The sequence below is a fragment of the Flavobacterium aquidurense genome, from assembly GCF_001404985.1.
Classification (GTDB): domain Bacteria; phylum Bacteroidota; class Bacteroidia; order Flavobacteriales; family Flavobacteriaceae; genus Flavobacterium; species Flavobacterium aquidurense_B.
In genome coordinates, this window is the sequence record NZ_JRLF01000011.1 from 288358 (window position 1) to 346028 (window position 57671).

42 protein-coding genes (2 of these 42 only partly in view) are annotated in these 57671 nt (G+C 35.2%); 14 read left to right on the plus strand and 28 right to left on the minus strand.

The genetic code is table 11. The features are described from left to right. The 7 genes from RC62_RS11465 to RC62_RS11495 form a co-directional block, all read left to right on the plus strand. Positions 1–1029, plus strand: the 3' end of a protein-coding gene (locus tag RC62_RS11465) for a SusC/RagA family TonB-linked outer membrane protein (protein WP_055095358.1). It extends 1974 nt beyond the left edge of the window; the window shows 1029 of its 3003 coding nt (coding positions 1975–3003); its start codon lies beyond the left edge, outside the window; it ends in the stop codon at positions 1027–1029. An 85-nt stretch (positions 1030–1114) separates the two neighbouring features. Continuing rightward, the gene (locus RC62_RS11470; protein ID WP_055095359.1) at positions 1115–2626 is read left to right on the plus strand and encodes a RagB/SusD family nutrient uptake outer membrane protein; all 1512 of its coding nucleotides are present in this window, start codon (positions 1115–1117) and stop codon (positions 2624–2626) included. 190 nt (positions 2627–2816) lie between these two features. Then, positions 2817–3995, plus strand: a complete 1179-nt coding sequence (locus RC62_RS11475; protein WP_055095360.1) for a glycoside hydrolase family 88 protein — start codon at positions 2817–2819, stop codon at positions 3993–3995. A 106-nt stretch (positions 3996–4101) separates the two neighbouring features. After that, positions 4102–6522 carry a glycoside hydrolase family 2 protein gene (locus RC62_RS11480; protein WP_055095426.1) on the plus strand — a complete coding sequence of 807 codons (2421 nt, stop codon included), beginning with the start codon at positions 4102–4104 and terminating at the stop codon, positions 6520–6522. A 248-nt stretch (positions 6523–6770) separates the two neighbouring features. Further along, positions 6771–7901 (plus strand): T9SS type A sorting domain-containing protein, encoded by a 1131-nt coding sequence (locus RC62_RS11485; RefSeq protein WP_055095361.1) that lies wholly within the window; start codon positions 6771–6773, stop codon positions 7899–7901. Positions 7902–7910: 9 nt separating this feature from the next. Beyond that, the gene (locus RC62_RS11490; RefSeq protein ID WP_055095362.1) at positions 7911–9728 is read left to right on the plus strand and encodes a glycoside hydrolase family 2 protein; all 1818 of its coding nucleotides are present in this window, start codon (positions 7911–7913) and stop codon (positions 9726–9728) included. Positions 9729–9824: 96 nt separating this feature from the next. Next, positions 9825–10388, plus strand: a complete 564-nt coding sequence (locus tag RC62_RS11495; protein WP_055095363.1) for a DUF2911 domain-containing protein — start codon at positions 9825–9827, stop codon at positions 10386–10388. A gap of 54 nt (positions 10389–10442) precedes the next feature. On the opposite strand, the gene RC62_RS11500 is transcribed toward RC62_RS11495, so the two are convergent. From RC62_RS11500 to RC62_RS11510, 3 genes are read right to left on the minus strand one after another with little or no spacing between them, the layout of a single operon-like run. Then, on the minus strand, positions 10443–12641 hold the full coding sequence (locus tag RC62_RS11500; protein ID WP_055095364.1) for a xanthine dehydrogenase family protein molybdopterin-binding subunit: 2199 nt from the start codon (positions 12639–12641) through the stop codon (positions 10443–10445). Between the two features lie 8 nt (positions 12642–12649). Further along, positions 12650–13630, minus strand: coding sequence for an FAD binding domain-containing protein (locus RC62_RS11505; RefSeq protein WP_055095365.1), 981 nt, complete (start codon positions 13628–13630; stop codon positions 12650–12652). Next, positions 13627–14265: a (2Fe-2S)-binding protein gene (locus tag RC62_RS11510; protein WP_055095366.1), complete on the minus strand. Its 639-nt coding sequence runs from the start codon at positions 14263–14265 to the stop codon at positions 13627–13629. Before RC62_RS11510 ends, RC62_RS11505 begins: the two co-directional genes overlap by 4 nt. 177 nt (positions 14266–14442) lie before the next feature. Here RC62_RS11510 and RC62_RS11515 point away from each other — a divergent pair, with 177 nt between their 5' ends. Continuing rightward, the gene (locus RC62_RS11515; RefSeq protein ID WP_055095367.1) at positions 14443–15579 is read left to right on the plus strand and encodes a cysteine desulfurase family protein; all 1137 of its coding nucleotides are present in this window, start codon (positions 14443–14445) and stop codon (positions 15577–15579) included. Positions 15580–15703: 124 nt separating this feature from the next. Here RC62_RS11515 and RC62_RS11520 read toward each other — a convergent pair whose 3' ends face one another. The 3 genes from RC62_RS11520 to RC62_RS11530 all read right to left on the minus strand — a co-directional run bounded on the left by RC62_RS11520 (position 15704) and on the right by RC62_RS11530 (position 18038). Continuing rightward, positions 15704–16294 carry an NTP transferase domain-containing protein gene (locus tag RC62_RS11520; protein WP_055095368.1) on the minus strand — a complete coding sequence of 197 codons (591 nt, stop codon included), beginning with the start codon at positions 16292–16294 and terminating at the stop codon, positions 15704–15706. A 3-nt stretch (positions 16295–16297) separates the two neighbouring features. Next, the gene (locus tag RC62_RS11525) at positions 16298–17428 is read right to left on the minus strand and encodes an XdhC family protein (protein ID WP_055095369.1); all 1131 of its coding nucleotides are present in this window, start codon (positions 17426–17428) and stop codon (positions 16298–16300) included. A gap of 127 nt (positions 17429–17555) precedes the next feature. Beyond that, positions 17556–18038, minus strand: coding sequence for a copper resistance protein NlpE (locus tag RC62_RS11530; protein ID WP_055095370.1), 483 nt, complete (start codon positions 18036–18038; stop codon positions 17556–17558). A 253-nt stretch (positions 18039–18291) separates the two neighbouring features. Here RC62_RS11530 and RC62_RS11535 point away from each other — a divergent pair, with 253 nt between their 5' ends. Next, positions 18292–18624, plus strand: coding sequence for a YegP family protein (locus RC62_RS11535; RefSeq protein ID WP_055095371.1), 333 nt, complete (start codon positions 18292–18294; stop codon positions 18622–18624). Between the two features lie 61 nt (positions 18625–18685). Here RC62_RS11535 and RC62_RS11540 read toward each other — a convergent pair whose 3' ends face one another. The 11 genes from RC62_RS11540 to rhaT form a co-directional block, all read right to left on the minus strand. Beyond that, entirely contained in the window at positions 18686–19045 is a 360-nt protein-coding gene (locus tag RC62_RS11540; RefSeq protein ID WP_082421282.1) for a carboxypeptidase-like regulatory domain-containing protein, read from the minus strand. 206 nt (positions 19046–19251) lie between these two features. Beyond that, complete coding sequence (locus tag RC62_RS11545; protein ID WP_055095373.1) at positions 19252–19638, minus strand: helix-turn-helix transcriptional regulator; 387 nt, start codon at positions 19636–19638, stop codon at positions 19252–19254. A gap of 223 nt (positions 19639–19861) precedes the next feature. Next, a complete protein-coding gene (locus RC62_RS11550; RefSeq protein ID WP_055095374.1) occupies positions 19862–20275 on the minus strand; it encodes a hypothetical protein in 414 nt (137 codons plus the stop codon). Between the two features lie 560 nt (positions 20276–20835). Next, the gene (locus RC62_RS11555) at positions 20836–21735 is read right to left on the minus strand and encodes a carbohydrate kinase family protein (RefSeq protein WP_055095375.1); all 900 of its coding nucleotides are present in this window, start codon (positions 21733–21735) and stop codon (positions 20836–20838) included. Between the two features lie 353 nt (positions 21736–22088). Continuing rightward, positions 22089–22676 (minus strand): lactate utilization protein C, encoded by a 588-nt coding sequence (locus RC62_RS11560; RefSeq protein ID WP_055095376.1) that lies wholly within the window; start codon positions 22674–22676, stop codon positions 22089–22091. Continuing rightward, positions 22669–24069 (minus strand): lactate utilization protein B, encoded by a 1401-nt coding sequence (locus RC62_RS11565; RefSeq protein WP_055095377.1) that lies wholly within the window; start codon positions 24067–24069, stop codon positions 22669–22671. Before RC62_RS11565 ends, RC62_RS11560 begins: the two co-directional genes overlap by 8 nt. 107 nt (positions 24070–24176) lie before the next feature. Continuing rightward, positions 24177–24917 carry a (Fe-S)-binding protein gene (locus RC62_RS11570; RefSeq protein WP_055095378.1) on the minus strand — a complete coding sequence of 247 codons (741 nt, stop codon included), beginning with the start codon at positions 24915–24917 and terminating at the stop codon, positions 24177–24179. Positions 24918–25099: 182 nt separating this feature from the next. After that, a complete protein-coding gene (locus RC62_RS11575; RefSeq protein WP_055095379.1) occupies positions 25100–26461 on the minus strand; it encodes an FGGY-family carbohydrate kinase in 1362 nt (453 codons plus the stop codon). 12 nt (positions 26462–26473) lie between these two features. After that, complete coding sequence (locus RC62_RS11580) at positions 26474–27748, minus strand: TIM barrel protein (RefSeq protein ID WP_055095380.1); 1275 nt, start codon at positions 27746–27748, stop codon at positions 26474–26476. 199 nt (positions 27749–27947) lie between these two features. Then, complete coding sequence (locus tag RC62_RS11585; RefSeq protein WP_055095381.1) at positions 27948–30089, minus strand: bifunctional rhamnulose-1-phosphate aldolase/short-chain dehydrogenase; 2142 nt, start codon at positions 30087–30089, stop codon at positions 27948–27950. A gap of 19 nt (positions 30090–30108) precedes the next feature. Next, positions 30109–31158 (minus strand): L-rhamnose/proton symporter RhaT, encoded by a 1050-nt coding sequence (rhaT, locus tag RC62_RS11590; RefSeq protein WP_055095382.1) that lies wholly within the window; start codon positions 31156–31158, stop codon positions 30109–30111. A 384-nt stretch (positions 31159–31542) separates the two neighbouring features. Between rhaT and RC62_RS11595 the strand changes: the two genes are divergently transcribed. Together RC62_RS11595 and RC62_RS11600 are read left to right on the plus strand one after the other, a co-directional pair. Continuing rightward, entirely contained in the window at positions 31543–32583 is a 1041-nt protein-coding gene (locus RC62_RS11595; RefSeq protein ID WP_055095383.1) for a GntR family transcriptional regulator, read from the plus strand. A 94-nt stretch (positions 32584–32677) separates the two neighbouring features. Next, positions 32678–33085, plus strand: coding sequence for a helix-turn-helix domain-containing protein (locus RC62_RS11600; protein WP_055095384.1), 408 nt, complete (start codon positions 32678–32680; stop codon positions 33083–33085). A 486-nt stretch (positions 33086–33571) separates the two neighbouring features. Here RC62_RS11600 and RC62_RS11605 read toward each other — a convergent pair whose 3' ends face one another. The 3 genes from RC62_RS11605 to RC62_RS11615 form a co-directional block, all read right to left on the minus strand. After that, a complete protein-coding gene (locus tag RC62_RS11605) occupies positions 33572–37171 on the minus strand; it encodes a T9SS type A sorting domain-containing protein (protein ID WP_055095385.1) in 3600 nt (1199 codons plus the stop codon). 188 nt (positions 37172–37359) lie between these two features. Beyond that, positions 37360–39207 carry a rhamnogalacturonan lyase gene (locus tag RC62_RS11610; RefSeq protein WP_055095386.1) on the minus strand — a complete coding sequence of 616 codons (1848 nt, stop codon included), beginning with the start codon at positions 39205–39207 and terminating at the stop codon, positions 37360–37362. A 267-nt stretch (positions 39208–39474) separates the two neighbouring features. Continuing rightward, on the minus strand, positions 39475–41604 hold the full coding sequence (locus RC62_RS11615) for a hypothetical protein (protein ID WP_055095387.1): 2130 nt from the start codon (positions 41602–41604) through the stop codon (positions 39475–39477). On the opposite strand from RC62_RS11615, the gene RC62_RS22760 reads away from it, so the two are divergent. Continuing rightward, on the plus strand, positions 41593–41772 hold the full coding sequence (locus RC62_RS22760) for a hypothetical protein (protein ID WP_082421284.1): 180 nt from the start codon (positions 41593–41595) through the stop codon (positions 41770–41772). The genes RC62_RS11615 and RC62_RS22760 overlap by 12 nt on opposite strands. A gap of 145 nt (positions 41773–41917) precedes the next feature. Here the strand turns inward: RC62_RS22760 and RC62_RS11620 are convergent, their stop codons facing one another. Then, the gene (locus RC62_RS11620) at positions 41918–45331 is read right to left on the minus strand and encodes a DUF4450 domain-containing protein (protein ID WP_055095388.1); all 3414 of its coding nucleotides are present in this window, start codon (positions 45329–45331) and stop codon (positions 41918–41920) included. Positions 45332–45581: 250 nt separating this feature from the next. Between RC62_RS11620 and RC62_RS11625 the strand changes: the two genes are divergently transcribed. Next, positions 45582–48428, plus strand: coding sequence for a glycoside hydrolase family 2 protein (locus RC62_RS11625; RefSeq protein WP_055095389.1), 2847 nt, complete (start codon positions 45582–45584; stop codon positions 48426–48428). Positions 48429–48538: 110 nt separating this feature from the next. Then, a complete protein-coding gene (locus RC62_RS11630) occupies positions 48539–50038 on the plus strand; it encodes a rhamnogalacturonan acetylesterase (protein WP_055095390.1) in 1500 nt (499 codons plus the stop codon). 340 nt (positions 50039–50378) lie between these two features. Here the strand turns inward: RC62_RS11630 and RC62_RS11635 are convergent, their stop codons facing one another. The 7 genes from RC62_RS11635 to RC62_RS11665 all read right to left on the minus strand — a co-directional run. After that, positions 50379–50555 (minus strand): histone H1, encoded by a 177-nt coding sequence (locus tag RC62_RS11635; protein ID WP_055095391.1) that lies wholly within the window; start codon positions 50553–50555, stop codon positions 50379–50381. Positions 50556–50872: 317 nt separating this feature from the next. Then, a complete protein-coding gene (locus tag RC62_RS11640) occupies positions 50873–52201 on the minus strand; it encodes a glycoside hydrolase family 28 protein (RefSeq protein ID WP_055095427.1) in 1329 nt (442 codons plus the stop codon). A gap of 102 nt (positions 52202–52303) precedes the next feature. Beyond that, positions 52304–53593: a DUF4861 domain-containing protein gene (locus tag RC62_RS11645; protein ID WP_055095392.1), complete on the minus strand. Its 1290-nt coding sequence runs from the start codon at positions 53591–53593 to the stop codon at positions 52304–52306. Positions 53594–53631: 38 nt separating this feature from the next. Beyond that, entirely contained in the window at positions 53632–53961 is a 330-nt protein-coding gene (rhaM, locus tag RC62_RS11650; protein WP_055095393.1) for an L-rhamnose mutarotase, read from the minus strand. Between the two features lie 148 nt (positions 53962–54109). After that, positions 54110–55180: a glycoside hydrolase family protein gene (locus RC62_RS11655; RefSeq protein ID WP_055095394.1), complete on the minus strand. Its 1071-nt coding sequence runs from the start codon at positions 55178–55180 to the stop codon at positions 54110–54112. 268 nt (positions 55181–55448) lie between these two features. Then, a complete protein-coding gene (locus RC62_RS11660; protein WP_055095395.1) occupies positions 55449–56978 on the minus strand; it encodes a sialate O-acetylesterase in 1530 nt (509 codons plus the stop codon). Positions 56979–57139: 161 nt separating this feature from the next. Then, positions 57140–57671, minus strand: partial view of a RagB/SusD family nutrient uptake outer membrane protein gene (locus tag RC62_RS11665; RefSeq protein ID WP_055095396.1) — the 3' end only. It continues 995 nt past the right edge of the window; the window shows 532 of its 1527 coding nt (coding positions 996–1527); its start codon lies off the right edge, out of view; it ends in the stop codon at positions 57140–57142.

Sequence of the window (57671 nt, forward strand, 5' to 3'; positions counted from 1 at the left end):
AATTTAAAATGGGAAACATCATATCAGCAGGATTACGGAATTGATTTGGGTTTATTTGATAACAGAATCAGCATCACAGCAGATTATTATAAAACAATTACCAAAGATTTATTGTTCAACAGGCCTTTACCCGGAGTTTCAGGAATTGGTTCGCAACTGCAAAATGTGGGAGAATTAGAGAACAAAGGCTGGGAATTGGGTATTAATACCAAAAACTTTATTGGTGCAGATTTTACATGGTCAACAAGTTTTAATATTTCTTCGAACAAAAACAAAGTATTGAAACTGGCAGATAACAAAGATCTATTGATCAACTCTACGCCTGGACATTTTCTTGCTACAGATTCTCAGATTTTAAGAGTAGGTCAGCCGGTTGGTTCGTTCTTCGGGTTTATTTATGATGGTGTAATACAGCAAGGTGAAACTGTTCTTCCCGGAAATTTTGAAACTGTTGCAGGTGGAGAAAAATTCAGGGATGTAAATGGTGACGGAAAACTGGATTCTAACGATAAAACCATTATTGGAAATCCTAATCCTGATTTCATTTTTGGTTTCAATAATGATTTTACCTATAAAAACATCGACCTGAATATCTTCTTTCAGGGTTCAGAAGGGAATCAAATTTTAAATTATACTTTAATGGAATTGGCCTCAGGAAATAACAATGCTACGACAGAAGTTCTGGATGCCTGGACTCCAACCAATACAGATACAAATGTACCGGCAAATGCGGCAAGAACAAAAAGAGTTACTTCAAGATTTGTGTATGACGCGAGTTACATTCGTTTAAAAAATATCTCTATTGGATATAGTTTAGATGAAAAAGTAGTTTCGAAAATAGGATTGAATAAAGTTCGTTTTTACATCAGTGCGCAAAACTTATGGACTATTACAAATTATCCGGGTTCTGATCCTGAGGTAAATTATCTTAATGATACCAATGCCAGAAGTAACACCAATTTAGGTCTGGATTATGGAAGTTACCCGAACGTAAGAACTTTCACTTTTGGTTTCAATATAAAATTCTAGTTTAAAAATCGCCATGATTTCAAATTAAAAACAGAACTAAGAATGGCGAATCCATGTTCTATTAAAAATTAAACATTAACTACACATGAAAAAATATATAGCTTTTCTTTTCTTGGGAATATTCGCTTTTGGATGTTCTGATTTAGAAGAACATCCGGTAGGCGTTATTCGTCCAGATAACTTTTTTAATAATACAGATGATTTGCAAGCTGCTGTAAATGGAGCTTTTGCCAACATTGCCCATAATAATTATTGGGGAAGAGAATTTACAATTGCCTTAATGCTGCGTGACGACATGGCTGATATTGGTGACAGAACTACTCAGGCTGCACGTATCGATGTCAATGATATGAATATGAATGATACAAATGCGCTTGTGGCAAACTTCTGGCCTCAATCTTATATCATTATTACAGCAGCAAATCAGGCTATTGAAGGCGCCAAAAAAACACCCGGAGATCCTGCAAAAGTAAATGCAATTGTGGCTCAGGCTCATTTTGCTAGAGCATTTGCTTACTATCATCTGGTTCGAATTTTTGGAGATATTCCGTATATTGATTTTGTCGTAAACGATGTTGCACAGGTAAACTCGCTAAGCAGAACCAAAGAAGCTGAAGTTTACACTAAAATCATTGCCGATTTAGAATTTGCAAAACAATGGCTGGACGATAAACCAAAGGTAAAAGCAGTTCCGGGAAAAGGTACTGCAGCCGGATATCTGGCATCTGTTTACCTGACATTAGGAAATTATCAAAAAGCATACGACGAATCGAAATATGTTATTACAAACGAAGCAAAGTTTGGTTTAGGTTTAGATGCAAATTTTCAGGATTTGTTTAATGCTACAAAAGCAGCCGAACTTAAAGAACCTTTGTTTACAATCGATTTCAATAATTTAGTTTCAGGAAATTATGGTCAGGATTACACAGCCTTTTTTACCGGTTCCTTAAAAGATGAAAGCTACAGCTACGGACAGGGATTCTCTGTTGCCGTACCTTCTCTAAAAGTATTTAACGATTGGGATAAAAGAGATTACAGAAGAGCGGTAAGTTTTGATACGATAATTAGAAAAAAAGTAGGGGCTAATTTGGTCGTTTTCCCTTCAAGCGATAACGAAAAAGCGCCACGTCCGCATATTGCTAAATATTACCGTTTTCCTGGAAAAGCAGGTGCTAACGGAAGAACCTCGCAACACAATTACATCACCATGCGTTTTGCCGAAGTATTATTAACTGCTGCCGAAGCGCTTAACGAAATCTCTCCCGGAACAGCAGAAGCCGATGGTTATGTAAATCGAGTGCGTGCAAGAGCCAGAAATAAAAACGGAAAACTGGTTTCTTTTCCTGCAAATGTAACACCGGGATTATCTCAGGCTGATTTTAGAAAAATGGTCATCGACGAAAGAAGATTAGAACTGGCTTTTGAGTATATAAGATGGTACGATATCAAAAGATTGAAAAACGGTCCAGAAGTTTTTGGTCCAAATGGATTTGAGCCACATCCTAATTTTAATCCAAACAAAGATTATTTATTTCCATTACCGGGAACTGAGTTAGCGATTAATCCTAATTTAAAACCGAATAATCCCGGTTATTAATTTAACGCAATAATTATTGAACGCAGATGAAACGGATTCGCTATCGCGAAGACGCAGATTTTCGCAGATTTTTTTAAACTTTTTTTTAAATCCGTTTTTTTCCGCGTTTTCGCGATAGCGAATCCGTCGAATCCGCGTCTAAAATTTAGTCTAGAAACTAAAAACAACAACATTAGATTAATTAGTAAGTATGAATAAAGTTAGTTTTTTTGCTTTAATTCTAGGGTTTGCATTGCTGGCAACAGCGTGCAAATCCGGAATTAATTCTCCGCCTCAAAATACCTCTAAAACGATAGAAAACCTTCTGGAAATCCGATACAAAATGGTACTCGATTATCCTGTTGATTCGATGTCTATGCCCAGAAGTATGACCATCAAAACAAATGATATTAAAAAAGTTCCTTCAAGAGACTGGACCAGCGGATTCTTTGCCGGAAATCTTTGGCAATTGTACCGATTGACAGGAAATACAGAATATAAAAAACAAGCCGAAAAATGGACCCCTTTCAGCAAAAAAGAAAGCGTAAACAGAAACTCTCATGATGTTGGTTTCAAGGTATATTGCGCTTATGGAGAAGCTTTAAAAGTCGAAAACAAACAAGAATACAAGAACGTAATCATCAAAGGAGCTGAAACTTTATGCACTCGTTTTGATGCAAAAGTTGGTGCAATCCGTTCCTGGGATTTCAATAAGGAAATTTGGGATTATCCTGTAATCATCGACAACATGATGAATCTCGAATTGCTTTTTGAAGCCAGTAAATTATCCGGAAACAAAAAGTACCAGGATATTGCCATCAAACATGCCAATACAACGCTCAAAAATCAGTTTAGACAAGATAATAGCTGTTATCATGTAATTGATTACGATCCTAATTCCGGAGCTGTCAGAAAGAAAACAACACTTCAGGGATATAATGATGATTCGGTTTGGGCACGCGGACAAGGCTGGGCGGTTTACGGATTTACGATGTCGTACCGATATACAAAAGATCCCGCCTATCTAAAACAAGCCGAAGCAACCGCGCAATTTTTTATGACCGATAAAAACCTGCCGGAAGACGGGATTCCGTATTGGGATTTTAGAGATCCTGCAATTCCTAATTCCGCACGTGATGTTTCTGCTGCAACCGTAATGGCTTCTGCTTTATATGAATTGTATGGCTATACTAAAAACAACCGTTATCTGGCTTTCGCCGATCAGATAATGGCGAGTCTGCATTCGGGTAAATACATTTTGGATCCTAAGATAAATGCGCCTTTTATATTGGATCACAGTACTGGAAACTGGCCAAAACACGACGAAATCGACGAACCTATAATCTATGCCGACTATTATTTTCTGGAAGCATTACTAAGAAGAAAGTAACTAAGGGACTAAGGTTCTGAGGTTCAAAGCGACAAAGGTTTTTAGCCTTTAAGCCTATGCAACTTTGAACCTCAGAATCTTAGAACCTCAGAACCTAAAAAAACCTATGAAGAACTCATTATATCAAAATAATACATTTTCTATTTTTGCACTTTTTGTTTTTTTTCAAATTTGTCTGGGCAGCAGTTTTGCTCAGACAAAAATGAATATTAATGAAAATTGGCTGTATTTAGAAAATCATACTTCAGATCTTGGTGAAGCGCAAAAAGCGACAAACTGGACTTCTCTAAACTTACCTCACACCTGGAATGCTGAAGATGCAACAGATCTAAATCCAGGTTACAGACGTGATGCAAGCTGGTATCAAAAAAAGCTGAATATGGCTAAAATTGATCAAAACCAACGCTACTATTTATATTTTGAAGGATCGAATGTAACCACAAAAGTATATATAAACGGTAAAGAAGCCGGAGGACATATTGGCGGTTACATTGGCTTTACCATTGATGTTACAAAATATATTAAAGAAGGAAATAACGATATTTTTGTTCGGGTTGATAATAGTTATGATATCGAAATTATCCCTTCTCAAAAAAGTGATTTCTTTATTTATGGCGGCATAACCCGCGATGTCTGGTTATTGTCCAAATACAAAAATCATATCGAAAACCTAAAAATTACAACTCCGGAAGTTTCGGCTAAAAAAGCTTCTTTACAAATTGTAGCCTCCACTGTAAATCCTGAAAATTCAAAAGATTTATCAGTAACAGTAATCCTTAAAAATCCAAAAGGAAAAAAGATCGGCAGTAAAACGATTCCAGTTTTGGATAAAACAACGACGATTAACTTCGAAAACCTGAAAAATCCTGAATTATGGGATACTCAAAAACCTAACTTATATCAAGTTACCGCCTTTTTATCTGAGAAAAACCAAATCAGAGACAGCGTAAACGAAAAAGTAGGTTTTAGATGGTTTGAGTTTAAAGATCATGGTCCTTTTTATTTAAACGGAAAACGATTACTTATTCGTGGCACACACCGTCATGAAGAACAAGCCGGAGTTGGCGCTGCAATGAGCAATGCACAACATCGCGCTGATATGGAATCGATAAAAAAAATGGGAGCTAATTTTGTTCGTCTCGCGCATTATCCGCAAGATCCTGAAATTTACAAAGCTTGTGATGAACTGGGTTTATTGGTTTGGGATGAATTGCCTTGGTGCCGCGGCGGAATTGGCGGTGAACTTTGGCAAACCAATACCAAAAATATGCTGGCGGAAATTATCAATCAAAATTACAATCATCCAAGTATTATTATCTGGTCTTTGGGTAATGAAATGAATTGGCTGCCTGATTTTCCTGACGGAGATAATACCGAAAAAACAAATGTATTCCTGACAGAACTCAACGACATCGCCCATAAAATGGATCCAACCAGAAAAACAGCGATTAGAAAGTATTATGAAGGTTCACAAATTGTCGATGTCTTCTCCCCTTCTATCTGGTCCGGATGGTATTCCGGAAGTTACAAAAGCTATCAAAAAGCAATTGATGTTTACAAAAAAGAATACAAGCATTTTATTCACGCAGAATATGGCGGGGACAGTCATGTAGGACGTCATAGCGAAAACCCAATTACAGGCGAAAATATCATAAAAGCCGAAGGTTGGGAAGAAGCAATTGTACAAACCAAAGTGGCAAATATTGCACAAATTGGCGATTGGAGCGAGAATTATATTGTTGATTTATTCGACTGGCATTTGCATATATCAGAGAATGATCCCACGTTTGTGGGTAATATTCAGTGGGCATTTAAAGATTTTGCAACACCGTTACGCCCTGAAGACGATATTCCGTACATGAATCAAAAAGGACTTGTGGATCGTAACGGAAATCCAAAAGATGCCTATTATGTTTTTAAAAGTTACTGGAGCGATGAGCCTTTTACCTACATCGAATCACATACCTGGACAGAACGACAAGGTCCTGAAAATACCCCGCGAACTTTGAGCGTTTTTAGCAATTGCGAAAAGGTAACTTTATATCATCAGGGAAAATCATTGGGACAAAAACAAAGAAACCTTTCACTTTATCCCGCAAATGGCTTAACTTGGGAAGTGAATTTTCTAAAAGGTGAAAATATTCTGATCGCTATTGGAGAAACAAAAGACGGAAAAAAGGTTTCAGATACTATAAAAGTAAATTACCGTTTTAATAAAAATGATACGGCAACATCCTTACAATTATCATCAGAAAAATTAAAAAATGGCAATTATCTGGTTACGGCAATTGCAATTGACAATAACAATTTACGTTGTCTGGATTATGAAGAAAGTGTTTATTTTCAATGTCTGAAAGGTGGAAAAACGATGAAAAGCCAAGGAACTCCAACCGGAAGTGAATCGATAAAAATGGCAAATGGAAAAGCTGCGATCGAAGTAGTTCCTGACGGATCAGGCGTTCCTATTGAAATGACGGCTTTGAATCAGAGTTTTAAAGGAGAATATTTGAAGATTTCAGTTAATTAGCATAACCGCAAGGAATGAGAAGTTTTTTTGGTTTCACGCTGGATGAAATTAATCGCGCATAGACGCTAATACGCAAAATTGTTGTTTCAGGCAGATTCCGCAAATTTGAGCTGATTTTGGAGATTAATTAAAAATCTGTATGCATCTGCTTAAATCTTTTTCAAATCTGCGTGAAACAAAATCCTTTTAATCCTAATAATCTGTGGCAAAAAAACTTTTCGTGATTACTATAATAAAGATCAACCACTATGAAAAATACAATCTTTTACAAAATTGCTTTAGTATTGACAAGTTTTACCGGTCACGCACAAGTAACCTTAAACGCCGATGGTCCCGGCGGAGTTGGAACTTATGAACTCATTACAAATGCATTAGCCCCAGGAACGGCAAATGGCGCAATTGAAGCTCCGGACGCTATTCACCCAGATTTTGGACGTCATATTCAGGAAGCTTTTGATACAGAACTCAATAAAAATGTTTTTGAATTTTATTCTCACGTGAGCAATATACCTCCTGACAATGAACCTGTTGCCGGAAAAACGGACAGGCAGCGTGTCGAAATTAAATCATATGCGCCTTCTCCTGATAATTTAAAGGGAATTATTGGCGAAACGGTTCAATACAAATGGCGTTTTAAAGTGCCTGCCGGATTTAAACCTACGACCAGTTTTACCCACATTCATCAGGTAAAAGCTGTAGATGGCGATGATGATGATCCTTTGTTTACTTTGACTTTAAGAAAATTATCTAACGGAACAACCAGATTAGAATTAATTTATGATAAAGATGCGGCTGCGGCAACGATAAAATATCAAACCCCAAATATGTCATTGTTTGAGGGCATTTGGGTCGAAGCTACAGAAACCATAAAAGTAGGTTTACAGGGAACATATTCGATCGTAATAAAAAAAGTAAGCGATGGAACTGTTTTGATGGATTATAATAATCCAAATATTCAAACGATTCGTCCGGCTTATACTTCGTCAACCGGAGTTGTCTATGCCGCAAATTCTTTTATAAGACCCAAATGGGGAATTTACCGCAGTCTTGCTGATATTGCCAATATGAGAGATGAAGCGATGCGTTTTTCGGATTTTAGTATTGAGGAAATATCATCTTTATCTGCAAAGGAATATTCGAAAGAAAATGTAGCTATCATTCAATTTCCCAATCCTGTTGCCGATAAACTTCAATTATCAGAAACTATTTTAAACCAATATAATGGTCTCAGAATCTATGACAATAGTGGCAAACAAATATTTACAACTGATACTATTGCTGAAAACATCAATGTTTCGTCTTTAAAACCGGGGCTTTATATTGTGAAATTCAAAAAAGGAAACACATTGTCTAAAGGCATAAAAATGATGAAAAAATAAATTTTACCCATGAAAAAACTAATCACTTTAGTATTACTAATGACTGTCTGGATTGGACAGGCGCAAAACCTGATTTCAAATATTTCCAATCGAAATACAACTTCTTTAAGCGGGGTTTGGAATTATATTATCGATCCGTATCAAACGGGATTTTATAGTTTTCATCTTGATCAATATGATAAACAGGAAAAGCCTTCAAATGGTGCTTTTTTTAATAATTATCATGCTGTGAACAAACAGGAATTAGTAGAATATGATTTTGATAAATCTCCAACAATTACGATTCCGGGAGATTGGAATTCTCAGATTCCGGAGCTTAAATATTATGAAGGAAATGTCTGGTTCAAGAAATCTTTTGATTATGAGCTAAAAGACAAAAAACGGCTGTTTGTTTATTTGGGAGCTATAAATTATAAAGCAGATGTTTATTTGAACGGGAAAAAACTAGGAACTCATGAAGGTGGTTTTACACCTTTTAATTATGAAATAACGTCTATTGTAAAACCCAAAGGCAATTATTTGGTCATTAAAGTAGATAATACAAGGCACAAAGAAGATGTTCCTACTATTAATACGGATTGGTGGAATTATGGCGGAATCACACGCGATGTTACGCTTATTGAAGAAAACGAATCTTTTGTAGAAGATTATAATATTCAACTTAAAAAAGGGAATGCGGCTTTGATTTCTGGTTTTGTAAAAATCAATAATTATAATTCGGCACAAAATAATGTTACAATCTCTATTCCCGAACTAAAAATTAATTACAAAGGAAAAATTGGTGCTGACGGAATTTTGAGTTTTGAAATCCCAACTAAGAAAATCTCGTATTGGTCTCCTGAAAACCCAAAGTTATATGAGGTTACAATTGATTTTAACGAACAAAAACTAAAAGATACTATTGGTTTCAGAACAATTGAAACACAGGAAGACAAAATCCTTTTAAACGGAAAACAAATCTTTTTACGTGGTATTTCTATTCACGAAGAAAATGCAAAAGGCGGACGTGCGAATTCTGAAGAAGATGCTTTGCGTTTACTGAACTGGGCAAAAGAACTGGGTTGCAATTATGTTCGTCTGGCACATTATCCGCATAATGAAAACATAATCAGAACGGCTGATAAATTAGGTTTGATGGTTTGGGAAGAAATCCCGGTGTACTGGACAGTAGAATTCACCAATCAAAGTACGTACAAAAATGCCGAAGATCAATTAACTGCAGCTATTACCAGAGATAAAAACAGGGCGTGTATTATTATCTGGTCGATGGCAAATGAAACGCCAATATCTGACGCCAGAAATATTTTTATAAAAAATCTGGTCGATCATACCAAATCGTTAGACAATACAAGATTAATAAGCGCGGCTTTATTAACGCAAAGCGGAAATGGTTTTGGTACCATAAATGATGAAATTGGTCAATACTTAGATATAATTTCATTCAATCAGTATTTGGGCTGGTATGGTGGAAAACTGGAAGATGCCGAGAAAATTTTATGGAAAACCAAATACAATAAACCCGTTATCGTTTCTGAATTTGGCGGAGATGCAAAACAAGGATTTCACGGAGAAAAAAACGAGCGCTGGACAGAAGAATATCAGGAATATCTCTACATTCAGAACCTGAAAATGATCGAAAAAATACCTCATCTTAGCGGTTTAAGCCCATGGATTCTGGTAGATTTCAGATCTCCAAAACGACTTCTTCCGGGAATTCAGGATGGATATAACAGAAAAGGGCTAATCTCAAATGATGGTAATAAAAAGAAAGCTTTTTATATTATGCAGGATTGGTATGCCAAAAAGAAAAAAGAGTACAAAAACTAAGAACTGTTAGGAATTCATTAACAAAAAACAAAGCTTAATTATATGATTTTTCTTCATTATTAACTTACTTTGTAGTAATCAAAATAAATTAATCTTATGAAAAAATTTAGTTTACTGGCAGTTGTTTTATTTGCTGCCTTCTCAGTTCATGCGCAAGATGCGGTAAAATTTGCTCCGCTGGATGCAAGTCCGGTTGATATTTCTTACTTCCCGAACAAAGCAGTTAAATTCAAAAAAACTGATAATCCTTCGCCGGTAGTAAAAGTCATTTATTCAAGACCTTCTGTAAAAGGACGTGCTATTTTTGGAGAATTAATTAAGTTTGGTGAGGTTTGGAGAGTTGGTGCGAACGAAAACACAGAAATTAAATTCTACAAACCGGTAACTATTGGCGGAAAAAATATTCCGGCTGGTACTTATAGCTTATTTGCTATTCCTGAAAAAGATAAATGGACCATCATTCTTAATAAAGAAATTGATTTGTGGGGAGGTTATGCTTATGATGAAAGTAAAGATATTGTAAGGGTTTCAGTTCCTGTAAAACCGGTTTCAACAGTAATCGAAGCGTTGTCAATTGCTTTTACAACTCAGGGTTCTGTAGCGAATCTGGTTATTGGTTGGGATAAAACAACAGTTGAATTGCCTATTACGATTAAATAATTGATCATTCTAATCATAAAAAAAGAGACATTTTTCAATGTCTCTTTTTTGTTTTTAAACCTTAACGGCTTCTATAATTTTATCCAGCGTAATGGGTAAATCCCGAACACGTTTTCCAGTTGCATTAAAAACTGCATTTGCGATTGCCGGAGCCATCCCAACCAAAGCGGTTTCTCCAAGACCTTTTGTTCCCATTGGGTTACTGACCGGATCTTTTTTATTGACAAAAAACACTTCTTGTTTTTCAATATCTGCATTTACGGGAACATGATAATCGGCAAAATTATTGTTGATTGCACGTCCAAATCTGTGATCAATTTCCAATGATTCCATCAATCCCATACCAATTCCTCCTACTGCCCCGCCATACATTTGCCCTGCCGAGGTTTTTTGATTAATTACTGTTCCAATATCGGCGCAGGAAACTACATGCGCAATTCTGATCTTTCCTAAATTAGGATTCACCAGTACTTTTACAAAATGTACTGAAAACGAATAAATAGAATATTTTTTAGCATCTTCTGATCCTTTCGATTCGTTTTCTACGGCTAATTCTTCCAGTTTATTTGCGCTAAGTAATGAAACTAAACTAAGGCTTTTTTTAGTGTCTTTTTTAGATGATATTGCACCATTTCCAAAACTTAAATCGGCTATAGGTGTGTTTTTAAAAGTTTCATTTTCAGTGGCTAAACCCAATGTTTTGCTTACTAACAAATTACAGGCGTCATGAACGGCAGAACCCACAGATGAAGTGGTTGCAGAACCTCCTTGCGTTGGTCCTTTCGGGAGTCCGCTTTTTCCCATTTCTATAATCACTTTTTCAGCTGGCAATCCTGTAATTTCTGCTCCAATTGCAGTCATCATCGTTGCCGTTCCCGGTCCCATATCGTTTACACTGCATTGCAGGAGTAAACTTCCATCTGCTAAGAATTTTGCTTTTACGGTTGTCGGATTTCTGTACGACCCAAAAGTTCCTGTTCCCATTCCGTAACCCACAAGCCATTCTCCTTCGCGAACAGATGCCGGTTTATTTTTTCGTTCTTTCCAACCAATACGTTCCATTCCCGCATCATAGCATTCTAAAAGATATTTGCTGCTCCAGGGCTTGTTTTGTTCCTGGTCCTTTTCGGCATGATTGCGTTTACGAAACTCGATAGGATCCATGTTTAATTTATGTGCCAGTTCATCTATGGCACTTTCTAAAGCAAACGAACCTGTTGCCTCGCCCGGACCACGCATCCAGATTGGCGTGCAGGTATCCATTTCTACGATTTTATATTTGGTAGAAACATTAGCACAATCATACATGAATCGTGACATGTTTACAGTTGCTTCTGTAAAATCCTCATAATTTGAAGTCTGTGCAATTGCCTCATGCGTTAATCCGGTAAGTTTGCCATCTTTGGTAGCCCCTAATCCCATTTTTTGAATGGTATACGGGCGAAAACCTACATTGGTAAACATTTGTTCGCGATGTAAAACTAATTTAACCGGACGGGCAATTTTTTTTGATGCAATAAGTGCCGCAATTTCGTATGGCCAGGTATGAAGTCCCATTCCAAAAGCACCTCCAAGATATTCTGAGTGAACCTCAACATCTTCCGGAAGAATTCCAAAAACATTTCCAACACTTTTTCTGGTGCCTTCTACCCCTTGGCTTTTAGTATATAAAATAGGTTTATTACCGTTCCACTTTGCGATTATATTGGCTAACTCCATCGGATTATGTACTTCCGTTGGTATTGTATATTCTTCTTCCAGCACCACTTCGGCATTTTTATATCCGTTTTCAATTCCGCGATTATAATCTTTTGCACGCTCAGGCGTTTTTCCATTATCCCTGACTTTTTCAAGTTGCGTTGTGTGTTCTTCTTTTAGATATTCTGCTTTGATTAAACTTGCAGCATATTGCATGCGCTCAAAAGTATCAGCTACTACCAAGGCAATTGGCTGATCATAATAGCGTATGGTATCATCTTTGAATATTTGTAGAGGCTGTCCTAAATTATCGCGTTTTTTAGGCTGTTCATATCCGGCTGGTTTGTCTACGTTTAAATGTGTAATTACTGCCAGGACTCCCGGTGCCCATTCGGCTTTTTTGGTATCAATTGATTTAATTCTTCCTTTGGCAATCGTACTTCCTACCAGGCAGGCATAAGCCACACCGGGTGTTTTATATTCTGCTGAATAAGTTGCTGAACCCGTTACTTTAGCAAATCCGTCAACTCTGTTTATATTACTTGTCTTGCTCATAATTCGAATTATTTAGATGCTGCTATAGTCAATGCTTCAGTGATAGCATTTGGTCCAAGAGTCAGTTTAAAATCATTATCGCCATAACTTCTGGCGCCTTTCATTGCCAGGTCTGCAGCTTGTCTGAAAGTTTTTTCAGAAACTGTTTTTCCCTTCAAAAATTCTTCTGCTTCGGTAAGTCTCCACGGTTTATGTGCCACACCGCCCATCGCAAGTCGGGCATCCTGAATTGTATTATCTTTTATATCTAAACCTGCGGCTACAGATATTAATGCAAAAGCATAACTGCTGCGGTCACGAACTTTTAGATAATGTATATTTTTAGTAAAATTATTATTTGGAATTTCGATTGAGGTAATTATTTCCTTATCGAGAAGTGTGTTGTCTTTTTCTGGCGTATTTCCCGGAAGACGATGAAAATCAGTAAACCTGATTTCTCTTTTTCCTTTTGGGCCTTCTGTAAAAACGGTTGCGTCTAATGCTGCAAGTGCAATGCACATATCACTAGGATGTACGGCAATACAACTATCCGAAGCTCCAAAAATAGCATGCATTCTATTAGCTCCGCCAATTGCTCCGCAGCCACTTTTAGGGACGCGTTTGTTGCAGGGCATATCCGGATTATAAAAATAAGAGCAGCGGGTACGTTGCAGCATATTACCTCCTACAGTTGCCATATGCCTGATCTGTTGCGACGCTCCGGCAGCGAGTGCCAATGCCAGCAACGGGTAACTTTCTTTTATTAACTGATCTTCTGCAACCTGACTGTTTTTGGCCAAAGCTCCAATGGAAACTTTTCCGGTCAGGAATTCTATTTTTTTAAGATCTACACCATTGATATCTATAAGTTTATCCGGAGACACAACGTTTTTCTTCATCAGATCTACAAGATTCGTTCCGCCTGCAATAAACATGGCCGAATTCTCTTTGGCAATACTTGATACTGCTGATTTTGATGATAATGCTCTTATTATTTGAAAGTTTTTCATAATGGCATCCCTCCTTCCTTAACTTCTGTAATAGCATCTACGATATTATGATAAGCACCGCATCTGCAGATATTACCACTCATATATTCTCTTATTTCATCTCTGCTGTTGGCATGACCTTCTTTGATACAGGCAATTCCTGACATGATTTGTCCGGGCGTACAATAACCGCATTGAAAACCGTCGTTTTTAATAAAAGCTTCCTGCATTGGGTGCAGTTTTTTACCTTTAGAAAGTCCTTCGATTGTGGTTACCTGAGCATTTTGCTGCATGGATGCCAATGATAAGCAAGATAATATTCGTGTGCCGTTTACATGAACCGTGCAAGCACCGCATTGTCCGTGGTCACAGCCTTTTTTGGTTCCGGTAAGTAACAATTGTTCTCTGAGCAAATCCAGCAATGTGGTTCTGGGCTCTATATTCAGATTGTGTTTTACACCATTTACTTCAAGTGATAATGGAACGGTTTCCAGATATTCTGCTATTTTTTCGTCCCATTTCTTATCAGAAGCCATGACCAATGATGGCGGCGTGAAAGCAAGAGCGGTGAATAATCCGGATTTCTTAATAAAGTCGCGTCGCGAATTATTCGAATCCTCTTCAACTACTTTTTTGATTGATTTTTTGGCAGCCATGCATTCTATCTTTAAAATTAGCAAAATATGGAAATAACTTCTAACAAATTTAAGAATCAGGGATGACAAAAAGTTACAAAATTCACATAAACTCTATTTTAAATACAAATTTAGAATCGTTAAAAAGGGCAGGATTTTAATTCTTAAATTGTATTTTTACTTTAATAAGATTAAAAAATGCCAAAACAGGACCACATTTATCTCGATAATAACGCTACAACCCGTCTTGATCAACGTGTACTTGATGTTATGCTTCCTTATTTTACAGATTTATATGCCAATGCAGGCAGCAATCATATTGCAGGATTAACGGTTCAGGAAGCGATAGAAAATGCGCAATGGCAAACTGCAAACCTCATTGGCGCAAACCAAGAAGAAATTGTCTTTACATCCGGTGCTACAGAATCTATAAATTTAGCTGTCAAAGGTCTTATCAATCAAGACAAAAAGCATATTATTACAGTGGCTACAGAACATAAAGCTGTTCTTGATACTTGTACTTATATGGAAAGTATTGGTTTTACGGTTACTTATCTCCCTGTTTCTTCTGATGGCATTTTAGATCATCAACTTTTACAGGAATCTATTACAGACCATACTCTTGTGGTAATTGTTATGCTCGCCAATAATGAAACCGGCGTTATGCAGGATATTGCTGAAATATCTAAAATCGTACACGCCAAAAATGCCTTGTTACTGTGCGATGCAACTCAGGCAGTTGGAAAAATTGCAATCAATGTCAAGAAACTGGGAATTGATCTTTTGCCGCTTTCAGCTCATAAATTTTATGGCCCAAAAGGCGTTGGTGCTTTATACATTTCTGCTAAAGCAAAATTAAAACTGATCCCACAATTACATGGCGGAGGGCAACAACGCAAATTGCGCAGCGGAACATTAAATGTGCCTGGTATTATTGGACTTGGAAAAGCCTGCGAAATAGCCGCTCCTGAAATGCAAGCAGATCAGAAAAGGATAACGAAACTTAGAGATGACCTTGAAGAAGGTTTATTGCAAATCGAAGGTTCTTATATAAACGGTCATAAAACAAACCGAATGTATACGACTTCGAATATTTGTTTTCCGGGTGTAAATTCTGAAAGGCTTATTCTTGCCCTGCAAAACATTTCAGTATCAAACGGCGCATCCTGCTCTGCGGTTACTTCTGAACCTTCGCATGTTTTAAAGGCTTTGGGTTTATCAGATGAAAATGCCTTGAGTTCAATACGTTTCAGTTTAAGTAAATTCACCACTTCAGATGAAATTACACAAGCTGTTGAAAGGGTTAAGATTCTGGCTAAGCAATTAAAATCATAGTTTTTGCTCTGTAGCTTTTGCTGTAGCAGCAGGTGCAAGGTTCTTTTGCATTAATTAACAAAGATTAAATCTCTACACAAAACCTTTGAACCTTTGAACCTTTGAACCTTTGTAACTTTGTAACTTAAAAAAAAAGTTTCGAATAATCTTCCGGCGTATCAATATCAATATTTCCTTTTTCAAAAGGAATTGAAGCTACATCATCAGGAAATTTGTTGATTATTTTTTTTGCTCCTTCCTGCCCTTCTAATTGCAATAAATTACTAAAATATTTTTTATCAAAAAGAATCGGTGTTCCCAATGTTTCCGCATATGAAGAGGCTACGATTCCTTTGTTCGTTTTTTGATATTCGGCAATTAGATTTTCAAAAATAATATGGGTAACATAAGGCTGGTCACAAACGGCAAAAATACAAGTTTCGCAATCCGGATAAAGCAATAATAACTCAGTAAGGCCTTTATTTATAGAGGATGACATTCCGGATTCCCACTCAGGATTGTAAGTGATTTTTATATCAAAAAAATGTAATTCCTTTTCTATCAACTCCCGATTTGATCCGGTTACTACGATAACAAAAGTGTTGTCAACGGAAGAAGCTTCTTTTATAGTATTTTTTAAAAGTGTGGTATTTTTATACGCTAGCAATTGTTTTGGATGTCCTAATCTCGAAGAACTTCCGGCGGCCAATATAATTATTGCTGTTTTACCTGGCATATTTTATTTTTTAGAAGATACTAATTCGAGCGTATTATGAATTTTTCCGGTTTTATATTTCAATGAATTCCCTTTTTTACTGCTTATCACGGCTTTGATTTCTGCGATTACAGAAAGGGCAATTTCTTCTGAAGTTTCGGCTCCTATATCTAATCCTACTGGACCGTAGATTTTTTCTAATTGTTCTTCGCTAACTTTTATTCCTTCGATCAGCAAATCATCGAACATTCTGTTTAGTTTGGATTTTGGTCCCAAAATACCAATATAAGGAGTATTGGTTTCGAGAAGCAATTTTAGCATTGCCAGATCATATTTGTAATTATGTGTCATGAGAACCACATAAGTCTGATCGTCAATGTATATATTTTCCAGAAACTGTTCAGGATTTACTACCAGCACTTGTTTTGCTTCCGGAAATCGGGATATAACAGCATGTGTAGCGCGGCCTTCGCCAATGGTTACTTCCCAGCCTAATAAGGATGTCATTTTTACCAATGGCTGTACATCGTTTCCTGCTCCGGCAACTATAAGCGAAATGGGCGGATTTATATATTCTATGAGAGCTTCATTACGATTATCGCCCGGTAATTCTTTTACAAATGTTGTTTTATTTTGCAATGCTTCTTTTATATCCGGAAGAATTTCCAGTGCCAGATCGTGGTTGTATATTGTTTTTGAATTTGTATAAAATAGTATTGTTCCGGATTGCAGGGCTTGCCTTTTTAAAGAGAAAACAGTCAATATAATCGCACTTTCACGCTCTTTTTGTAGTTGCTGCAAAAGCATTATGGGGTTGTTTACCTGGTTATCGTTAATATATTCAAAAAGAATATGTACGATGCCGTTACATCCCAATTGCAAACCTACTTCACTATCATTTTCATTAGTTGTATTATAGGTTATCAGTTTATTTTGCTGCTGGTGTATAGAAAGAAGCGCTTTTCGTAATGCATCACCTTCTAGACAGCCTCCGCTAATGGCACCGGTGAGCAAACCATCTTCTGTAACCAGCATGCGGGCTCCCGGCTGACGGTATGAAGAACCTTCAACTTTGACTACAGTGGCTAATGCTGTCTTTTTTCCTGCTGCTTTTGCTGCCGAATATGCTTTTAGAATTTCGCTTATTTCCTTCATACTGATAAATCCATCTGAACAAAAATAAAGAATTATTTTTTTTACTATGATCTAAAAGTATTAAAGTATTAACTCTAAAAATATAAAGGCTGTCAGATTTTTGACAGCCTTGCTTTGATACTAATGTCTATTCGTTCAGGGTTAAAAAATAATTGAGTTTAGACTTTATCTTTTCTCTTTTCTTATTTAATAAAAATAAATTATCCGGATTTGAAGATAAATATCCATAAAATATCTGATCTGCTTCAGGTCTGTCATAATTTAGGACATAAATTGTTCCGTCAGGATCTTTTTCTAATCCTCTTTCAAGATTATAATTTCCTTCGATTACGACTTTTTCCTCTGGTTGTTTACCTTTATATATACTTGTCAATTCAAATGTGTGGGCTTCGATTGTGCCATCGCCCTGATAAATTTTTAAAACAGTTTCGATTCCTTCACAATCAGCGCAGGGTAATAAACCTTCATAAACCATTACTTCTCCCAAAACATTTTCTGTGCTTTCATTTTCAAGTGCTTCAGAGGCATTTTGAATAGTTTCATCTTCCTTTTTAGAATTACAAGACATTAACTGGCAAGCAACAACGAGCAACAATACTATCTTTTTCATATTATATATTTTAAAACAATAAATATAAGAATATTCTTGTATTTTATAATTTTATTTAGTCTTTTTTCTGAAATAATCGAAAGATGGTTATTAAAGAGAAAATGGTACATTAATTAAACTTGTACTCTTACTTTATAGATTTGCTATTTTTTTGAAGATCAGTATTATTTCTTTGTTTTGTATGATTTATATGATGAAGTTTTGTATTTTTATCTGTAGCAAAATAAATTATATTTAACTTAAATAAAACTACATGGGAAAATTTGTAATTACTAAAAGAACCAATGGTGAATTCCAATTTAATTTAAAAGCAGGTAACGGCCAGACTATTTTAGCAAGTGAAGGCTATACTACCAAATCTGCCTGTACCAACGGAATTGAATCTGTGAGAACGAATTCGCAGGATGATGCGCGTTATGACAGAAAGGAATCCAGCAACGGAAAGCCATTTTTCAATCTAAAAGCTACCAATGGTCAAATCATTGGATCAAGCGAAATGTACGAGAGTACTTCTGCGAGAGAAAACGGAATTGAATCTGTTAAGAAAAATGCTCCTGACGCGACTATAGACGATCAAACAGTGTAAATTTTAAAAAATATAAAATTAAACGAGGTCAAAAACCTCGTTTTTTTATGCCTTTTCTTTATTAGTAATTGCTTCTTTTACTACTGAAATCACTTTCCTTACTAAACAAATAAATTTTACGATTCTTTAGATTTCCTTGCGAAAACAGTCCTATAGAATCTGGTTTTCGATTTACTTTCTTTGCTTCATATCCTTCTTTTTTTAAAGATAATTTACAGGTGTTATTTGGTTTTACTTTTATATCAAAATATCCGTTATTATCTGTTTCTGTTTTATTTCCGTTACTGTCTATCTGTACATTTGAAAGCGGTTCACCTGTATCATAATCATATACATGACCGGACAAAGTATTGTTAGTACAGCTGCAAAATAACAGGATCAAAATAATTAGTTTTATTTTTAGTATCAATTTATTTTGCATTTCATTTTTTTAAATTGTGATTGTTTATCCGTTTATAAAATGTCTTTTATTTACAGACCTATTTCCGGCAATTTATATCACTTTAAAACAATATGCAATACCCAGTTTTAGTGATTTTACATTAAAAAAAACAAAAGGTGCATGAAATTTTCATACACCTTTTTGCAACTAAATATATAATAACATTATAACCTTTTTTTCAGATCTCAAAGCTGTCCAAATTTATCTTTATAGCGGCATAACTCTTCTTCTGTTTTGCTTAATAATTTTTCCAGTAACTTTATTTTATCCTCATAAAGGACTTTTAGGGTTGCGCTGTTATCGGAATTAATTTGAATACTTCCGTTATTATTTCCTCTGACTTTATTAAAATTATTGAAATATCTCTGACTGTCAAAACTAATAACATCTTCTACGCTGACTTCTAAAATTCGGGCAATTTCAACCAATTTCACATAAGAAAGAATCGTTTTTCCTTTCTCAATTTTACTATAACCTGCTTGTGTAACTCCTAGTTGATCTGCCATATATTCCTGAGTATAATTTTTTAATTCTCTAATGCTTTTAATTTTATTTTTTATTGAAGAGGTCATAATTTTATTTGGGGTATTTGTATAGCTAAAACTGACCGGTATTAAACTTTTGGTATTACAGCTATAGCTTTTTATTGTGTAATATCATACTACTTCAATCGTAGGTTCTTGAGGTAATATTTGTTCATTTTTTTTTAGTCGTAATAATAAAACCATATAGAATAGCCGCTGCCATCAAAACTAAATCATAAAGGGAAATTCCTGATAATAACATGGCTTAGTTTTATAGATTCTTTTTTGTTTTTTGAAGCAGTCGGTCAAAATTCAGGTTTAAGAAATGATCGATTTGTTTTCCTATTACGGGCCGGTCTGTACCATTAATTTTTACCTTGATTTCTTTTTTATAAATGTCTTTTACAATAACATAATATTCGAATTCGATGTCATTATAAAATCTCAAAATGATAAGGATGGTATACATTAACAAAGTAGGTGCTATGTAATACAACTCAGATAAATTAGAGAAAACCATACAATAATAGGCAAAAGCTGTTACTGAAATAAAAGCGCCATTTTCAAGAAGATAAGACTTCTTTTTTTTGAGTAAACCAAGTTCGACAATTTCATTAAAGCTGTATTGCCATCGTTTTGATCCATACTGAAACTGAACTTGGTCATGAGTAAGTGTAAAGAACATAATAATTTGGGTTATTTAAAAAACATGAATTTATTGTACTGAAGAATTAAAATAAAACAGTTAAAAAATTATCTCAAACAATTAATTTAAAACAACATTTCTTACTCGCAATATTACGGATTATCTCGTTTTTTTTTCCTACAAACCCTCTAATAGAATATAACTAAAAGTTATAATTAAATCTAAATTGTCAATTTTTACTTATTGTTCGTCTTAATTTCACAATAATTTTAGTAATGTTTTTTTTGTTTAGTAACCCTGTTTTTTAGATCGGTATAAAAAAAACAAGGACTATTTACAGCGAAAAAAACAGTCCTTAATTGCAAAAAATAATATATTCAAATAATTAATTGCATTTGTGCCAAAATGTATTCAAAAAATTTCTTTAATAGTCCCATACTTATTAAATACAAAAATATCAATGCAAATTTCCCGATAACTTATATTAAAAAAATAATCAAAAAACAGAAATTTTAGCAGAACAGAATAGATCTTTAGATTTAGTATGAAAAAAAACACTCCTTTTGAGAGTGTTTTTTATTATTTTTTAGAAACAAATTTTATGAAACCTTCATTAAATTTTCAATTTTAGCTAGCGAAACTTCAGGATTTGCACCTGATGACTGAGCAACCAGAGCGCCTACTGCGCAGGCAAAATCTATGGAATCCTGGGGTTCTTTTCCAGTAAGTAACGAAGTGGTCAAGGCTGCTAAAAAAGAATCTCCTGCTCCTACTGTATCAGCGACTTTAATGGGGTAACCTGCATTTTCATATAGTTTTCCTTCCCAGAATAACAAAGCTCCGTCTTTACCTTTGGTAACACAAATTCCGGTTGCTTTTGTATGCTTCACTATAAAATTTATGTTTTCTTCTAAGTTTGTAAAAGGCGATTTTAAAGCAGCCGAAATTTCAAGCAGTTCTTCATCATTAAACTTTATAAAATTAGCAGAATGCATTAATTGTTCGAGGATCTCGTATGTATAATGAGGTTTTCTTAAATTGACATCAAATACTTTATAGACATCTTTTTGCAGCAATTCTTCGAGAGATTTTCTGGATACTTCGTCTCTGCAAACCAGGCTTCCGTAAATTAAAACATCGGCATTGTTTACTATATCAACAGCTTTTTTATTCAACACAATTTTATCCCACGCAGATGGGTAGTTGATGCTGTAACTTGCAGATCCTGTATTATCTAATGTAACATTAACTAAACCTGTTGGATATTCTTCTGATTGTATAATAGTATTGGTTTCGAGTCCTAAACTTTTGATATGATCAATAATAGCATCGCCATCTTTATCATTTCCCACGCAACTAATCATGGCAACCTCGCACCCTAATGTCTTCATACGTAAAGCTACATTAAGAGGTGCACCGCCAATCTTTTTTTCGTTATCAAAAACATCCCAAAGTACTTCTCCGTAGGCTACTGCTTTAAGTTTTTTTATACTATTCATTCTCAACTTTTTAATATTTTGTATATATTCTATATTATAAAGTTAAACTTTTATTTTGTGGGGACCTATATTCTTTGGCATTTACAAACAAAAAAAGAGGAGATTGAATCTTCTTTAAGTTCTCGCTATAAATTATACTAAGTAAAATTTATAGATAAAAAATAAATTTGCAATTGAGCTACATTGTTCATCAAATGTGTAAATAGATTGAATAGGTCCAACTTTAGTTCGATGAAAAAATAAATTATAACGAAAGGACTTTAGCCAAACTATCATTGTTTTGGCTAAAGCCCTTTTCTATAAGACTTTACTTCTCCAGCTAAAGCTGGAGACTATTCGAAAATATATGCGTATTAATCCAATAAAAAAACAATTAATCCTCTTGCTCCGTGAGCTCCAAGAACCAATGATTGTTCGATATCAGCTGTTTTTGATGGTCCGGCGATGAATGTACCAAAACCATATTCCTGATTTCCAATTTTTTCATACGCCTGATGCATCGTAGGTATAATATCTTTTTTATACACTATAATAGCGAGATATTGTGCAATAAATGGCGATACACGCTGTCCTAATAGATCATCTGTAACCCAAAGTGCACTATTTTCGGCTACGCCAAAATGAGCTTTTATAACGTTTAGTTCTACATCCTGTAGCGAATGCGGATCATCGTTGGTCCAGTCTAAAGTTGCAATTTCAGAAAGTTCCGGAATTGTGGTTATCAGGCGTTTATCGAGATTATAATTTGCTTTTATGTATTGAATAATTTCAGCATAATTACCAACTTCTACGGGATCTCCACCAATATTTTTAAGGACGGTTTTATAAGTTTCAAGTACATCAAATTCCTCTGATCCTAAAACACTTAAATCAGGAAGATCTGTAATCAAAGCAGGTTGGTTTTGCTTTATTTTTTTTAAGATATCCGCTTTACTACTCATTGTCTTTTGCTTTTGCTTCTCTTGAATTTTTCTTGTACCATTCTCTGAAAGATTCTTGCGGAACGGCTGGCATTTCACGTTGGTCGTACCATTTGTTCATTTTATTATTGACCAATCCGGGTAAATTTTTCATCACAAACCGACCTGATTTTCCAGCGATATTAAAAATGGTTGGGTTTGCCAGAACCGTTGCCATCGTTTTCATTGCAACAGTTTTGGATGTTGGTGTATGTCCTTCTTTTACCAGAACCTGGCGCCATTTGTACAACTGATCGTGTATATCAATTTTTACCGGACAAACATTAGTACAAGAACCGCATAGCGTGCTTGCAAATGGTAAGTCGGCATTTTTACTCATATCCAGATTTGGCGCTAGAATAGAACCAATTGGTCCGGCAACAGCATTGTGATAACTGTGTCCGCCACTTCGTCTGTAAACCGGACAGGTATTCATACATGCGCCACAACGAATGCATTTTAGGGAGTTTCTAAAATCTTCTCGTCCTAATTGTGTACTTCTGCCATTATCAACTATGACAATATGAATTTCTTTTCCTTCACGCGGTTTTTTAAAGTGACTTGAGAAAGTTGTAATGGGTTGTCCTGTTGCGCTTCTGGCTAATAATCTCAGGAAAACTCCTAAATGTTTGCGTTGCGGAATCAGTTTTTCGAATCCCATGCAGGCAATATGCACATCGGCTAAATGTGCGCCCATATCTGCATTTCCTTCATTGGTACAAACCACAATTTCACCGGTTTCTGCAATGGCAAAGTTTACTCCGGTTAAGGCTACTTTCCTGGTCAGAAAAGTATTTCTTAAACTCAAACGAGCTGATTCTGTTAGATATTGAGGATCTATATTTCCTTTTTCTGTACCTAAATGTTCATGGAAGGTTTCGCTGACATCTTCTTTTTTAAGGTGAATCGCCGGTAAAACAATATGACTTGGCGGTTCTTTTCGAAGCTGAACAATGTATTCTCCTAAATCAGAATCGATTACTTCGATACCTTTTTCAGCCAGATAATCATTTAAATGACATTCTTCTGTAAGCATTGATTTTGATTTAACCATTTGCTTTACATCATGTTTTGCCATGATCGAATGTACAATTTCGTTGTGCTCTTTTGCATCTGCTGCCCAATGTACTGTTATGCCGTTTTTTTTGGCATTTGCTTCAAATTCAATCAAATAATCATGAATATTTGAAAGTACATTATTTTTTATTTTCGAAGCCGTTTCCCGAAGTAATTCCCAATCAGCAATTTGATTTGCTGATCTGTCTCGTTTTTCACGAACAAACCAAAGTGTTTCATCGTGCCAGTTTACACGTTCTGTATCTTTGTTAAAACGTGCAGCGGCTTCGCTATGTTGTATTGTTTTTTTTGAAGACATCTTTTTATCTTGTTTGTTTTACCATTAAGACATTACGTAATTTAAGCCCAGTTTTATGAACTTAATTTCTTAATGGTAAAAAGAAAATTAAGTCTAATTTAAATCATTTAATTTCCGAGTGAATTTAAAATTTCGGCGATATGGATGGTTTTAATCGGGCTTTTTTGTCTTTTTAGAATTCCTTCTAAATGCATCAGGCACGACATATCCCCACCAGTGATATAATCGACATGATGGTTTTCATGATCTTTTATCCGGTCTTGTCCCATTTTTACAGAAACAGCTTCTTCGGTCACACAAAATGTTCCTCCAAAACCACAGCATTCATCTTTTCTGGTTAGGGAAACCAGATCTAATCCTTTTATATTGTGTAATAATTGCTCAGGTTTCGAAAAAAACGGTGCGTTTAATTCTGTCATCTGCGAAAGCTTTAATCCGCGTTGCCCGTGACAACTTACATGCATTCCTACTCTGTAAGGGAAATTTCCTTCTATAGAATCTATTTTAAGAACATCAGTAATAAATTCTGTTAATTCGAATACTTTCTTTCGCATTTCTGCTGCTAATTCTTCTTGTTTTTCGTCATGCAAATGTTCTTTTACATGCAAAACACAACTTCCGGACGGACAAACAATATAATCGAATCCGGCAAAATTGGCTATAAAATTAGCATCACAGCCTTTGGTTAAATATTGGTATCCGCTATTTGCCATAGGTTGTCCGCAGCAGGTTTGCCCCATTGGAAAATGAACCTCGCAACCTAATTTCTGCAAAAGTTCATAGGTTGCAATACCTACTTTTGGATAAAACTGGTCGACATAACACGGTATAAATAATCCGATTTTCATATTCTTGGTAATTGTTATAATTTTTCCACGCAGATTTTAAACGATTTAAGCTGATATACGCAGATTATTATCTTTAATTAAATTTGCAAAATCTGCGTGAAACTAAATCATTTTAATCCTTTAATCTGTGGCTATTTTTTCTCTCGCAGATTGAGCAGATTTTTTATTTTTAATTTCTATTTCTAGTGTTTGTAAAACTTCAAATCGATCAAATCATTCTGGATTGGTTTAGGGTTCCAGTTTTGATGAATTGCCAATGCTGCACCCAATGCACTTGCCTGCGCCATTGAGGCTGCATACACTTCTACATCAGGATAGGCTTCTGCCAATAAATTCATGAAAATTGAATTTTTGCTAAAACCTCCATCCACAAAAATCTTTTTTACAGGACTATTATGAACTACTAAATTAGTCGAAAAAAACTGTTGTTCGACTAAATCGAGCATCAATTGGTGATAGGCGATTTCGTAGCTTTTAAAATTACTCAAATCTCTTTTTTGAAAAGGACATTCTTTGAGAATATCAAAATCATATTTCTTTGGATAAATAATCTGAAAATTTAGGGCGCGTAAATTCGAGACTATCTTTTTATCAAAATAAATCTCTTTATAAGTATCTACAGGTACCTTAAAATGATCTGCTAATCTTTTAGTCTGTACTTCGTGTTCATTGCCTGCAAAAAGACGCGCTGCTTTTACGGGTTTATCTGTGTATTGCATGTAACACAAACAATCGTTTTGCAATTCTTCAAAAGTCAATGGTTTTGTATTGAAAGGATTCAGGGAAATACTCCAGGTTCCTGTTGAAAGCAAAACAAAAGGCTCTGTGAAATTTATCGTATACGGAATAATAGCTGATGAACTGTCGTGTAAACCCACGCCAATGGCTAATCCGTCTTGTTTTTTTATGGTATCTTTTCCGTAATGAAGCGGTGGAATTTTAGCCGAAATATTTTCGTTTTTGAGCCATTTATGATACTTCATCTTTTTAAAATTCCAAAGATTGGTATGGCATCCAATACTTGTAATATCAGAATAAGCTTCATGGGTTAATAGAAAACTCAAATATTGAGGTAAGTGTAAACAATACTGTACCTGTTTGAATAATTCCGGCTTTTCTTCTTTCAGTCTGTAAATCTGCATTCCTGAATTCAGGCTTCCCAAAACGGGAGAAGCTGTTTTTACTGCAAAAACTTCTTTTCCTTTATATTTTTTATAAAAGTCGTTTTTTAAATCCTCCGGATAATCTTTAAGATAATTATACAGAGGAGTTAAAACTTTTCCTTCTTTATCAATGTAGACAAAACTAGCACCGTAAGTACTAAAATTGATGGCTTTTAAAACATAATCTGTTCCATTTTTTATTTCTGATAATTGTTCGAATATCCAGTTTTTCAGCACTTCGATATCTTCGCAGGGAAAACCATCTTCATCGAGAGTTTCATCAAGATTTACTGATTTTTCCCAAACAATTTTATAATTTTCATCAAATAAAAATACCTTCTTGTTTGTTTTACCAATGTCAAAAATTGCAACTACATTCATTTATGCTGTTTTTTATAAGCCTGTAGCCATCGTTTTTAAACCTCTTTCTCCTATTAGATTTTTTCTAACGGCAAGACTGCGATACAATTCAACCGGATTAAGCGCAGCTCCTGAACGTAAACGTGCTTCAGCAACTAATGCACGAACATCTGTACGGAAAGCATCCTGCAGGATTTCCTGTGCTTTTACTACATCATTTTCTTCCTGTGCAATTTCTAATGCTTTTCTATCTACTAAAAGTGCTTGTGCATACGCAATCATAATAGCTTCTACAGATTGCAATAAATCTTCAAGAGGGTCTTTTATGTTGTGCGATGCATCGATCATCCAGCCTAAATCTTTTGCGTGATTCATTCCTCTGGCGTCCATTCCTTCTACCAATTCATTAAAAATCAAGAATAACTGATATGGTTTTAAGGCGCCGGCGGTTAAATCATCGTCTCCGTATTTTGAATCATTAAAGTGGAAACCACCTAATTTTTCTTCCATTAATAATAGAGAAACGATTTGCTCGATATTAGCATTTGGCAAGTGATGTCCTAAATCTACAAGAGTTTGCGCTTTATCGCCTAACTTTTTAACATACGAGTAGGATTGCCCCCAATCTGCCACTGTAGTCGAATAAAAGTTAGGCTCAGCACATTTATATTCTAAAAATAATTTCCAGTTTGAAGGCAATGCATCATAGATTTCTTCCAGACTTTCTAATGTATTTTGATATGCTTTTCTAAAGTTTAATTGTCCCGGAAACGAAGATCCGTCTGCTAACCAAATCGTTAATGACTCTGATCCCAATTCTATCCCGTGTTGAATAACTTCTATATTGTGTGCGATTGCTTGTTTACGAACGGCTTTGTTTACGTTTTGCAACGATCCAAATTTATACGAACCTGCCTGACCTGCCTGATCCTGAAATGTATTCGAGTTCATGGCATCAAATCGTAGATTATGCTGAGCGGCAAGGGTTTTTATTGCTTTATAATCTGTTGGGATATCCCACGGAATATGCAGCGAAATTGCTCCTGAAGCATTGTTTAAAGCATGAAGCAAACCAACGTCTTCGATTTTTTCTTCTATAGAACGTGGTTCCCCACCTCCTGCAAAACGACCAAATCTTGTTCCTCCGGTTCCTAAAGCCCAGGACGGAATTGCAATTTGAAAATCAATTAATTTTTGAATAATCGATTCTGTATCACCAATTTCTGATACTGTAAAAGCAAATTTATTTTGATGTTTTTTTAAGAACTCATCGTTATGAGATTCTATATTGTTTGATCCGATTAACATATTATTTATCTTTTAATAGAGATTACAATATATAAATTATATAAATTCATCTCTGGTTTAACGTTACTATTTTATGCTGTTTTGTTTGGTTTTAGAGGGTTTCTTACTTGCTAAAAAAATCTAACGTCCGAAAGATATCGAACGTTAGATCACAAAAAACCACTTTTGCTTTAAACAAACTTATAAAAACTTAAACAATCTATCTGTAAAAGCCCATTGATACTCCGCCGTCTACATTCAGGGCGTTTCCTGTTGATTTATCGAGTAAACCACCCACAAATGCAAAACACGCGTTTGCAATATCATCAGGCAATATAATTTCGTTCAATAACGTACGTTTTGCATAATAAGCCGGTAACTCTTCGACAGTTACGCCATATGCTTTTGCACGACCTTCTGCCCAACCTCCAGACCAAATGTTTGAATCTGAGATTACTGCATCAGGATTTACAGTGTTTACACGAATTTTATCTGCTCCTAATTCGGCAGCCATTAAACGTGTTAAATGTGCCTGTGCTGCTTTTGCTGAACCATAACCAGGATTATTTGGACCTGCTACAACGGCATTTTTAGAAACGATATTTACGATGTCCCCGCCAAAGCCTTGTTTGCGCATTACTTCGATTCCGGCTTTAGAAACAATAAATTGTCCTTTTACCAAAATATCATATAATCTGTCCCATTCTTCGAGTGTGTGCTCTGCAATAGATTTAGAAATACTGATTCCGGCATTATTCACTATAATATCTGCACCTCCAAAAGCAAGGCTTGCTTCGTCGAATGCTTTTTCTGTACTTTTTTCGTCAGTAACATTTAGTAATGTGCTAGAAACGGCATCTTTACCAAATAATTTAATAAACTCAGCAGTAGCTTGTTCCAGGCGTTCTTCGTTGATATCATTAATCACTACGCACGCACCTTCCTGAGCAAATCTTTTGGCAATAGCCTTACCAATTCCTCCTGCAGAACCTGTAATAACAGCAACTCTTCCTGACAAGGCTTTTGGTTTTGGCATACGCTGTAGTTTTGCTTCTTCAAGCAGCCAATATTCAATATCAAAAGCTTCCTGATGTGGCAGTGAAGTATATTCTGAAACTGCTTCTGCACCTTTCATTACATTTACTGCATTGATATAATATTCTGATGCTAAACGTGCCATTGTTTTATCTTTGGCAAAGGTAAACATACCTACTCCCGGATATAAAATCACAACTGGATTTGGGTCACGCATCGCTGGCGAATTAGACTTTTTACACGTGTTGTAATAGTCTTTGTACATGGCGCGATATGCCTCAAAAGCAGGAGTTAATTTTGCTTTGATCGCAGCAACATCTGATAAATCTTCGTCTGGATCAAGGGTTAAAACCAATGGACTTATTTTGGTACGCAAAAAGTGATCCGGACAAGAAGTTCCTAACGGAGCTAATTTTGACAAATCATTAGAATTAATGAATTCCAAAACTCTTGCATCATCTGTATAATGACCAATCATTTGACGCTCTGATGAACAGAAACCTCTTAAAATCGGGGCTACTTTTGCTGCTTTTAATTTACGATCTGCTTCCGGAAGGCTTTCGATTTTTTTACCTCCAAAAACAGGACGTTTCTTTCCGTAATTACTTTCTAAATATTCTGCACATTTTTCGATTACTTCAAGCGTATTTACATAACTTTCGTATGCTGTATCTCCCCAGGTAAACAAACCGTGGGAACCTAACATGATTCCGCGAAGTTTTTTGCCTTTTTTCTCTGCTTCCTGCAAACAGCTTCTTAGCTGTAGACCTAAGTCAAAACCAGGACGCTGCCATCCTACCCAGCCAATCTCTCCGTCAAATAATTCTTCGGTAATTTTTGCTCCGTCTTTTGCCGCTGCGATTGCAATTGCAGCGTCAGGATGGAGGTGATCAATATGTTTAAAGGGTAAAAAACCATGTAAAGGCGTATCTATAGAAGGTGCTTTTGATGCTAAATCGAAAATACAGTGATTGAACAACTCCACCATTTCATCTTCGAACTCAATTCCTTTATATACATTTTCAAGATTGCGAAGTCTGTCTAAATATAATGCAGCACAACCGGACTTTGTCAGTGTACCAATATCTCCACCAGAACCTTTAATCCACATCACTTCAGAGCTTGCTCCGGTTAAAGGATCTTTATCAGTAATTTTTACTGATGTGTTTCCTCCACCATAGTTTGTTAATCTTAAATCAGCTCCTAATAAATTAGATCGATAAATGAAAAGCCCCACTTCATCTCCCGCCAATGCTGCTGCCTTAGCCTCATCCCAAAGATAGCTTACATGCTTAAAAGTCATATTATTTATATTTATATTCGACATTGTTGTTATGTTATTTTATTTATAATGAATTTCCAATTCCAACCAAAACAATTGACAGCATGATTAATGCAATTCCCCAGGCAAAAGTTCTAATGGTTTTCTTAGAAACTCCCGACCATTCTTTGAGATAAAATCCCCAAAAATTTGCTGTAAGAATAATGGTTGCCATATGTAAAATCCATGAACTTGCTCCGTTTCCTAATTTGCTTTCTCCCATTCCGTAAAAGAAAAATTGTAAAAACCACATGGTTCCCGCAATACCAGAAAAAAGTACATTTCTGGCAATTGGCGTATTTTTATTGGTATAATCCGAGAAAGTTTTATTTTTGAAATTAAGGTACATACACCAGATAAAATTGGTTGTTAAACCTCCCCACATCAAAACGATATAAGTAACATTGTTTTGAAACAATGGGTTACAGCCATAGGTTACAGCTGTTTCTGCCATAGGTTTTCCGGATTCGATGCCGTAATTAAAAAATGAACTCAAAATACCGGAGATCACGGCTATAATCAGTCCTTTTACCAAACTAAAATCCTTGTCTTTATCTTCGTGTCCTGTTGCGAAATCTTTTTCTTTTAGAATTCCTGCTTTTCCTGAAATCGCAATACCTATAAGGCAAACCGCAACTCCCGCAAGAACAAGTTGTCCGCCGGTATTTGATAACATATCACTAAATGAAATCTTGCCCGCAGTAGGATATAAATCATAATAAATAGATGGAACCAAGGCACCAAAAGCAGAACAGAATCCAAGAATAATAGAGTTCCCTAAAGACATTCCTAAATAACGAACGCCTAAACCGTAAGTTAATCCTCCAACTCCCCAAATTAACCCCATTAAAAAGGTAAATGCTTTTATAGATGGAGAAGCAGTTACAATGATTTCAACAAAATTTGGAATCGTTAAATAAGCAGCAATTGGTGGAACTATTAACCAGGAAAAAAATCCTCCTATGATCCAGTAGCTTTCCCAAGCCCAATCTTTTACTTTCTTAAAAGGCATATAAAAACTACCTGAAGAGAATCCTCCGATAGAATGAAAAATGATTCCTAATAATGATTCCATTAATAATTTTGTTTTTGGTTAATTGATAGTTATTTTGGTTTTGTAAAATAATAGAATGTAAAAAAGAAAACTGTCCTGTACTATCCTTTATACTTTTGTTATTTATGTTAAAACTAAGGATTATTGCAAAGAACAATCTGGTAATATTAGAAATATAGATTTAAAATTTCTATTTTAGCAATCGATTTCGTAATTATTATATCCTCAATTTGTCAGAAATAAACAAATCAATAAAAAACATAAAATAAGCCTTATTTAAATGGAACGCTTTTGTGAGAAAAGTACCAAACCAATATTTTATATGTTTTTAAATGAAATTTTTGATACAAATTATAGTCAAAATGATCTTGCAGGAGGTTGTAGCATAATTTATAAGCCATAAAAATGATTAAACTTATTAAAATAGATGAAGATTCAAGGGTTCCTAAATACAAACAAATTGTAGACTCTATCTTGCATAATATTGCCAACGGAAATTTAAAAATAAATCAAAAAATTCCCTCGATAAACAGCTTTAGTGAAGAATTTTATATGTCGAGAGATACGGTCGAAAAGGCATATAATATTCTAAAAGAACGAAAAATAATATCATCTATCCGCGGAAAAGGATATTATATTACCCGTACAAAGCTGGAGTCTAAAGTAAATGTGTTGTTTGTACTAAACAAACTTAGTGCGTATAAAATGAAAACGTACAACTCGTTTATTGACACAATTGGAGCAAATGCACATACAGACCTGCATATTTATCATTGCGATGAAACCCTCTTTTTAAACTTATTAGACAAGTTTGAAGGTGCTTATGATTATTATGTAATTACTACACATTTTAAAACCGATGAGTTGAAACACCTGAGTTTTACAGATGAAGTTGCCAAGGCTATCCAGAGAATTCCGGAAGAGAAACTAATTTTAATGGATAATATTAAATTAGGAATGGAAGGCGAAATCATCAAGATTTATCAGGATTTTGAAAATGATATTTATAATGCCTTAAAAGAAGGACTTTCGAAAATAAGCAAATACAAAAAACTAATTTTGATATATCCGGAAAAGGCAGTTTATCCTTATCCGCGCCGAATTTTACACGGATTTAAAAAGTTTTGTGTCGAGCATGAAATTAATTTTGAAATCCTGAGCGAAGTTTACGACGATATGATCCTTAAAAAAGGTGATTTGTTTATCACGATCGAAGAATCGGATTTGGTGAATTTAATGAAACAAATCAGGGACGAAGAATATGTTCTGGGTAAAGATATTGGCGTAATCTCCTATAATGATACGCCACTAAAAGAATTGCTTGGAATAACAGTAATGTCTACAGATTTTAACGTAATGGGTGAAACCGTTGCGAGAATGATTTTGAATAAAGAGAAAGGTCAGGTTAAGGTTCCTTTTAATTTTATTGATCGAAATTCGATTTAGATTGTAAAGCTCTCTTTTTGTAATTATCTTTGAAACTCAGTATTTATAATCGAAATGGCTTTATATTTGAGCCTTTAGAAAATTGAAAGTAATTATGGAACAGAAAATACATCAGGGAAGAAACGTAAAACGTTTTAGAGAAATGCTTGGAATCAAACAAGAAGCATTAGCTTTTGATTTAGGAAATGACTGGAATCAGAAGAAAATTTCTATGTTGGAGCAAAAAGATGTAATTGAAGAAGAGATACTTAATCAAATCTCGAATTCATTGAAAATTCCTGTTGAAGCGTTTCAGAATTTTGATGAGGAACACGCGGTGAATGTAATTTCTAATACATTTACAGACTTTAAAGATGGAGCGTCTGCAATTAATATTAATCCAACATTTAATCCTATAAAAGAGGTTTTAAAACTTCACGAAGAAAAAATAGCTTTGTATGAGCGTATGTTGAAAGAAAAAGAAGAAATGATGACAAGGCTTGAAAAATTAATTAATAAATAATTTTGCAATAGTCATTTAAGTAAGACATATTCATTCACAAAGAGACTTTCGAGTCTCTTTTTTGTTTTATAACATTATTTCACGCGATCAAAAAGATTCACAATTATAAATGTTCAAAATCTTTTTGCTCTGAAAGAGCCTTAGCAATAGCATAGTGCGAAGCGCTATGAATTAAATCAAAATTGAAAGTCGCCCTGAAAGGGCAAAAGCAAATAGACAATTCATAATTAGGCTTTCGCCCTTTCAGGGCTTAAAATAGAAATCATATTTAATTCATTTTAATTCATAGCGCTTCGCACTATGCTATTGCTTTTTAGGCTTTCAGCCTGTTTTTAAAAAATACACAAACTCATGATAACCCGATCTATCTGATTTTAAATCTGTTCCTGCAACAGAAATCAGAAAGAAAGCCTTATACAAAAATAAAAAGCCTGAAAAATTAATTTTTCAGGCTTTTTTAATGAAAGTTTCAGAACGAATTTCTGTCTATTTTTTGATGAATTTCGTGCTTGAATTTCCTTTATCAGAAACAATTTTTATAAAATAATTTCCTGAATTCAAACCAGAAACATCTATGTTTTCTACGTTTTTGGCATTAGGAATTACTCGTATTAATTGCCCAAGAACATTGTAAATCTGGATTGATGACAATTGAATATCTTCTTTTGTAGTGATATTTAAAACATCATTTACAGGGTTTGGATACACAACAAAGTATTGACCAAACGAAAAATCTTTAACTCCAAGCGCTTGTTCTATTGTAGTTGTTGGAACATTGGTTGTAATGGCGCTGTTGTAATCAAAAAAGATATTTGCAGAACCTCCAAATGAATCTCCTTCGACTAAGGTTGATTTTGTTTTGATTTTAAACGCTAAATAACCATCATTATTGGCGTCGTCAAAAGGAAGATTGATATTCTCAAATTTAAAATCTACTTTATTATTATCTGTAATTTCGGTGGAAAACAAATGACTTCCGCTTAAAGGGTATAAACTATTAATATCATATTTAGTAAGGTCTATTACATCTTTTACAGTAATATTTTGTGCTGCATATGTCCCTGTGTTTTCAAAACGAATAATGTAATGCACATAATCGCCTATTTTAGTTTTCGAAATTTTATCACCTTCGATACATGTTTTATCATTTGGATCAAAAGAATTAACGACAACCTGATCAAAAACAAATTTATTATTAGCCGGAGTTTCATCTGTTTGCGATGATGAGATTTCTGCCAGGTATTTTAAGATTGCCCCTCCATTAACAGGAGGATTTTCCATTGGTGAATTTACATTTAATACAAACGTAATTTCTTTTGTTTCAGTAGGATTTAAATTAGTAAAATTCCATTTTAAGTTATTCACCAACTGGCTAGAAACAGCAGGATAACTTTCGATAAAGTCTGTAATCGTATCATCAAAATTTAATGATATTGTTCCTGAAAGTGGCTGGTTTCCTTTATTTGAATATACGATCTTATATTTTGCATCAAAACCTGGTCGCGCCACAGTCAATGGTAAAATACTAACTTCAAGATCAGCATGTACTCCATTTGCAGTGATACAAAAATCAGATATACGAGGACTTGCCTCTGCAGGAAAATCTACAGTATAACTCGCCGGACTAATATTAAAATAGGAAGGGTTTTCTAATACTGGCGTTATAGTATGAGTTCCTTTAAGAAATGTCATGGTATAATTTCCTGTTGTATTGGTAATTAAGCTACTCGTGCTTGTTCCTGACTGGATATTCATTTTTAAATTTTTGAATGGCACATCATTCAAATCACAGCCATTCTTATCTAAATCCAATCTGTTTTGTCCCTGAACAAATTTATAGTCCTGGCCTAATAATCGTGTTAATCCACCAATAGGTATGCCTTTATATTTTGTAAATCCACCATAATAAAGGAGTTTACCATCTGATTGAGATACAACTTTAGGATTTTGCTCGTCGTAATTGCTATTCTTACTATATATAAAATTAAATGTATCATCTAAACTACCGTCTAAATTTAATCTAAAGAAAATTACATCTGAACTGTTAATTTTATATCCTGAAATCAATACTTTATCGTCAAGTTGAATTCCGGCTATACTTAGACCATAATCAGCAGTCGCTGGTGTTACCACATACTTAAAGGTATTATCAGGACTACCATCTGGGTTTAATCTTAAAATAGATGGAGATCCATTCCATAGTGTAACTAAAAATTTATTATCTTTTTGTACAACAAAATTTTGCGAGTATTGTGCTATTGGAGTATTAAAAACAAAAGTGTTATCCTTAGAACCATCACTATTAAGTCTAACAAACGATACATTATTTTTGAAATATCCGGCAACTAAAATTTTACCATCGGGCAGGCTATAGATGTCATTTATAAATATTATCTGGCCTTCACTTGTACCTATCCAACTACTTTTAAAAGTACTATCAAGACTACCATCAGAATTTAATCGTACCAATCCAGGGCAAGAAACACCTTTGTAGGATGTAAAAGTCCCTCCAACTACTACTTTACCATCAGGCAATAAAATTAGTTTCTCTACGCGAGAATTAAATCCGGCACCAATTACAAAAGAATTATCTCTGGTTCCATCATAGTTTAATCTCACTATTCTATTAGTAGTAATGCTGTTATAAACTGTAAATTCTCCGCCTATAACAAACTTTCCATCAGTTTGTGCCACAATTGAGCTAATATTATCAAAGGGAGATGATGAACTTGCAAAACTTTTTAATCCGCCAAATGTTAAAGATTGATCTTGAGTCCCGTCATTATTTAACCTAATAAAACCTGGATTCGAAATACCATTATAAGCATAAAATTTTCCTGAAACCATAATTTTTTCATTAGGAAGAACAGTTACAACGCTTACATTTCCTGAATCAAATCCCACAAACTGATTATTAAAAGTACTGTCTTTCGTTCCGTCACTATTTAAAACCAGAACCTTGCCGACTGTTAAACCATTAAATAAATCAAAACTACCCCCTACTAATATTTTTCCACTATCAAATAATGCAAAATCCTGAACAATGTAATTTGCGCCAGTTCCAATTTTAAATGTAGTATCTTGTGTTCCATCACTATTTAACCTTGTAATATATCTTTGCTTAAGGCTTTCATAAGTAAAAAAACCACTCATAATTATTTTACCATCTGGCTGAACAACGATTTTAGTTATTGACGGTGAACCATACACAATAAATTTGTCTGATTTAAAAGTTGTATCAAGACTACAGTCATTATTTAAGCGGATAATTCGATTCGTGTATATATTATTCTCGTCTTTTAAATTTGCCGTAATTAAAATTTTGCCATCAGGTTGTGAAGCAATATTATAATGTGTGTAAATTTCTGGAATTTTTGGAGTTATATCAACATCTAAACTACCATTTGCATTTAATCGAACTATTTTTCTGTATGCTTTTCCAGTATCGCTTAAAGCTTCTCCGGTGGCAATAATTTTGCCATCAGGTTGTAAACAAAATCTGGAAGAATCAATAAAGAAATTAACATCAGCTTTAAATGTAGTATCTAAACTACCATCTGAATTTAACCTAATAATTCCTTTTTGAGAACCATAAACTCCTGTTGCTACAATTTTTCCGTCGGGTTGTAGCTCAATATTAGATCTTGTATCAGACCCTCCATTAATAGTTACCAATGAGCTTAAAGTGAAACTTTTATCCAGACTGCCATCGATATTTAATCTTACTATACTTTTAACATTTTCTTTATTATAAGTAGTAAAGTATCCTGATACTATTATTTTACCATCAGATTGAATTTCAAAATCTCTTACTGAATTATTAAAACCAGTACCCAGATTAAAACTTTTATCCAGAATATTGTTATCAAGTCTTATTAAAACCGGTTCATCAGAATTTGGCGCACTTTTGAGCAAAATAATTTTACCGTCACGTTGAATTCGGGATTTAAAAACCTCTTCTCTTACATAATAGTTACCCAACGGCACTTTGAATTCGCTATTGAATGAGGGATCTCTATCAGCAGCGTTTTGCGAATAACCATTAAAAATAAAGAAAAAAGGAATCAGAAAGTAAAGTTTTTTCATATTAAATATTTTTGTAAATATATGTTAAATTTTAACATATATAAATTTCTTACTTATATTATTTTAAAAAAAAATATAGTGTTAAAAAACACATTTACAAAGTAGAAAAACGAACAAAAAAAACGTTCAATTCTCTATTTTAAAATATTAAAAACTCTTTAATCAACATTTAATTACTTCACTAAAATCTATCTCTTAGTTACTAAAACAATATTAGGTTTTGGCGCAGGTTTCATCTCTGTTCCCATATAAAAACTGGTATGTGGCGGCTGATTATACCCTACATTTTGCCAGGCGATACTTAATCTGTATTGTGGATCGTGCATTAAAGTATATTGCCTAATTTGTGTGGGAATTGTGGTTGAATAAATCCTTAACTCAGTATTATCCTCAGATCTCAATATTAATTCTTCGCGCCAGTCTCCCAGAATATCTGCAGAAAGTGCCGGTGTCGATTTTGTACCATTATTAGATGCTGCTCCCGTTGCGGTAAACAATCTGCCTTGATTGTATTTATCGATATAATTAGAATTGAGTAATTCTCTGGAAGAATCCCCATCCCAATAAATTAAAAAATTTGTAGAAGTTGGCGCTTTCCCAATTTCATTTCCTTTCATATCATGCAAATACGGAGAACCTGACCACCAGCATTGCGCACCTTTTCTTGTTGGATCAATATTGTCAGCCACACCGCGACCTACATCTTCGTTTAGGGAACCAGTAAATAAAACTTTTCCGTCGGATGCCGAAAATAAAGTTACACCAGGACCGGTAGTTCCGTTTTCAATTTCATGGATTCCAAAAACTTCCAGGCCCGGAACATCAAGATCCAGATCAGAAACATGCAAAGCATCGCCGTGTCTAAAACCAGTTGTATATAATCCTTTTCCGTTATCGTCAACACACATCGATCCGTAAATGATTTCATCTTTTCCGTCGTTATCAACATCTGCAACCGTTAGTCCGTGATTTCCCATTCCTGAATAGGGATTATCTGCATCTTTACTATCAAAAACCCATCTCGAAGTGAGTTTATTATTTTTAAAATCCCAGGCTGCCAAAACTGTTCTTCCATAATATCCCCTGCACATTACTACACTGGGATGAACGCCGTCTAAATATGCAATACAAGCTGTAAAACGATCAATTCTGTTTCCTTTAGTGTCATTTCCACCGCTTCCGCCCCTTCCGCCCCAACCTGCAAGATCGCCACGTTCCGGAATATATGCTGTTGTCGTGATTAGGGTTCCTGTTCTTCCGTTGAAAACCGAAAGATATTCAGGACCTTTCAGTATTTTACCATAAGTAGCAGAATCCGGATCTACATCGCGCCAGTCTTTTAGAACGTCGCCAACTACATTATTCTGACTGTCTGTTGTTCCGTCAGCAGTTTTACAGACAAATTCCGAAATTCCGTCGCCATCTAAATCATATACCATAAACTGGGTATAATGTGCGCCTTCGCGAATGTTTTTCCCCAGGTTTATCTGCCACAAAAATGTCCCGTCCAGAGTATACGCCTGAAATATAGGCGGATCTGTGATTCCTCTAAAAGAATTATCCAGACTCTTTCCAGTCATATGCACAATCAAATCATACCTCCCGTCACCATCTAAATCTCCAACCGAAAGATCATTGGGAATATATCCTGCAACTGGTTTGAGTTTAATCGATAAATAATCTTTATCCGGACTTTGGGCAGGAAGCGTAAAGCTTCCTTTAGCATCTGTTTCTTTTCCTTTTAAAACTGTTTTTACAAACCAGGTATTTTCTTCCTGACCATTTGCTTTGGTATCAATAAAATTTGTAGCTCCTGCAATAGGTTTATCATTTAATTTGATGGCTTTTTTCGTACCGCTTTTTCGATATAAATTAAAAGCAAGTTCATCAGAATCTGTTCCTAAAACTCGCCATCCCACAAAAAACTGACCTTTCTCTTTTATCGCAATTATGCCTCGATCTAAGTTTTCCATTTGCCTTTGCGCAAACGAAAGCAAACTTGAAAAAAGAAATAATAGTAAAATTTTATTTTTCATAATTGGTGAGTTTATCGTTATTTATGACCCACGATTGGGCGGGTTTTGGCTGATTTATGCTGTTTTTTTTATCTCGCGCAAGGTCGCGAAGTTTTTCAAGTGTAGTTTGTCATTTCGACGGAGGAGAAATCACACAAGAAATTCTGTATAGAATATCGCTAATCTTTGTCGGGTTACGAATGCGATTTCTCGTTCCTCGAAATGGCAAACTACACTTAAATAAAAACTTAGCAACTCAAAATCTTAGTAACTTAGCAACTCTAAAAATTAAAACATCTTCGCAAATCCTTCGCTTTGTACTTTCCAAGTTCCGTCTTTTGGGAAACCCGGATTTTGTTCTGTGGTTCCGTCCCATCCGGCGCACATCATGGCAACGGCAGTTAACAATCCTCCATTTCCCGGAAGGTATAATGTCAATCTTTCTGCCTGATAATTATGTCCGTTTTTTAAGTAGGTATTAGTCGTTACATTCATAAACAAGGCATCAATAGCTTTTTCCGGCATTTGTAAACGTGCCGCAGACATCGCCGTCATCGGGAAATCCCATCCCCAGGTTTTATCCCACGACCACGTTTTCCAGACCAGATCGAAGGTGTTTTTCATGATTTTTTTATCTAAAAGAGATGTTTCAGGAAGCATCCCAAAAGTTCCTAATACAGATGGATGATCTGTTTTGAATTCCGGATTGGTATAGGAATCTTTGGCACTTTCAGTCGCCAGATAAACCTGATCTAATATTGGCGATGGAGATAATTTAGCCAAAACAAGTTCCCATTTTTCAGGCACTTTCTGGTTTAATTTTTTCTTCCAATCGATTGCCGTTTTCAAAGCCCAATTCCAATACGCTAATTCATAGGTTGGGTTAAAAGTTTCCATTGCCTTAAAACGTTCCTGCGCCGGAATAACGCCGGGACCTAAAACATATCGATCGTTTTTGCTGTCGTAATTGGCAAATGAAGCCATAAAATTTGCTGTTTCAAAAACACGCTCACTATATAAATTTAGCGTTGCTGTTGTTGGTTTTGCACGATACATCAATTCTGCATATGTAATAAAATGGGGCTGTTGCCAAAGCAAAAATGAACCTACAGATGACGGACTTTCGTTACCGTCAGGATCGGTCATTTTTTGCCATCTTGCACCTTCAAAACCTTGTCTTTGGGCTATATTTTTAGCTTTATCAAAAACTTTCTGATACCATGGAAGGCTTTTTTCCAGTAATTCAGGTCGGTTCCAGAGTGCAAAATGTACGCCGTGCCACCAATGCATTTCCAGATGCGGTTTTCCGTACCAACTGTTATAGGTTAAACCTGTTTCCTGAGGCGGAACTTTTCCTGTGCATTGTACTTTTGTTAAATATTGCGACAAGATTACTCTTCGCTCTAATTCTTTGGCACGCGGATCTGTACTACCTGAAAAATCTACTGCTGCACCACTTTTCCAGAATTGCTCCCAGCCTTTTACACTGCTGTTTTCGATATCTGCAAAAGATACATTTGTTATTGCTTTTTTATTGGCTACAGCAAAAAGACAACTTAATTCTAATGTATTTGCATTAGAGGATTCAATCACAAAATAATGATCTGAAGTCTTTTTAATCTGTGCATTTCCTTTCCATTTTAAATTTACATCATATGAAATACTGTCCATTGCATGCGTAACAATGGCTTCGGTTTTTGACTTTTCTACGAGGGTACTTTTATAATCTTGCTTTCCTTCCCATTTTGTCCCCATGTCTGCCCAATCGCCTGTTGGAAACGGAATTCTCAAGCTTATTTTTAAGCGTTTTTGCTGCAATAAATCCGATTTTACTTTCACGCCAATCGCATCTTTTTCCTGATGCGAAACCGTAAGAACGGTTACGGGAATTCCTTCTACCTCAAAATAACTTTCAATTTCACCTGTCCATAAATTCAATTTTTGAGAAATGGCTTTAATGTCTTCAGGCTTTGCTGCTTTTCCGTCCTTCTTTATAATTTCAAAACCTAAATTTCCTAATTGCAATAAATGAGGATTCTGGCGGAACCAGTTTACAGCTTCGACTTTTCTCGCAGGTTCTTTGATCTGAACCGTGTATGAAATGTCCCTGCCATATTGCTTATAATCCCTCAGCGTTTCTGAAAACTTATAATTATTGGTGTTTTTATAACTATCCCAACCCCACTCTGATTGTGTCCCTAACGGAATCCCGTTTTCGTATTTTTTAGGGAATGTCTGTAATCCCGTAGCATCAACAGTAAAAGCAAAAGCACCATTACCAACGGTAAGCGAAGCTAAAGTATCCATAGCCGTAATTTGAACATTATGCCTTGTTACCAACGCTTTTCGATCAATTTTTTGTTGCGCCGATAATGAAATCGAGAATAGTGATATAATTATTAATAGATGTTTTTTCATTTGGTTAGGTTTCAGGTTTCAGGTTTCAGGTTTCAGGTTTCAGGTTTCAGGTTTCAGGTTTCAGGTTTCAGGTTTCAGGTTTCAGGTTTCAGGTTTCAGGTTTCAGGTTTCAGGTTTCAGGTTTCAGGTTTCAGGTTTGTATATCGTCCCTACGGGACTCTGAAATGAGGGAAATTGATTTATTTTTTTGCTACCAATATTTAGCTCCTAACGGAGTATTTTACCTCATTTTTTCTATTCTCTTTCTTCTTTATTCTTTCTTCTTTATTCTTTCTTCTTTATTCTTTCTTCTTTATTCTTTCTTCTTTCTTCTTTATTCTCTCACCAACGTAACACTCATCAAACCAATCACTACATCATTGGCAATAGTCTTTAAAGTCAGGCTTTTTAATATCTTGTTTTTATCTAATGGTAAATCTAATATAGTTCCTGCGCCGCCATCGACTCCATAATTTGTGAATCCTTTTATGGATTTAAAATCCTTAAAATCTCTTGTTATTTCTCCTGTTTTAAAATAAACCCTTGGTGGTTTTGGAGCATTTGTTGTAAAGGCCAAACCGTCAATAAAATAATCTTGCTCGATTGGCCACCAGTTTTCGGGATTTTTCAAAGGCAGAATTTCAGATGTTCCATCGGTGTAATTTACAGTAATTTCTCCATTTGTGATTCGGCTTTGCATTGGGTTTGTAGTTCCGGCAAGCATGAAATACGCATGCGACGCTTTTCCGTTTAACGGAATTGTAATACTCTCGGGGAAATTATCCCACATTGATGTGAAGATGATATTCTTCTGGTTTTCATCAAAAGGTGTTTGAAACGGAATCCCGTTTGGCGTTGAAATTTGTCCGTTTGTTTTTGCTTTTTTGCGCAATCCTTTATCATCTATTTTTACGGTAACGTTTGGATAACACCAATTTCCAATACCTTGTTTTGGCAATTGTAAAGTTACTGCCTGTGGTCTTGGCGACAAATATTCATAATTAAAAATATCAGTCACTTTTGAATTGAAAAATGAGGTAAGCGAAATTTTTTCTGTACGCTTTGATTTATCCAATGCAACATCCCAGTTTGTAACTATTGCAGCAGATTCATTTACCGGTTTTACGTTTACATGAATAGGTTTCCACCAGGATACTTCACCTTGCTTCAATTCTATAAAAAAGAGTTTGTTACCTGCCAAATTCACTTTTGCCCTGAGCGAATGATCTGTTTTCGAAATTTCACTCAAAACATTTTGCGGATCATATATGGATATGATTTTAGCTTTAGACGTTTTTAGCTCAAGGCTTTCATTTACTGTATAATTTTCTTTTAATTTTATAGCTTCTGCAAGATCTCCTTTCCATTTAATTTTTATTTCATAAACCATATTGTAGGGAACCTCGATACTTATTTTTGGATTTCCTATATTCTCCGGAACCACTTTCCAGGAAACTGATTTTCCGTTAACGGTAATACTTTCTACCGCTTCATAAGAAGAATTTAAAACTAGATGCAAATTCATTTTAGCCAAGAATTGGTTTTTAATGACGTATTTTGCTGAATTATTTTCTCTTTTAAAGTCAATTGAAATATCCGGGATTTCTAAAGAAGCCTGATTCCATTTTTCTGGAAAACCGGGTTTAATTGTTAAAACTCCCGCCAATGCATCAGGCTGAATACCAAAAAGACCTTCTACCAATGTTCTCGAAGCCATACCAATTGGGTCGGCAAAATCACGATACAATTCGCCACGCATCGCATCCTGATACAAAAGCTGCTCAAAACCTCCCGGTGAAGCACCTAAATACATACTTTCGACCAGAGCACTTTCCCACATTTTAAACGCTTTTTCTGATTGTCCGCCTTGCCAGAATGCCAGTGAAGTATGCAATTGTTCTGCTAATGCCACATTATTCGTCGACCATGTATAAGGCTGCCAATTTGTGGTACTAATTACATAAAGATCTTTTTTATCCAGTCCTTCTGCCAAAATGGGAATATGCGGGATCTGATTATTAACGTAATCCAACATTTGATAACTCTCGAAAGGGTTTGATAATTCTGAATCTATCGTGTGGTAAATACTCCAAATCCCTGGTGTATCATGCAATAATCTGTTTCCTAAAGCATCTTTATATTCGGCAAAGATTCCTTTATTGGCGACCCAAAGCTGATTGTTTGCTGCTTTTAGAATTTTGTCTGCTTCTGTACTAAATGGGTTCTGATCCTGTTGAATTTTCTTCGCAATTTGCGCCATTGTTTTATTCGCATAATAATTATAAGCTGAAGAATGAATGACTCCGCCTCCACTGTATTGCAAGGCGTCACTGGCCCAAATTGAGGCATATGCATCATATAATCCGTCGCTATCAGGATCAAAATTTCTCTTTTCCCAATTTAAATGTCTCTGGATTACAGGCCACATTTCTTTTATGAATGCTGTATCTCCTGTCCATTTAAAATGCCGCAGCATTTGATCTATAAAAACCAAATTCATATCATAATGATGCGCTACAGTATTCTTGTTTGGGCTTCGGCTAATATAACCACTGCTGAACATCGAAGTTCCCATTTCTTCTTTTTGGCGCGCTAAATTTCTTTCCTGATCCAATACAATCGGACCATTTTCAGGACTTGTAACCTGCGAATTGCTATAACTTGTAAAATGCGTTTTTGCACGATCATGCCAACCCAAAGGATCAGCGGTGTAAGCACCTCGCCAGGCATTAAGATACATTCGCCAGGCAATAGCACCATGAAGATAAGCAGGACTTTCCCAAATTCCGTCAGCCGCTATCGCAAGTGCAGATCCTAATGTATTGACGTAAGGATCAGGAGTTGAAACTTTGACTCTATTGGCTAAAAATTGCGTTTGCTGCACTGACTTTTCATACAATTGAGTGATACTTTTTTGACTGTAATTTGTTTTTGAATCTTCTGTCAAAAACAGCCAATAATCCCCTTTTTCAGAAACAGATTTTATTTTTCCTGTAATAAGACTCAGCGATTCTGGATTCGAATTATAAAGTTCTAATGGCTTATTTTGCATTTTTGCATTGGCCAAACGAGTTGCTGATTCCGGGAAAAATCCGGTTAGATTTTTATTGTTTCCTGTTTTTTGTTTATTGCTTTCAGAACCGTATTCTAATAAAAAAGATTGCTCTTTGATAGTATATTTATTATTGATACAATATTCTGGCTGTAAATAAAAAACCGATTCGGGATCAGCACCAATATCTCCGTCGCGACTAAACTTTTTTCCGGTTGCGCCACCAAAAGCCCAAATTAAACTGGTGCTTTTAGAAACGTTTTTACCGTATATTTTTACAATAAAACCTTCACTTTCTTTTAAGGCAACTACATCTACAAACAATTTTCCGTTTCCTAAAATGGGGTCTTCAATGGTATACTGCATTGTGCCTAAAACATAACGTGTATCAATTTTTAAAGCTTCAGTAATCCATTTGCTGTCTTTCCCGTTTGTTAAACCAAGTTTGAAATTGCCTCCCATTCCTGGCATATACATTGCAAATTCAGGCAAATCACCAGTTTCAGCCCTAAATCCGGTATTAGAACCGTATAAGGCGCGATTGAATTTTCGAATACCATTTTTTAAAACAAAACTATTTCCGTCAGGCACATAATGCATTTTACGCAACGCCTTATTTTCCTGTCCAAATGTTGTGACTGAACACAATAGAAACAAGCAGGTAAAAGTTTGAATAAAGTGCCTTTTAATTTTCATATCGCTTTAAAAATGAATTATTCCTGAATTTATTAGACATATCAAAAACATCGATTTTATACTATTTTGTACTATTTATGTCAATCTTTCAATATAGATGCAATTTCTTTGTTTTTTAGTGGTATAGTATCCTGTACCTACCTGATTTTTGATAAAAACATAATTTATAATTTTTCAATATTTTAACATCATAGTACAGGATACTATATAAAAACAGAACTCATAGCTTTGAAATAACATCAAATTAACTATGCGGTCAAAAAAAATAATTCATATAAGCATACTCCTTCTTTTGTTTATTTATAAAAGCAATGCGCAACAAACTGATAAGGTTTATCTGTCAGGAAAAGATTTTGAGTATCCTGTGCAATGGGATTTTTATTGTACAGGCGGAAAAAATAGTAAAATATGGTCTAAAATAAATGTTCCCTCACAATGGGAACTGGAAGGCTTTGGCGAATATACCTATGGGCGATGGTATAAAGAACTAAACCAAAAAGAACCAAGTAAAGAGGAAGGTTTTTATAAATATGAATTCAATGTTCCTGCACATTATAAAGACAAGGATGTTCTCATTGCATTTGGTGGCGCCATGACGGATACCGAAGTCAAAATAAACGGAAAATTAGCAGGAGCGATTCATCAGGGTGGTTTTTATGAATTTAAATATGATATTTCGTCTTTATTAAAATTTGGTTCTGTTAATATTTTAGAAGTTCATGTCTGGAAACATTCGGCAAATAAGTCCGTAAATGCGGCAGAACGAAGAGCCGATTGGTGGTTGTTTGGCGGTATCTATCGTCCGGTTTGGCTTGAAGTTTCTCCTAAATCACACATTCAGAATATCGCTGTAAATCCCAAAATGGATGGTTCTTTGACGGTTGATCTTCATTTAAAAAACATTCAGAAGAACAGCACTTTAGAAGTTTTATTAAAAGGAACAAAAGGAGAAAATTTTCAAACCTTTACTTTTCCTGTAAAGGCAAAAAATAACACAGAAACCATTGCAGCTCAATGGAAAGATATAAAACCATGGAATCCTGAAAACCCTAATTTATATGATTTAGAATTGACTTTAAAACAAAACGGAACTACAATTCATGAATACCATAAGAGAATTGGGTTTAAAACTTTGGAATTTAAAAAACAAGACGGAATTTATGTTAATGGTACTAAAATTATCATGAAAGGAATTAATCGTCATTCATTTTGGCCTGAAGGCGGACGAAGTACCAGCAAACGAATCAGCAAAATGGATGTTGAATTAATAAAAGACATGAACATGAATGCCGTTCGCGGACATTATCCGCCAGACAATCACTTTTTAGAGGCTTGTGATTCATTGGGGCTTTTTGTTTTGAATGAATTGGCGGGCTGGCAAAACTCCTATGATACTGAAACCGGAACTAAATTAGTGACAGAAATGGTAACTCGTGATGTCAATCATCCTTCAGTAATTATTTGGGACAATGGTAATGAAGGCGGTTGGAATTATGATGTCGATAAAGTTTTTTCCGAAAATGATCCGCAAAAAAGAATTGTGATTCATCCGTGGGCAGATTTTAATGGCTGGGACACGCATCATTATCCAACTTATCTAACGGGAATGCATCGATTTAATGCAGGCGAAAACGTATTTTTTCCTACTGAGTTTATGCACGGAACCTATGATAACGGACACGGAGCGGCTCTCGAAGATTTCTGGAATCGCTATAAACAAAGTCCTTTATTTGCGGGAGGTTTTATGTGGGCGATGCTCGATGAAGCCGTAAAACGATCAGATTGGACGGGCGATGTAAAATTTGATTCTAAAGGTTCGCTTGCAGCAGATGGAATTCTTGGACCTCATCGCGAAAGAGAAGGAAGTTATTATACGGTAAAGGAAGTCTGGGCGCCAATTCAGTTTCTGCCAAAGCAAGTTACAGATGGTTTTGACGGATCATTTTTAATCTCAAATGATTATCTTTTTAGTAATCTGAATTCCTGTAAAATGGAATTCAAAGTGATAAAAGCGGCTAAAAATATTCTTTATACAAATGAAATTGCAAAAGAGATAAGCTCCGGCACAATTGAGATTCCGGATATTGATCCGGGAGAAACACGAAAAATTAAATTTAATATTCCGTCTAATTTTTATGAAGGGGATATTTTGTCTATTTCTGCTTTCGATCAGTTCAATAAAGAAATTTATACCTGGACATGGCCCATTCATAAAGCAAAATTTTATGCTGAAAAATTCTTAACAATTCAGGATACAAAAGCAAAAGCGCTGGTTACAAAAACAGACAATGAAATTATTTTAAAAGGAAATGATGTTTCTGTGACTTTTGATGCATTAACTGGAGAAATTACAACGGTTAAAAATGCGACTTCAATTATTCCGCTAAAAAATGGACCGCGTCCAATTGGGATGAAAGCGAAACTAAAAGACATTCAGATTTCGCAAGAAGGTGACAAAGCCGTTTGTAAAGTCAATTATTCAGGTGGATTATCTGCCATAAAATGGATTATGGAACCAGACGGAAGGTTTAAAATGGAATTACTTGCGCTAAAAAATGCGTCAGGAGGCAGCGGTTTTGACGGTGCTTTTTTTGAAGATAAAATCAATGCTTTCGGAATCACATTCAGTTTTCCTGAAAAGGAAGTTACCGGAATAAAATGGTTTGGAAGAGGCCCCTACCATGTTTGGAAAAATCGAATTAAAGGTACTACTTACGGCTTTTGGGAGAAAGAGTATAACAACACGATAACGGGTGAAAGTTTTGAGAATCTTATTTATCCGGAGTTTAAAGGCTATCATGCCAATTTATTGGGAGCGAATCTAAAAGCAGGAAATTCATCTTTTAAAGTTTTTAGCGAATCTGATAATTTATTCCTTAGACTATTTACACCGGATCTGCCTAAAAATGCTTTCCCGGGAAGTTATCCGCAACCGGACTTTCCGGAGGGAGATATTTCGTTTATGTATGAAATTCCGGCAATGAGAGATTTTAAACCCTTAGAACAACAAGGACCGCAAAGCCAGCCAACTAATATTCGTATCAAAAGTGGTGATGACGGGATTATGATGAATTTATGGTTTGATTTTAGAAACTAGAGGTTTCAGGTTAGCTTTGACAAAGCTTCATAATTGTTTTTACAATTCACATTTTACATTTTCACATTTTCATATTCTACAATTCACAATTCACAACTAATAATTCAATAATGAAATCAATTAAAATACTTCTAACCATTTTATTAGTCTTCGTATTCTTCAGTTTCACATTAAAACAAGAGAATAAACCAACCGTTTTTATAGTGGGTGATTCTACTGTAAAAAATGGCAAAGGCGATGGCACGGGTGGGCTTTGGGGTTGGGGAGATTATATTGGGCAGTTTTTAGATACGACAAAAGTTACGATCGAAAATCACGCTTTAGGCGGAACAAGCAGCAGGACATTTCAGGATAAAGAGTTGTGGAATGTCGTTTTGAATAAACTAAAAAAAGCCGATTATGTCCTGATTCAGTTTGGACATAATGACGACGGACCAATAAATGATAGCCTTCGCGCTCGAGGAACGATTAAAGGAATAGGAAATGAAACTCAGGAAATCGATAATATTCTGACCAAAAAACACGAAACTGTTCATAGTTACGGCTGGTATATTCAGAAAATTATTCGTGAAGCAAAATCAAAAGGAGCAATTGTAATTGTTTGTTCACCAATACCAAGAAACGACTGGAAAGACGGCAAAGTGCCTCGTAACAATCAATCGTACGGATTATGGGCGAAACAAATTGCGGAGAAGGAAAAAGTAAGTTTTATTGATTTAAATAATAAAATGGCACTTGAAATGGAAAAACTGGGCGAGGAAAAAGTGACTGGAACTTATTTCTATAAAAAAGACCATACACATACGTCAGCAAAAGGAGCTGTTCTTTCGGCTTCGGTTATTATCGATCAGTTGAAAGAAAGCACGAACGCTTTAAAAAACTATATTTTAAAGGATCCAAAAATCGTTTTTCCTGCCAGAAAAAAAGTTTTTTTGATTGGCGATTCTACAATGGCAAATAACAATGATGCAAACGCTATAGGCTGGGGAGTTGAATTTCCCGCTTATTGTGATACAACAAGAATTGAAGTACTAAATAAAGCCCGAGGTGGCCGAAGCAGCAGAACTTTTGATCATGAAGGTCTTTGGGATGAAGTTAAAAATCAGTTGCAATCAGGGGATTTTATCCTGATTCAGTTTGGGCATAACGATGCCGGAGCAATTGATAAAGAAAAATTTAGAGGTTCTCTTAAAGGAATTGGTGAGGAAACCCAGGAAGTAACTCTCGCAGACGGCTCAAAAGAAATCGTACATACTTTTGGGTGGTATATGACAAAATTTATCCGTGAAGCTAAAGAAAAAGGTGCAATACCAATTGTTTTAAGCCAAACTCCAAGAAACGAATGGCCAAATGATAAGGTCGAACGCCGAAATGAGACTTATGGAAAATGGTCTAAAGAAATTGCTGATAGAGAAAAAGTCTTATATATCGATCTAAATGAAATTGTAGCCTTAAAATATGAAGCTTTAGGAAAAGAAAAAGTGAAACAGTTTTTCCCAAAAGACCACACACATACGGGTTTAGAAGGCGCAAATCTAAATGCGTTAACAGTTGCAGAAAGTATTAAAAAATTAAAAGACTGCAGTCTTAAAGATTATATTTTATTGTGAGTGGTGGATTGTGAGAAGTTAGAAGAGAGAAAAAAGAGAATAGATGCAAGAGGCAAGAGTAAAGAGTATAGAATATAGAAAATAGATACAAGAAGAAAGAAATTAGATTGTAGAAATAGAAAATATAATTTAAGCAGATAGAAGTACAATTAGAATGATAAGCAAAAACAAATACTCAACACTAAGTCTAACTTCGATTCTCTTGCCTCTTGCTTCTAACATCTTTACTCTATTCTCTATATTCTATACTCTTTTCTATTCCTTCTTCTAACAAAAAACTTTTGCCCATAAAAAAACCTCGTTTAATTGCTTAAACGAGGTTTTATTTTGGATAAACGTATTATTTTTTTGATTCTTCGATAGAAACTTTTCTAAACTCTTTTAAAAGTTTTTCAATTTCTAAAGTAGCTTTACGAGCTCTTGGTCCAGCAGCTTTTACACCTTTTTCTGTTAAAGATTCAGCTTCTGCTCTAAATGTGTCAATTTCGGCGTTGATTTTTACTAATAGATCTTTCATGCTTATAATTATTAAATTAAGCCGCAAAAATAAAAGTTTGATTGATAGTTACAACATATTTGACGTTAAAATTATAACTGTTTTTTGTGCTTCTATTTAACATTAAATTTACCTCACTTTTTTTAGCGCACACCAGTACAATCAACCCATTACTAATCAGTGACTTATTTTCATTTTTATAAAACAGGATGCTTTTGTAAGTCGTAAGAGGGGTATAAAATAATTTAGATTTTCTTTAAAAAAATATCAGAAACCGTTTATAATTTTAACTTTTGAGCTTCAAAACAGCTTAAACAAAATGAGAAATTGCGGAAAAATTACTCAACAAGCTGCTTATTCACGAAAACATTCTTAAAAGTAACATCCTTTATTATGGTTTTATCAATGTTTGTTTTTACAGCTTCTATCTTTAAATTCTCAAAAGTAAAATTCGACAAACGCACATTTGGATCATTCTCTACTCCGTAAAAAGTTTCGCATTTAAGCTCTATATTTTTCAGGGTGACATGATCTCCATAAGACAAAGGAACATCCGGACGGCCCTTTAAATCAAAAAATTGTTTCCAGGCAAAAATAGCCAGACACGTTTTTGCTTCTCCTTTTATATCTTCTACCCTAATGTATTCGTATCGTTGTGGTGTATCCGGCCTCATTTTTAACCATAATAATCTCGAAGCGCCGTCGATTTTACAATTTCTCATAATCACATTTTTATTATGAATAGATTCGCTGCCGTTTGTCAAGGACGAATGGCAGAAACCAAAAGTGCAATCTTCGATAATGATATTCGTATTAGGTCCGTTATTTTTATCCTGGTCTGCATACGGTCCTTTTCCTCCTTTTAAGGCAATCGCATCATCATTGACCGACATATAGCAGCCTTTTACCAAAAAATTAGTGCAGACATCAATATCAATAGCATCTGTACTTGGCGCTTTTACACCTTCGTGCGGTGAAAAAATATAAAGATCCAGTAGTTTTACATTATTACATTTATAGAAATGATTGGTCCAAAAACCGGAATTTATTAGTTTTACGTCCTGAAGCTGAACGTTATTGGAGTTCTGGATAAAAACCAGTCTTGGTCTGGATACTTCCAGATTGGTGCATTTTGGATTTTCTTTACGGCGCTCCCAAAAAGCTTCCCAATATTTTTTACCATTTCCATTTATGGTTCCTTTTCCTGAAATCGAAAAATGATCAACTCCATATGCGTTGACCAATGCGGGAAAATAATCCAGATTCTGTCCTTCCATTCTTGATGGCATTATTGGGAAATCAGCAATATTATCAGACCCTTTTAATACGCCTCCTTCAGAAACATACAAAGCCGTTTTAGGTTTAAAAAATAGTGCGCCACTCAGGAAAACTCCTTTTGGCACTACTATAACTCCTCCTCCGTTTGCTGCGGCTTTATCGATCACTTTCTGAATCGCCACGGTCTGAATTTTGGTACTGTCTTTTCCAACTCCAAAATCTGTTATGGTATATTTTTTTCCAAGATTCTTCAATTGAATTTTAGAATAATCCTTAAACCAATTGGTGATTTCACTACCATCCGGGAATTTATCATTACTGTAATTCTGTGCACATATTGGTTGTGTGAGCGCAATAATGCAAATTATAAATTTGAATATGTTTTTCATTTTGGTTTGGTTAGTGTTCATTATTTTTATTCTAATGCTTTTTGTGCAATCTTTGTCGAGTTTCTAGCGTGATCTTGTTCATCGAGAGGACAAACTTGACGATTATTTTACCTCAACCTTAATTTTTGCCGAAAGCTGTTTGGCTAAAGTGGTGACATAATTAGTAAAATAGACAGAGTCTTTAAAATTTTTATCTGCACTTAATTCCCAGCCGGCAATTGGGTAATAACTAACTTGCTGATTATTTTTTACAGCGAGTTTTATTAAATATGAATCTGTAAGTTGTCCTGTTTTTGGTGCTTCTATATAGCCTTTATATACATTTTTAGGTACAATTACGGCAGTACCCAAAATCCACTGGCGTTCGTAGGTCAGTTTATCATGTTGTATAAAACACACAAAATCTCCGGCATCAATTACCTGCAATGGATTTTTATTATTTAAATTAGAAAGTGTCACTAAAAACATTTCGTTTCCTTTTAAGCCATCTATAGAAACAGTATTTTTATAACCGTACATTCCCGGCCAGATTGAGGATGTTTCCTGCGCCTGATATTTATTTCCTGATGCTTCCCAATTTTGGTAGGTATAACTTAAAACGGAATTTACAGGCCCTTCACTCACAATTTTAAAGGTCGTTTTTTCAATATTATTTAGTGTGTCACTTGCAATGATTCCGAGTCTGTTGATTTTATTATCGACCAATAAGGCAAAACCTCCAAGTCCGGCAGAATTCCCAACAGGAAAAATATCTCTTCCCCAATCGTACATCACATGATAATTATCCTCAACAGCACCTTTACTGTTAATTCCAACATCTTCGGGTGTGATAGCAGGAATCTTTTTTCCGAAAACATCTTTTGAATTTCTTCCGTCTAAATAGTGCCTGAAACCAACTTTATCATTTTCCCAGGTTGGTCCATCGGTTTGGTATTTTTGATACCCCAGTTTTTTATGTACCTGATTTGCCATCAGGATTTCTTGTGTACCAGGATGAACAGGCAGGTTTTTAGCTTCTCTTTTTCCAAATCTCACACTTGTTTTGATTGGGAATTTAGGATCTGGCTGAGACCATTTTAAGGTTATTTTCTTTTCTTCTTTTGGAGAAAAATCCGTTACAAGAAAAAGTTCATCCCATTTTCCGTCTCCATCTAAATCATTGACTTGTGCAGGAATTGTATCGTTTTTGTACACCAAAACAGGATACGTTCCTGAATCTCCACTTAATGAAATTTGGTTTCTTTTGATCGAAATCGCTTTTTGAGGCAACTCTATATTAGAAGTATTTTTTAAAACAATGGTATTTCCTGTTGATTTTTTCTGGGCATTACAGCTTGCAAAAATCAATATTGATAATGCAATGGGCGTGTAAAATTTGATTGTATTTTTCATTATTGTATTTATTTTATATCAAAAAACAATTTAATCATTTAATCTAAATGAAAAACTTCTTTTAACGGATTTGTTATCGGCGAATGATCCGGATTTGTTTCCATAATATCAGCCATATAATTCCACCATTTTTTCACAATAGGATGATTGGGCAAATAAGCCGAATCAAAATCTTTACTCAATTTTTGAACCGCAAACAGTGTTAATGTTTTTTCATCCAGGAAAATAGAATAATCCTGAATTCCGGTATCTGAAAGTAATGCCTGCAATTCCGGCCAAATTTGATCATGCCGCACTTTATATTCCGCTTCAAAACCAGGTTTTAGTTTCATAGTAAAGGCATTTCGAATGGTGTTATTATTTTCCATTTTTCAAATGAATTCATTTATTGTTGTGTTAACACATAACCATCTATGTTTTGTAGGGTCTAAAAAAGACATTTCGCTTTCTTGAATTTCCATAGCTTTGTCCCTTTGCAACTTTGTAACTTTGTAACTTTGTAACTTTGCTCCTATTTTAAACTATTTTAAAAATAAATGCCGAAGCAGTTTCAAATTTCCCACCTTGAGATGCGGTGAATAAATAGGTTGCTTTTCCGTTTTGAAACAACAATTGCGGGCGTTCCACACGACCGTATCTATTGAGATGTTTAGGCGCTTCCGGCTGCTTAATATATTTACTTAAAGGCTGATATGCAATTTGAGGAGCACTCCAGTGTTTTCCATCTTCAGAGTCCATATACAATCCGTAATCGATCCCAAAAACGCCCATATCTCTTGCCAGCATTTTAAATTTCTTGTCTTCATACCATACAAAAGCATCTTCACATTGTTTGTTGTCTCCTAATTTTGAGAAATCAATCACAGGATTGTTTTCATATTTTTCATATGGTCCGTGAAGGGATTTTGATATTGCGAGCCCGTATTTTCTGTTTCCTTTTACAGGAAATTTTGGATGTTCATAATTCTCCGTATCCAATGATTTGTAATACAGCCAATATTCTCCGTTTGGATGTTTTAAAAAAGACGGATTTGTGGTTAAAAGATCGTCCCAAGAGCCTTCTTTTCCGGGAAGCAGCAACGGTTTATCCGGTCTTTCCCAAGGTCCGTAAAGAGAATCTGAAGTCGCTAAACCAATACGTTTTGTATTCATTTTTCCGTTAGAATTTCCCATAAAAAACAAGGCATATTTTCCATCCACAAAATGGATACTCGGATTATGGCAAGTCGTTGCATCCCAATATCCTTCACCTCTCGGAGCCAAAATAGTGCTTACATATTCATAAGGTCCTTCAGGTGAACCGGCTACGGCATGTGCAATTTCAGAACTGTTGATCCAGCCGCTCATTCCTTTTGCTTTTGGCCATCTGGAAAAAAATACGTGTATTTTGCCGTCAGGACCTTCAATTGGACTGTTGCACCAAACATAATAATCTTCAAATTCTAAGGCACGTCCAACTGGCCGAAGTCTTTTTTCGAAATCAGAAAGCTTAGGATCATCCGATAAAGTACCGGCTCCCACCGAAAATGGAAGACACAGCGCCATAACTGCCAGAGAATTTCCGATTATAAATTGCCTTCTATTCATTTTAGTTTTTATTCGAATTAAGATTTATTTGAACATAACTGTGTTTTTTTTACCACAGATTATAGGATTAAAAAAGATTAAAATAAAATTAATCTCGCAAAGGCGCTAAGACGCAAAGTTTAAACACAATATTGTCATCCTGACGGAGGAAGGATCACACTAGAAACTCCGCAAACAAAATCACCAATCTTTGTAGAATTACTTGTGTGATCTCTCGTTCCTCGAGATGACAAAATTGAGGTTAAAAAAATCACAACGCTTCAACTTACTACTTCTCTGTTTTAATTTCCCAATCATCTGTTCTAAAAGGTGAAGCGGGTAAATTTTCGTTATTGAATAAATTAGGTTCCGGAATGGCTTTCCAGGCAAAACGAACGGCTATAGGTTCTTTTACTTTTGCAGAAGAAACTACAATCGTTTTTCCGTCAATTTTGGCATCAGCAGGATAAAAAACCTGATCGTTTCCGGCTATTTCAAATTCTTTTAAAACTTCTCCGTTTTTTTTCAGACCTGATTCTGCAGAATCAAAAAACAATTGTGCTTTTTGTTTTTTAATTTTCATATGATTAAAAATGGGTCCGGAATATACTAATTCATTTTCTCCATAAGTTTTAGCACGTGCAATCAGGGCAAGTCTGTAACCAACGGTTTGTTTGTCAATTGGATGAATATTTTGAGCATCTCCTATGTCTGTCGTTACAACCATCCCGCTGTTTGGGATTGTTTTTAAAGCCATTAATTGTGCTTCTCGTATTTCAGGATTTTGTCCTTTATGAGGTGTTATCTGAACGTAATAAAACGGAAAATCACCTTGCTTCCATTCTTGTCTCCAGCTTTTTACCATAGCGGGAAATAGCGTTCTGTACAAATAGGCTTTTCCGGAATTGCTTTCTCCCTGATACCAAATTGCTCCTTTTATGGTATAATTTACAATTGGGTGCAGCATTGCGTTATACAATACATACGACGTTTTGTTGGGTTCTTTTTTAGGCTTTTTCAATTGCCCTTTTGGCGCATTTTCAGCACTTGCAATTCGTTCGTTTATCAGGCTTAAATAATAGGCTTCGAGTTTTTCCTGATGTAATTTTTCATTTTTTGCATCTTCCTGAAGAATCGGTAAAAAGGTAACCTCATCTTCCAAAACTTGTTGCGCTGTCCAGGCTTCTGCTTTTGTTCCTCCCCATGAAGTTGAGATTAAACCTATTGGCACATTTAATTTTTGATATAAATCTCTTCCAAAGAAATAGGCTACGGCAGAAAACGTCTGAATACTTTGTGGTGTACATACTTTCCAGCTTCCTGTAACATCTTCAAGTGGTGTTGGTGAAGCATTCAACGCAACGGTAAACAATCTGATATTTGGGAAGGAAGCATTTTTTACTTCTTCTTCATAGTTTTTAACGCCTGTTTTCCAGGTCTTATCTTCTCTTCCCACAGGAAAAAACATATTCGACTGACCGGAACAAAGCCAGACTTCGCCAATTAAAATATTTTTTAGTGTGATGGTGTTTGAAGCATCGATGGTAATGTCGTAAGCTTTTTGACTTCCATTTGGAGTATTCACTTCGGTTTTCCAGTTTCCATTGGCATCGGCAATAATTTCAACCGGAAGATTTTCCCATCCTAACCTGATTGTGATTTTTTCGCCAGGAGACGCCCATCCCCATAAATTAACTTTGGCATTTTGCTGTAAAACCATATTATCACCTACTAAAGCGGGTAATTTTACCTGTGCAGATATAGAATGGCAGGCACTTAAAACAAATAAAAATAAGAGAAGTCTTTTGATGTAAATCATTGGAGTTATTTTTAGGTACTAAAACTTTAAATTTAAAATAATTAAACCTTAAAAGCATCCTGTGCTTTCCTGTTTGTTTTTGAATTAAAAATGAAAGAGAAGCCGTCTAAAAAAGACAGCTCCTCTCAAAAAAACAAAAAAAAACTTGGGGGCAATTTTAATTAGTCGTACCCAGGATTTTGATCGTAAAGTCCCGGAACTGCTAATATTTCTGATAACGGAATTGGGTATAATAATGAATTATTCTCAATAGTCCTGATCTTTCCTTCGGTATCTTCTGCGGCTTTCCAGTCATTCATGATGGTCACTGCTTTACCGGACCTGATTAAATCAAACCATCTTGTTCCTTCTGAGAAAAATTCTTTTCTTCTTTCTGTAAACAATTGATCTAAGGTAATATTTGCAGCATTTGCAGCAACTCCTGCTCTTGTTCTTACTTTGTTTACAATGTCATCAACCTCAGCCTGAGAACCGCCTCCACCGTGAAGTGTACATTCGGCCATCATCATCAGGACATCTGTATATCGTGTAACCATAAAGTCTACACCCCAGTCTTCACGACCGTTTCCGTATCTTGCAGGGTCGATATATTTTTTAAAAACAGGTAAAGTATAACTTCCTTTATAAGTACCGGTTGCAACCGTATAACTGGTCGCAATACCGGAAATCTTTCTTTTATCAGTTGCAGCAAAC

Bases quoted from the DNA above. Each gene is read 5' to 3' on its own strand.
- rhaT (WP_055095382.1), bottom strand. From the start codon at position 31,158: ATGGAATCATTATTAGGAATCATTTTTCATTCTATCGGAGGATTCTCT.
- RC62_RS11570 (WP_055095378.1), bottom strand. From the start codon at position 24,917: ATGAAAATCGGATTATTTATACCGTGTTATGTCGACCAGTTTTATCCA.
- RC62_RS11495 (WP_055095363.1), top strand. From the start codon at position 9,825: ATGAAAAAATTTAGTTTACTGGCAGTTGTTTTATTTGCTGCCTTCTCA.
- RC62_RS11620 (WP_055095388.1), bottom strand. From the start codon at position 45,331: ATGAAAATTAAAAGGCACTTTATTCAAACTTTTACCTGCTTGTTTCTA.
- RC62_RS11635 (WP_055095391.1), bottom strand. From the start codon at position 50,555: ATGAAAGATCTATTAGTAAAAATCAACGCCGAAATTGACACATTTAGA.
- RC62_RS11490 (WP_055095362.1), top strand. From the start codon at position 7,911: ATGAAAAAACTAATCACTTTAGTATTACTAATGACTGTCTGGATTGGA.
- RC62_RS11585 (WP_055095381.1), bottom strand. From the start codon at position 30,089: ATGTCGAATATAAATATAAATAATATGACTTTTAAGCATGTAAGCTAT.
- RC62_RS11550 (WP_055095374.1), bottom strand. From the start codon at position 20,275: ATGTTCTTTACACTTACTCATGACCAAGTTCAGTTTCAGTATGGATCA.
- RC62_RS11660 (WP_055095395.1), bottom strand. From the start codon at position 56,978: ATGATTTACATCAAAAGACTTCTCTTATTTTTATTTGTTTTAAGTGCC.
- RC62_RS11520 (WP_055095368.1), bottom strand. From the start codon at position 16,294: ATGCCAGGTAAAACAGCAATAATTATATTGGCCGCCGGAAGTTCTTCG.
- RC62_RS11540 (WP_082421282.1), bottom strand. From the start codon at position 19,045: ATGCAAAATAAATTGATACTAAAAATAAAACTAATTATTTTGATCCTG.
- rhaM (WP_055095393.1), bottom strand. From the start codon at position 53,961: ATGGAAAATAATAACACCATTCGAAATGCCTTTACTATGAAACTAAAA.
- RC62_RS11475 (WP_055095360.1), top strand. From the start codon at position 2,817: ATGAATAAAGTTAGTTTTTTTGCTTTAATTCTAGGGTTTGCATTGCTG.
- RC62_RS11630 (WP_055095390.1), top strand. From the start codon at position 48,539: ATGAAATCAATTAAAATACTTCTAACCATTTTATTAGTCTTCGTATTC.
- RC62_RS11565 (WP_055095377.1), bottom strand. From the start codon at position 24,069: ATGTCTTCAAAAAAAACAATACAACATAGCGAAGCCGCTGCACGTTTT.
- RC62_RS11610 (WP_055095386.1), bottom strand. From the start codon at position 39,207: ATGAAAAATAAAATTTTACTATTATTTCTTTTTTCAAGTTTGCTTTCG.
- RC62_RS11655 (WP_055095394.1), bottom strand. From the start codon at position 55,180: ATGAATAGAAGGCAATTTATAATCGGAAATTCTCTGGCAGTTATGGCG.
- RC62_RS11640 (WP_055095427.1), bottom strand. From the start codon at position 52,201: ATGAAAAACATATTCAAATTTATAATTTGCATTATTGCGCTCACACAA.
- RC62_RS11510 (WP_055095366.1), bottom strand. From the start codon at position 14,265: ATGGCTGCCAAAAAATCAATCAAAAAAGTAGTTGAAGAGGATTCGAAT.
- RC62_RS11575 (WP_055095379.1), bottom strand. From the start codon at position 26,461: ATGAATGTAGTTGCAATTTTTGACATTGGTAAAACAAACAAGAAGGTA.
- RC62_RS11615 (WP_055095387.1), bottom strand. From the start codon at position 41,604: ATGAAAAAACATCTATTAATAATTATATCACTATTCTCGATTTCATTA.
- RC62_RS11515 (WP_055095367.1), top strand. From the start codon at position 14,443: ATGCCAAAACAGGACCACATTTATCTCGATAATAACGCTACAACCCGT.
- RC62_RS11625 (WP_055095389.1), top strand. From the start codon at position 45,582: ATGCGGTCAAAAAAAATAATTCATATAAGCATACTCCTTCTTTTGTTT.
- RC62_RS11500 (WP_055095364.1), bottom strand. From the start codon at position 12,641: ATGAGCAAGACAAGTAATATAAACAGAGTTGACGGATTTGCTAAAGTA.
- RC62_RS11600 (WP_055095384.1), top strand. From the start codon at position 32,678: ATGGAACAGAAAATACATCAGGGAAGAAACGTAAAACGTTTTAGAGAA.
- RC62_RS11560 (WP_055095376.1), bottom strand. From the start codon at position 22,676: ATGAGTAGTAAAGCGGATATCTTAAAAAAAATAAAGCAAAACCAACCT.
- RC62_RS11605 (WP_055095385.1), bottom strand. From the start codon at position 37,171: ATGAAAAAACTTTACTTTCTGATTCCTTTTTTCTTTATTTTTAATGGT.
- RC62_RS11530 (WP_055095370.1), bottom strand. From the start codon at position 18,038: ATGAAAAAGATAGTATTGTTGCTCGTTGTTGCTTGCCAGTTAATGTCT.
- RC62_RS11595 (WP_055095383.1), top strand. From the start codon at position 31,543: ATGATTAAACTTATTAAAATAGATGAAGATTCAAGGGTTCCTAAATAC.
- RC62_RS11485 (WP_055095361.1), top strand. From the start codon at position 6,771: ATGAAAAATACAATCTTTTACAAAATTGCTTTAGTATTGACAAGTTTT.
- RC62_RS11580 (WP_055095380.1), bottom strand. From the start codon at position 27,748: ATGTTAATCGGATCAAACAATATAGAATCTCATAACGATGAGTTCTTA.
- RC62_RS11555 (WP_055095375.1), bottom strand. From the start codon at position 21,735: ATGAATAGTATAAAAAAACTTAAAGCAGTAGCCTACGGAGAAGTACTT.
- RC62_RS11470 (WP_055095359.1), top strand. From the start codon at position 1,115: ATGAAAAAATATATAGCTTTTCTTTTCTTGGGAATATTCGCTTTTGGA.
- RC62_RS11525 (WP_055095369.1), bottom strand. From the start codon at position 17,428: ATGAAGGAAATAAGCGAAATTCTAAAAGCATATTCGGCAGCAAAAGCA.
- RC62_RS22760 (WP_082421284.1), top strand. From the start codon at position 41,593: ATGTTTTTTCATTTGGTTAGGTTTCAGGTTTCAGGTTTCAGGTTTCAG.
- RC62_RS11535 (WP_055095371.1), top strand. From the start codon at position 18,292: ATGGGAAAATTTGTAATTACTAAAAGAACCAATGGTGAATTCCAATTT.
- RC62_RS11645 (WP_055095392.1), bottom strand. From the start codon at position 53,593: ATGAAAAATACAATCAAATTTTACACGCCCATTGCATTATCAATATTG.
- RC62_RS11480 (WP_055095426.1), top strand. From the start codon at position 4,102: ATGAAGAACTCATTATATCAAAATAATACATTTTCTATTTTTGCACTT.
- RC62_RS11505 (WP_055095365.1), bottom strand. From the start codon at position 13,630: ATGAAAAACTTTCAAATAATAAGAGCATTATCATCAAAATCAGCAGTA.
- RC62_RS11545 (WP_055095373.1), bottom strand. From the start codon at position 19,638: ATGACCTCTTCAATAAAAAATAAAATTAAAAGCATTAGAGAATTAAAA.